We start from the raw sequence: 57,472 nt of genomic DNA on the forward strand, positions 1-57,472 counted from the left end.
CAAGGCCAAGTGGCCGGTCGGCAAGCTCCTGTGGGTGCTGGTCTCCGGCACGATCCCGACCGCCGCGTTCTTCGTCGAGCGCAAGGTCGTCCGGGAGATCGAGCCGATGATCGCCGACGAGGCGCCGGCCGTCGCCAAGGCCTGACCTTTCTCCGCCGGGCGCAGTACGCGCCCGGCGGTTGCCCATCGACATTTACTAGGACGTCCTAGTAAATTCGGAGGCATGGACGCTGAAGCCATCGAGGAGGGCCGTCGCCGCTGGCAGGCCCGCTATGACAAGGCCCGCAAGCGGGACGCGGACTTCACCACGCTGTCCGGGGACGAGGTCGAGCCGCTCTACGGCCCCCGCCCCGGCGACACCTACGAGGGCTTCGAGCGGATCGGCTGGCCCGGCGAGTACCCCTTCACCCGCGGTCTGCACGCCACCGGCTACCGCGGCCGGACCTGGACCATCCGCCAGTTCGCCGGGTTCGGCAACGCCGAGCAGACCAACGAGCGCTACAAGATGATCCTGGCCGCCGGCGGCGGCGGGCTCTCCGTCGCCTTCGACATGCCCACCCTCATGGGCCGCGACTCCGACGACCCCCGCTCCCTCGGCGAGGTCGGCCACTGCGGCGTCGCCATAGACTCCGCCGCCGACATGGAGATCCTCTTCAGGGACATCCCGCTGGGCGACGTCACCACCTCCATGACGATCAGCGGGCCCGCCGTCCCCGCCTTCTGCATGTACCTGGTCGCCGCCGAGCGGCAGGGCGTCGACACCGGCGTCCTCAACGGCACCCTGCAGACGGACATCTTCAAGGAGTACATCGCGCAGAAGGAGTGGCTCTTCCCGCCCGAGCCCCACCTGCGCCTGATCGGCGACCTGATGGAGCACTGCGCGAGCTCCATCCCCGCCTACAAGCCGCTGTCCGTCTCCGGCTACCACATCCGCGAGGCCGGGGCCACGGCCGCGCAGGAGCTCGCCTACACGCTCGCCGACGGCTTCGGCTACGTGGAGCTGGGGCTCAGCCGCGGCCTCGACGTAGACGTCTTCGCGCCGGGCCTGTCCTTCTTCTTCGACGCCCACCTCGACTTCTTCGAGGAGATCGCGAAGTTCCGAGCGGCCCGCCGCATCTGGGCCCGCTGGATGAAGGAGGTCTACGGCGCGAAGACCGACAAGGCCCAGTGGCTGCGCTTCCACACCCAGACCGCCGGCGTCTCGCTCACGGCCCAGCAGCCGTACAACAACGTCGTGCGTACGGCCGTGGAGGCGCTGGCCGCCGTGCTCGGCGGCACCAACTCGCTCCACACCAACGCCCTCGACGAGACGCTGGCCCTGCCCAGCGAGCAGGCCGCCGAGATCGCCCTGCGCACCCAGCAGGTGCTGATGGAGGAGACCGGCGTCGCCAACGTCGCCGACCCGCTGGGCGGCTCCTGGTACGTCGAGCAGCTCACCGACCGCATCGAGGCCGACGCCGAGAAGATCTTCGAGCAGATCAGGGAGCGCGGCCTGCGGGCGCACCCCGACGGCAGGCACCCCATCGGCCCCATCACCTCCGGCATCCTGCGCGGCATCGAGGACGGCTGGTTCACCGGCGAGATCGCCGAGAGCGCCTTCCAGTACCAGCGGTCCCTGGAGAAGGGCGCCAAGCGCGTCGTCGGCGTCAACTGCCACGAGGGCTCGGTGACCGGCGACCTGGAGATCCTGCGGGTCAGCCACGAGGTCGAGCGCGAGCAGGTGCGCGTCCTGGCCGACCGCAAGACGCACCGCGACGACGCGAAGGTGCGCCGGTCCCTGGAGGCCATGCTGGCCGCCGCGCGGGACGGCTCGAACATGATCGGTCCGATGCTCGAGGCGGTTCGGGCCGAGGCCACCATGGGTGAGATCTGCGACGTCCTGCGCGAGGAGTGGGGCGTGTACACGGAGCCGGCGGGGTTCTGAGGGACCGCGCTGCGCGCGGCGTCCTCAAACGCCGGACGGGCTGCTGTTCAGCCCGTCCGGCGTTCGAGCCCCGGTTGCGGACCCCAGCCCGCCCACCAGCACTCCCGCGAACGTCCGGGCCCACTCCTCGTCCACGGACTCGGCACTCACCAGCGTCCGGTGGACGACGGCCCCGGCGATCACGTCGAAGATCAGATCCGCCGTACGGGCCGCCACCTCCGGGTCGTCCTCCCGCGGCAGCTCCCCCCGCGCCTGCGCGCGCTCGCGCCCCAGCAGCACCAGCGACTTCTGCCGGTCGACGATCGCGGAACGGATCCGGTCGCGCAGGGCGTCGTCCCGCGTCGACTCCGCGACCACGGCCATGAGGGCCGTCTTGGTCTCCGGCCGCTCCAGCAGCGCGGCGAACCGCAGCACGACGCCCTCGATGTCGGCCTGCAGGCTGCCCCGGTCGGGGAGCTCGAGGTGTTCGTCGAAGAGGGCGGCGACCGCGTCCACCACCAGCTCGTTCTTGCTCGCCCAGCGGCGGTAGAGGGTGGTCTTGGCGACCCCGGCGCGCGCCGCCACGTCGCCCATCGTCAGCTTGCCCCAGCCCAGTTCGACCAGCGCGGTGCGCGTCGCGTGCAGGATCGCCCGGTCCGCCGCGGGATCGCGGGGCCGGCCCGTGCGGCCGCCGCCGGGGCGGTGGTGGGCGGGGGCGGGGCGGAACTCATGGGGCCGACCCTACCGCCGAGTAAGGGAGCGGGTGTGAGACGCAGATCACGGGGAAACCTTGCCGGAGAACCCACCCCTGCAGTTACGCTACGGCTCGTAGCGTAAGAGCGACAACCACGGACGCCAGGTGGGGACCCGGCGTCACAGCGGAACCGCTACCGCCGTACTTTTCCGGTTCACCGCGTGCAGGGGGGAGGATAGGCCCATGCAGCCACGGAACATGTCCATGAGTGGAGTGGTCGACCTCGCCGCGGTGAAGGCGGCCGGGGAAGCGAAGCAGAAGGCGGAGCAGGCGCGGGCCGAGGCCGCGCGCCAGGGCGTGGCGCCCGGCGCCGGCGTCCGGCTCGTCCTCGACGTCGATGAGGCGGGCTTCGAGCTGGAGGTCCTGCAGCGCTCCGCCGAGGTGCCCGTCGTCGTCGACTTCTGGGCCGACTGGTGCGAGCCGTGCAAGCAGCTCAGCCCGTTGCTGGAGCGGCTGGCGCAGGAGTACGCCGGGCGGTTCGTGCTCGCCAAGGTCGACGTCGAGGCCAACCAGCTGCTGTTCCAGCAGTTCGGTGTCCAGTCCATCCCGGCCGTCTTCGCCGTGGTGGCCGGGCAGGCCCTGCCGCTGTTCCAGGGGGCCGCCCCGGAGGAGCAGATCCGGCAGGTGCTGGACCAGCTGATCGCGGTGGCGGAGCAGCGCTTCGGCATCGTGGGCGTGGCCGTGGAGCCGGGCCAGGACGCCGAGGCCGTGCCGTCCGCGCCGGTGAGCCCGTACGACAGCGTCCTGGGTGCCGCGCACGAGGCGCTGGACGCCGGTGACCTGGGCGGCGCCGTGCGCGCCTACCAGAACGTCCTGTCCGACGACCCGGGCAACGCCGAGGCCAGGCTGGGCCTGGCGCAGGCCGAGCTGCTGCAGCGCGTCCAGGGCCTGGACCCCCAGCAGGTGCGCAAGGCGGCCGCGGACGCCCCGGGCGATGTGGCGGCGCAGATCACGGCGGCCGACCTCGACCTGGTCGGCGGCCACGTCGCGGACGCCTTCGGGCGGCTGATCGACACGGTCAGGCGTTCGGCGGGCGAGGACCGGGAGGCCGCGCGGGTGCGGCTGCTCGAGCTGTTCGAGGTGATCGGTCCGGAGGACCCGCGGGTGACGGCGGCGCGTACGGCGCTGTCGCGCGCGCTGTTCTGAGGGCCTCGCGTCCCCTGTGTCCCAAGCGGCACAGCCACCGCGCTTTACCAAAACTTGGTAAACGCGCACTCTGTTACTGCCAGTAAGAGGAGCCCGGGCATTCGCCCGGGTTCCTCTGTTTTTCTCCGCCTGTGCGCGGGCACGCTGCGGCATCTTCCCCCGATGGTCCGATGCGGACCGGTCGCCCGGTGGTTATCGCCCCGTTACTCGCGAGTAATCAACCTCTTGTGCCCCGGGCGCGAATGGACCACGATCGGCGCAGCCCGGTCCACACCCGCGATCCGTCCCACCGGTCGGCACGCGGTGTGTGGGTCCCCACCGGGTGGACCGGTGCCCCGGCGCCGGTTCTGGGACAGGGGGGTCCCCGCCGCCAACGGCAGGGCCTGTTCCCGCGGTTGCGCGAAGGCGTGGCCAGTGGTTGTCGCTCGGGGGTGAACGCCGATGTGCAGCGGGCGCGATGCGCGCCGTCACGTGCGACGGCGCTCTCCTTCCCGAGGACGTAGCGCTTCTCCCATCCCGGCGCGGGCCGAAGACGCCCGCGGCCGGAGATGTACGTCCGAGAAGGAGGAAAGTGGTGAAGTCCCAGACTCGTGGGGGCACCAGATGGCGTCGGTTCGCCGTCGTGATGGTGCCGAGCGTCGCGGCGACGGCCGCGATCGGCGTCGCGCTCGCCCAGGGCGCGCTGGCGGCGTCGTTCAGCGTCTCCGGCCAGCAGTTCCAGGTGACGGCCAAGAGCCTCAACGGCAAGGGGTTCGTCCAGTACGGCGCGCTCGACCAGACCAAGAAGGGCAACAAGCCCGTCGCGGTGGTCGGCATCAACTCGGCGGAGATCGTCAAGCTCTGCCAGGCGGTGACCATCCCGACGCCCATCGGCGACGTGTCGATGAAGCTGACGGCCGGCGACGGTGACAAGAAGGTCGAGGCGACCAAGCTCTTCATCGACGCCGACGACCTCTCCGCCAACGCCAAGTTCACCAACGTCGACATCGGCGTCTCGGTGAGCGACACCACCAAGGGCCCGGGGCCGGCGGCCCCGGACAAGGACGGGCGCGGCGCCTACGTGCCGGGCTCGTTCGCCCAGCAGGCCGACGAGGTGGAGTTCACCGACGTCAACCAGCGCGCCTGGGCGACCTCGGCGGGCTCGTTCACGCTCCCGGGCCTGCACATGAGTGTCAGCACGGGCGCCGGCAAGTGCCCCGGGTGACGCACTGAGCGGTCGGGTACGGGGCGGTGCTTCCGCGTCCCCGTGCCCGTACCGTCCCCGCGTCCCTTCGCGCCACGTACCACCGATTCGTCAGTCCCGAGGAGCTGTACACCATGAGCGCCGAAACGCGACCACGGCTGATCGACACTCTCGGCCGCACCCGCCGTTCATTCTGGGACTGGCGGGGCCGCCGCCCCTTCTGGGGCGGGCTGTTGTGCATACTGGCCGGCGTACCGATCATGTACATCCCGTACCAGACGATGACTCTGGGCGATCTGCACATCCGCATGGCCACGACGGCGGGCGCCGGCTCGCTGATCATCGGCGTGCTGCTGATCGTGCTCGGACTGACCATGTGGTACCAGCCGCAGTCGAGGGTCTTCGCGGGCGTCGCCGCGATCCTGCTCGCGCTGGTCTCCCTGGTCGTCTCCAACTTCGGCGCCTTCCTGGTCGGCTTCCTGCTCGCCCTCCTCGGGGGCGCGCTCGGCGTCTCCTGGGCGCCCGGCAGGCCGCCGGCGATGGCCAGCGTCGAGGACTCCGGCGGGGGCCACCGTGCCGACTGACCACGAACACGACGGCCGCCCCGACGGCCCCACCAGATCCGGCCCGCGGCACGCCGCGCCCCGCAAGCCACTGCTCTCCCGGCTGCACATGCCGGCCGGGAAGGCGGTCGCCCTCGCGGCGATGCCCAGCGCGGTGCTGATGGGCATGGGCCTCACGCCGACGCTGGCGCAGGCCCGGCCCGTACCGCCGGTGAACCCCTTCGGGGACGCGGGGTGCGTGACCGCGCCGGACGCCGCCCCGGAGGAATCGCCCGGGCCGACGGACGAGCCGACCCCGTCCGGATCCGCGTCGCCGTCCCCGTCCTCGTCGGCGTCCGCGTCGGCCAAGGCGGACGGCAAGGCGGACGGTAAGACGGACGGCAAGACGGACGGCAAGACGGACGGCAAGGACAGCGGCGCGACGAGCCGGGGTCGCGAGCCTTCCGGCGCGTCGTCCGCGAAGCCGCCGACGGCTTCGCCGTCCCCGTCGTCGTCCCCCTCGCCGTCCGCGTCGCCGTCCAAGAAGACGAATCCGCTGGATCCGCTGGGGCTCGGCGAGAAGCTCGGCGACATCCTCACGGGCCGCAAGGGCGACGCGAAGCCGGACGGTACGGGCGCGTCGCCCGCCCCCTCCGCCTCGCCCTCGGCGTCGCCGTCCCCCTCGGGCCGGCAGCCCGGGGCGCCCAAGGTGCCCGCGGCGCCCAAGGCGTCCACGTCCAAGGACGCGACCGAGGCCGGGGCAGCACCCGAGGCCAAGGGCACCCCCAAGACCCCGTCCGCGTCGGACTCGGCGTCGCCGTCCCCGTCCCCGTCCGCGTCGGGGGACACCGACAAGACCCCGAAGCCCTGCCCCCACCCCAACGTCATCGACGAGAACGAGAAGCGCGCCTTCCCCAACCAGCCCTGGTACCTGGAGGCGAGCAGGCTCACCCTGACCGGGCTGACCTACGAGGGCGTCAAGAAGATCACGACGGTGAACGGGCAGCAGAAGTCCGTCCTGAAGTTCACCGCGGACTCGCTGGCGATCAGGGACCTGCACCAGGTCGTCAACAGCCAGGGCAAGCAGTACCACGTCGCCGGCATGGGCACGGAGTCCACGGTCGGCGGCGGCCGCATCACCATGTACACCGAGGAGCTGAAGGGCAAGCTGCTGGGGCTGATCCCGGCGACGCAGTCGCCGACGAGCCCGCCCCCGCTGATCCCGGGCGTGAAGCTGCCGATCCCGATCTTCTTCACCGACGTGAAGATCCGCCAGTCGGGCCAGTACGGCGGGACGCTCCACATCCCGAACCTCCACCAGTACCTGACGGAGGGCACGTACCCCTGATCAGGGGGCGGCCGGCAGGAGTCCCGCCAGCTGCCGGCCGTCCGCCCGGCAGGGCGACGGGAAGGTCAGCCTGAGGCCTTCGGCCTGGCCGGCCAGGGCCAGTTCGATGATCAGCGTGAGGCCGAGCATGCCCTTCCGCGCCGGGCCCGCCGCCACGTACGGGCGCGACAGCTCCATCAGGAGCTTGCCCGGCTTCCCGGTCGTGGTCGAGGCGTCGAAGAACAGCAGGCGCCGGTCCGTGAGGACGAGGTACATCTGCCGCGGCCGGACCGTCGCCATGATGGTGCCGGCGCTGAGCACGCCGACGAGCGCGGCCGTCGCGACCTGCCGGCGCACCGAGACGGTGCCGACGTTGGCGCAGGTGATGAGGTCGACCCGTTCACCGGCGGCCAGCATCGGGGTCGCTGCTTCGAAGGTCTGTCTGCGGCGGCGGTCCATGAGGGACACGGGTGCTCCTTGCGGGTGGTGCCTGATTCAGGGAGCGAACGGTATGGCATGCCGTCCCCGGGCCCGCGCGCGGGGCGGCCGACGCGATCGCTCCGCCCCGGGGACGTCCCGGAAAGCCGGAGACGTCCCGGAAAAGGCGACGGCCGCCACCCCCGCGGGGGTGGCGGCCGTCGTGCTGCGCGAACGCGGACCTAGCGGTTCTCGCCCAGGTGGTGGACCCGCACCATGTTGGTGGTGCCGGGGATGCCGGGCGGGGAGCCGGCGGTGATGATCATGGTGTCGCCGTCGTTGTAGCGCTTGAGCTTCAGCAGCTCGGCGTCGACGAGGTCGACCATCGCGTCGGTGTTCTCCACGTGCGGGACGACGAAGGTCTCGACGCCCCAGCTCAGGGTGAGCTGGTTGCGGGTGGAGGCGTCCGTGGTGAAGGCCAGGATCGGCTGGGCCGCGCGGTAGCGGGCCAGGCGGCGGGCGGTGTCACCGGACTTGGTGAAGGCGACCAGCGACTTGGCGCCCAGGAAGTCCGCGATCTCGCACGCGGCGCGGGCGACGGAACCGCCCTGGGTGCGCGGCTTCTTGCCCGGCACCAGCGGCTGGAGGCCCTTGGAGAGCAGCTCCTCCTCGGCCGCCTCGACGATGCGGGACATCGTCTTGACGGTCTCGATCGGGTAGGCGCCCACCGACGACTCGGCGGAGAGCATGACCGCGTCCGCGCCGTCCAGGATCGCGTTGGCGACGTCGGACGCCTCGGCGCGCGTGGGGCGCGAGTTGGTGATCATCGACTCCATCATCTGGGTGGCGACGATCACCGGCTTGGCGTTGCGGCGGCACAGCTCGACGAGGCGCTTCTGCACCATCGGGACGCGCTCGAGGGGATACTCCACGGCCAGGTCGCCACGGGCCACCATGACACCGTCGAAGGCCATGACGACCTCTGCCATGTTGTCGACGGCCTGCGGCTTCTCGACCTTGGCGATGACCGGCACGCGGCGGCCGACCTCGTCCATGACGCGGTGCACGTCGCGGACGTCGGCGGCGTCGCGGACGAAGGACAGCGCGACCATGTCGCAGCCCATGGCGAGCGCGAACTTCAGGTCGTCGATGTCCTTCTCGGACAGCGCCGGGACGTTCACCGCCGCGCCGGGCAGGTTGATGCCCTTGTGGTCGGAGATGACGCCGCCCTCGATGACGATCGTCTTGACCCGGGGGCCGTCGACCTCGGTGACGCGCAGCTCGACGTTGCCGTCGTTGATCAGGACCTGGTCGCCCTTGACGACGTCGCCCGGCAGGCCCTTGTAGGTCGTGCCGCAGATCGTCCTGTCGCCCGGGACGTCCTCGATGGTGATCGTGAACTCGTCGCCGCGCACCAGCTCGACGGGACCGTCCGCGAAGGTCTCCAGTCGGATCTTCGGGCCCTGCAGGTCGGCGAGCACGCCGACCGCGCGCCCGGTCTCCTCCACGGCCTTACGGAGGCGGTTGTACCGCTCCTCGTGCTCCGCGTGGGTCCCGTGGCTCATGTTGAAACGGGCCACGTTCATACCGGCCTCGATCAGCGTCTTCAGCTGGTCGTAGGAGTCGACGGCGGGGCCCAGGGTGCAGACGATTTTGGAACGGCGCATGAGGCGGATCCTATCGGTTTGTTTCGGAGCGGAATATTCGAGCTGTGGGAATGACCAAGGAACGGTCGGCGATCACGAGCTGACCAGCGCATACGTCTGGGTGGCGATCTCCAGCTCCTCGTCGGTCGGCACCACGGCCACCGCGACCCGGGCGCCCTCGGGGGAGATCAGCCGCGCCGCGTCCGAGCGGATCGCGTTGAGGTCGGCGTCCACGGCCAGGCCCAGCTGCTCCAGGCCCGCCACGGCGGCCTCGCGCACGGGGGCGGCGTTCTCGCCCACGCCCGCGGTGAAGGCCACGGCGTCGACCCTGCCGAGAACCGCGTAGTAGGCACCGATGTACTTCTTCAGCCGGTGCACGTAGATGTCGAAGGCGAGCTCCGCCCGCTCGTCGCCCTCGTCGATGCGCCGGCGGATCTCGCGCATGTCGTTGTCGCCGCACAGTCCGATCAGACCGCTCTTCTTGTTCAGGAGCGAGTCGATCTCGTCGACGGACATCCCGGCGGTGCGCGCCAGGTGGAAGATCACGGCGGGGTCCATGTCACCGGAGCGGGTGCCCATGACCAGGCCCTCCAGCGGGGTCAGGCCCATCGAGGTGTCCACGCAGCGGCCGCCGCGCACCGCCGAGGCCGAGGCGCCGTTGCCCAGGTGCAGAACGATGACGTTGACCTCGGAGGGGTCCTTGCCCAGCAGCTCGGCCGTGGCGCGGGAGACGTAGGCGTGCGAGGTGCCGTGGAAGCCGTAGCGGCGGATGCGGTGGGCGTCGGCCGTCTCGACGTCGATGGCGTAGCGCGCGGCGGACTCCGGCATCGTCGTGTGGAAGGCGGTGTCGAAGACCGCGACCTGCGGCAGGTCGGGGCGCAGGGCCTGGGCGGTGCGGATGCCGGTGATGTTGGCCGGGTTGTGCAGCGGGGCGACAGGGATCAGCCGCTCGATCTCCGCGACGACCTCCTCGGTGATCACGGTCGGCTCGGTGAACTCCCGGCCGCCGTGCACCACGCGGTGGCCGATCGCGGCCAGCTCGGGCGAGTCCAGGCCCAGCCCGTCGGCGGCCAGCTCCTCGGCGACGGCGTTCAGCGCGGCGGCGTGGTCGGCGATCGGCTCCACGCGCTCGCGCTTGGCGCCGCCCGTGGCCAGCGGGGTGTGCGCCAGCCGCGAGGTCTCCTCGCCGATGCGCTCGACCAGCCCGACGGCCAGACGGGCGCCGTCGGCCATGTCGAGCAGCTGGTACTTGACCGAGGAGGAGCCGGAGTTGAGGACGAGAACTCGGGTGGCGTGGGAAGTCATCGGGGCTTTCCGGTTGAGGGGGCGGGTGGGGTGCTGCTACGGCTGTGGGGTGCCGGGGCCGTACGGGCCGGCGGGCGCGGGGCCCGCCGGGTGCCCGTACGGCCGTACGGACGCGGGGGTCCGGCTTCAGGGTTCCGTGCGCTCGCCGCGCTGCTCGCCCTGGGCCTGGATGGCGGTGATGGCCACCGTGTTCACGATGTCCTGGACCAGCGCGCCGCGCGAGAGGTCGTTGACCGGCTTGCGCAGGCCCTGCAGGACCGGGCCGACCGCGACCGCGCCGGCCGAGCGCTGCACGGCCTTGTAGGTGTTGTTGCCCGTGTTGAGGTCGGGGAAGACCAGCACCGTGGCCTTGCCCGCGACCTCGGAGCCGGGGAGCTTGGTCTTCGCCACGGCGGCGTCCACGGCGGCGTCGTACTGGATCGGGCCCTCGACCAGCAGGTCCGGCCGGCGCTCGCGCACCAGCTCGGTGGCCTTGCGGACCTTGTCGACGTCCGCGCCGGAGCCGGAGGTGCCGGTGGAGTACGACAGCATCGCGATCCGCGGCTCCACGCCGAACTGGGTGGCGGTCTCGGCGGACTGGATGGCGATGTCCGCGAGCTGCTCGGCGTTCGGGTCGGGGTTGACCGCGCAGTCGCCGTAGACCAGGACCCGGTCGGCCAGGCACATGAAGAAGACCGAGGAGACGATCTGGGCGCCCGGCGCGGTCTTGATGATCTCGAAGGCGGGGCGGATGGTGGCGGCGGTGGAGTGCACCGCGCCGGAGACCATGCCGTCGGCCAGGCCCTCCTGGACCATCAGCGTGCCGAAGTAGGACACGTCGGCGACGACGTCGTGCGCCAGCTCCACGGTCATGCCCTTGTGGGCGCGCGCCCTGGCGTAGATCTCGGCGAAGCGCTCGCGCAGCGGCGAGGACTGCGGGTCGATGAGCTGCGCCTCGGCCAGGTCGATGCTCAGGTCGGCGGCGCGCTTGCGGATCACGTCCTCCTCGCCCAGCAGGATGAGGTCGCAGACGTCGCGGCGCAGCAGCACGTCGGCGGCGCGCAGCACGCGCTCCTCGGTGCCCTCGGGCAGCACCACGCGGCGGCGGGCGGAGCGGGAGCGCTCGATGAGCTCGTGCTCGAACATCATCGGCGTCACCCGGCCGGAGCGGGCCACGGCGATGCGGCCGGTGAGCTCGGAGGTGTTGACGTGGCGCTCGAAGAGGCCCAGGGCGGTCTCGGCCTTGCGCGGCGAGGACGCCTCGAGCTTGCCCTCGACCGCGAACAGCTCGGCCGCGGTGGGGAAGGAGCCGCCGGGCACCGAGACGACGGGGGTGCCGGGGGCGAGCCGGCCGGCCAGCGCCAGGATGTCCGGGCCCGGGCGCTCGTCCAGGGTCAGCAGCACACCGGCGATGGGCGGGGCGCCCGCGCTGTGCGCGGCGAGCGCGCCGACGATCAGGTCCACGCGGTCGCCGGGGGTGACCACCAGGCAGCCCTCGGTGAGAGCGGGGAGGAAGACGGGCAGCATGGCGCCGCCGAAGACGAAGTCCTTGGCGTCGCGCGAGAGGCCGGCGTCGTCGCCGAGCAGCACCTCGGCGCCCAGCTTCTGCACGATCTGGCGCACGGTCGGCGCGGAGAGCGAGCCGTCCTCCGGCAGCGCGTAGCAGGGCACCGGCAGGGTCGCCGAGAGCCGCTCGGCGATCGCCTCGCGGTCGGCGGGCGAGACGCGGTTGACGACCAGGGAGACGACGTCGCAGCCGAGCGTCTCGTAGGCGCGGTAGGCGTTGCGGGCCTCGGCGTCCACGGACTCGGCCGACTGCTCCTGGCCGCCGACGACCGTGATCACGGAGGCGGCGAACTCGTTCGCCAGCCGGGCGTTGAGGGCCAGCTCGTCGGGCAGGGCGGTGCCCGCGAAGTCGGTGCCCAGGACGAGTACGTACTCGTGCTCGCGGGCCACGGCGTGGAAGCGCTCCACCAGGAGCGAGACCAGCTCGTCGGTGCCGCGCTCGGCCTGCAGGGCGGCGGCCTCGTTGTAGGTCAGGCCGACGACGCTCTCCGCGGACTGCGCCAGCCGGTAGCGGGAGCGCAGCAGGTCGACGAGACGGTCGGGCCCGTCGCCGTGGAAGAGGGGGCGGAAGACGCCCACCTTCTCCACGTGGCGGGTGAGGAGCTCCATGACTCCCAGCTCGATGACCTGGCGCCCGTCGCCCCGGTCGGTCCCGGTCACGTACACGCTGCGCGTCACGCGTGCTCTCCTTGATGCCCTAGTGCTTCGCCGAGTGTTCTTCGGACTGTCGTTCGGAAGAAATTAGACCCGTTAAGGTGGCCTTGACCTCTTGACAATACCTGCGACCGTGGATAAGGCGCGCGTCAAGGGGGTGATGGCGGAGTGCCGCACTACCGCCCGGCCCGTGACAGAATCGGTCCGGCTCACAGGTACCAGTAGCGAGCAGGAGACACAGCACGATGCGCATCGGAGTCCTCACCGCGGGCGGAGACTGCCCTGGCCTGAACGCTGTCATCCGTTCGGTGGTACACCGGGCGCTTGTCGGCCACGGCGACGAGGTCATCGGCTTCGAGGACGGCTTCAAGGGGCTGCTCGAAGGCCGCCACCGCAAGCTCGACCTGGACGCCGTCAGCGGCATCCTGGCCCGCGGCGGCACCATCCTCGGCTCGTCCCGCCTGGAGCGCGCCCGGCTGCGCGAGGCGTGCGAGAGCTCCAAGGAGCTCGCCCGCGACCTCGGCATCGACGTGCTCATCCCGATCGGCGGCGAGGGGACGCTCACCGCGTCCAAGATGCTCTCCGACGCGGGCCTGCCCGTCGTCGGCGTCCCCAAGACCATCGACAACGACATCTCCTCCACGGACCGCACCTTCGGTTTCGACACCGCCGTGGGCGTCGCCACGGAGGCCATCGACCGCCTCAAGACCACCGCGGAGTCCCACCAGCGGGTGATGGTCGTCGAGGTCATGGGCCGCCACGCCGGCTGGATCGCCCTGGAGTCCGGCATGGCCGGCGGCGCCCACGGCATCTGCCTGCCCGAGCGCGCCTTCGACCCGGCCGACCTGGTGAAGATGGTGGAGGAGCGCTTCGCCCGTGGCAAGAAGTTCGCCGTCATCTGCGTCGCCGAGGGCGCCCACCCCGCCGAGGGGTCCATGGACTACGCCAAGGGCGCCATAGACCAGTTCGGTCACGAGCGCTTCGCCGGCATCGGCACCAAGCTCGCCGGTGAGCTCGAGCGCCGCCTGGGCAAGGAGGCCCGCCCGGTCATCCTCGGCCATGTGCAGCGCGGCGGCACGCCCACCGCGTACGACCGCGTCCTCGCCACCCGCTTCGGCTGGCACGCGGTCGAGGCCGCCCACCGCGGCGACTTCGGCAAGATGACCGCGCTGAAGGGCACCGACATCACGATGGTGCCGCTGGCCGACGCGGTGACCGAGCTCAAGCGCGTCCCGGAGAACCGGATGAACGAGGCGGAGTCGGTCTTCTAGCCCCTACCTTTCAGCTACGACGAAAGGGCGGTGGGTCCACTGGACCCACCGCCCTTTCGCTCACGCGCCCCACGGCGCGGGGCTCACTGCGCCCCGATCGCCTCCAGCGTGTCCAGCTTCGCCGCCCGGCGGGCCGGCCAGACCGCGGCCAGCACGCCGACCGCGAGGGCCAGCAGCAGGAACACCCCGATCCGGCCCCACGGCACGACCATGGCGTACTGCGGGAAGGACGAGCGCAGCAGGTGGCCGCCTGACCAGGCGAGGAAGACGCCGACCCCGACGCCCAGCACCGCGCCGAACATCGCGATCATCACGGACTCCAGCCGGACCATCCGCTTGACCTCGCGCCGGTCCAGGCCGATCGCGCGCAGCATCCCGATCTCCCGGGTCCGCTCGAAGACCGACATGGCCAGGGTGTTGACGACGCCGATGACGGCGATGACGACGGCCATGCCCAGCAGCCCGTACATCAGGTAGAGGATGTCGTCGATGCTGCCGGCGTCGGCGCGACGCAGGTCGTCCTGGCTCTGGACCTTGATGAGCGGGTTGCCGCCGAGCGTCTCCTTGATCTTGGCGGGCAGGTCCTTCGCCCGGGCCGGGGCGGCCTTCAGCAGCACCTGGTCGTCGCGCACCTTGTCCATGTGCGGGTTCAGGAGGGCGGGGGCGGTGAGGACCGAGCCGAGCACGTCGTTGTCCCGGTAGACGGCGACGACGCGCGGGGCGGCCTTCTTTCCGTCGTAGAAGGACATCGGCAGGGCGGCACCGGCCTTCAGGCCCCGGTCCTTGGCGAACGTCTCGGAGACCGCGACGGCGGAGGTGCCGCGGACGTCGGACAGCGAGCCGCTGACCATACGGACGTCCGCCACCTTGGCGATGGCCGCGACATCCGTGGCCAGGGCGAGCGAGGGGTGGTCGTCCGTCCGGAAGCCGGTCGTGCGCAGCGCGACGGCCGCGTCGACGCCGGGCTGCCCGGCGAGCGTCCTGGCGATCTCGGGGGAGAGGCCCTGGTAGCTGGACGAGCTGACCTTGTAGTCGGCGGTCAGGTCCTGCGGGCCGAGCTTGGCCATGCCCCGGTCCGCCGAGACGGCGGCCACGGTCAGACCGGTGATCAGGGTGAGGCCGATCATCAGGGCGGACGCGGTGGCGGCGGTGCGGCGCGGGTTGCGCAGCGCGTTCTGACGGGCGAGCTTGCCGCTGACGGCGGAGAGCCGGATCGCGAGCCGTCCGAAGAGGTGGACGAACGGGCGGGAGAGCAGCGGGGCCAGGACGATCACGCCGGCGAGGGTGAGCGCCGAGCCGGCCATGGCGTACTGCATGCCGCTGCTGTTCTTGAACGTGGTGACGTACAGCATGGTCGCCACGCCGAGGCCGGTGAGCGCCGCGCCGAGGGAGTTGCGCAGGACGAGGCCGCGGGGGGCCGGCGCCTGGTCGACGGCGGCGAGCGCCTCGACCGGGGCGATCCGCGCGGCCTTGCGGGAGGGCAGCCAGGCGGCGAGCACGGTCACCACGACGCCGACGCCGAGGGCGGACAGTACGGCCGTCGGCGTGACGACCAGCGGGCCGTCCGGCAGGCTCGCGCCGGTCGCGTTCAGCACCGAGCGCAGACCGGTGGCCACGCCCAGGCCCAGGACGAAGCCGACGACGGAGGCGGTCAGGCCCAGCAGGCCCGCCTCGATCAGCACCGAGCGCACCACCTGGCGCCGCGTGGCGCCGACGGCCCGCAGCAGCGCGATCTCCCGGCTGCGCTGGGCGATGAGCATGGTGAAGGTGTTGGCGATGATGAAGACGCCGACGAAGAGGGAGATGCCGGCGAAGACCAGGAGCGTCTTGCGGATCGAGCTCGTCTGCTCGTCGATCATCTCGGACTCGGCGGCCGCGAGCTGCTTGCCGCTCTGGGCCTCGAAGGACCGCGGCAGCACCCGGCGGACGTCGGCGGTCAGCTTCTGCTGGTCGGTGCCGGGGGTCGCGGAGACGACGAGCTCGCTGAACTCGCCGGGCTTGCCGAAGAGCTTCTGCGCGGTCGCCGTGTCGAACAGGGCGAGGCTGCCGCCCGCGCTGACACGCGGGTCGTCGGTCTCGGCGATGCCGACGAGCTTCTTGGTCATCACCGGACCGTCGACGGCGAGCCGGACGGTGCCGCCGACCTTGGCGCCCGTCTTCCCGGCCGTCTTCGCGTCCAGGACGATCTCGCCCTCGGCGGCGGGGCCCCGGCCCTTGACGATCGGGTAGCGGCTGTCCTTGCCGTTCGCGCCGGGTACGTAGTTGGCGCCGGTGCTGCCCCACTCGCTGCCGGCGGGGTTGTTCCCCTTGTCCGCGATCACGGCCGCGCCGCCGACGGACGGGCGGACGGCGGCCACGCCGGGCAGGGCGCGTATGGAGTCGACGACGCGGTCGTCGAGGGGCCGCGCGGCCTCCGCCTCGGCGTCGGTGCCGGGGCGGGCACCGCCCGCGGTGACGGAGACGGCGACGTCGCCGAGGCTCTTGGACATCCGGTCGCGGAAGGCGCTGCCGACGGAGTCGCTGAAGACGAGGGTGCCGGAGACGAAGGCGGTGCCGAGGAGGACCGCGAGCGCGGTCATCATCAGCCGGGTCTTGTGCGCGAGGAGATTGCGCAAGGCGGTACGGAACATGGTGAGTGGGTCAGTCCTGACGTTCGAGGCCGGCGGGGATCAGGGCGTGGATCAGGGCGCTGATCAGCTCGTACGGCCCTTGGCGTCGAAGGCCTTCATGCGATCGAGGACCGCGTCGGCCGTCGGCTCGCGCATCTCGTCGACGATGCGGCCGTCGGCGAGGAAGAGGACGCGGTCGGCGTAGGAGGCGGCGACGGGGTCGTGGGTGACCATGACGATCGTCTGCTCCAGCGCCCGTACGGACTCGTGGAGGAAGCCCAGGAGTTCGGCGCCCGAGCGGGAGTCGAGGTTGCCGGTCGGCTCGTCCGCGAAGATGATCTCGGGCTTGGAGGTGAGCGCGCGGGCCACGGCCACCCGCTGCTGCTGGCCGCCCGACAGCTGGCTCGGCCGGTGCGCGAGGCGGCCGGACAGGCCGAGCGTCGTCACGATCTGCCCCAGCCACTCCTGGTCCGGCTTGCGGCCCGCGATGTCCATCGGCAGGGTGATGTTCTCCAGCGCGGTCAGGGTCGGCAGCAGGTTGAAGGCCTGGAAGACGAAGCCGACCTTGTCCCGGCGCAGCCGGGTCAGCTGCCGGTCGCCGAGCGAGCCGAGCTCGGTGTCGCCGATGAGGGTGGACCCGGAGGAGATCGAGTCCAGGCCCGCCATGCAGTGCATCAGCGTCGACTTGCCGGAGCCCGACGGCCCCATGATCGCGGTGAATTCGCCGCGCCGGAACTCCACCGACACCGCGTCCAGGGCCGCCACACGGGTCTCACCCTGCCCGTAGACCTTGCTCAGTCCCGTGGCACGGGCGGCGACGGCGCCGCGGCCGTGGCCGGGGTGCGGGTGGGGGAGGGCATGGGCTGCGGCCGAGTGGGACACGAGGTCTCCTCCGGGAGGGGGCACGAGGACGGAATCAACGCTTCCAATCCTCGGCGCGGCCGCCGGGCGATACGTCAGCCGTGCGGCCGGAATCCGGCGTCGGACTTTGGGTCGCCAGGGGTACGCCCGCGTAGTCCTGGAGACGGACGGCGTCCTCCTCGAGGTGCACGAAACCCGAAGGGGTGAAAGAGGCGGCGCAACGGGCTATCGGTGGTCTATGGTGCGGCTATGGACACCACGACGATCCAGGTTCCACGCAAGACCCGTGATCATCTGGCTGAGCTTGCGAAGGATCGCGGCATCACCCTCGGTCAGCTGGTCGAGGCGCTGGCCGCCGAGCAGCCGACCGCCGCGGAACGCGCCGAGCGGCTCGCCGCCGCCCGCGAGCATGTACGCACGGTGATCGGCCTCGACATCAGCGACGAGGAGTTCGATCAGGCGCCGGACATCCTCGGCAACATCTACAAGATCGCTGCAGACAAGGCCAGGGTCGCGCGGAGCGACGCCGCGTGATCATCCTCGATACCTCTGCCACGCTCGCCCTCGTGCAGGGGCACAAGACTCTCAATCTTCTCGCGGTCAACATGACGCGCACAGGCGACCAGCTGGTCATCCCCGCGCTGTGCCTCATGCAGGCCGAAGCCGAGGACGTCGGCGCCTCGCGTCGCGCGCTCGGCTTCCCCTGCGTCACTGTCGACAATCTCGGCATGACCGCCGCCGTCAGTGTCGGCACGATGATCCGCGACGGCTACGGGGGCCCGGACACCTGCCATGCCCTGTACTGCGCCCTCCCGCGAGCCGAATTCACCGGCATGTCGATCCTGTTGACCGGTCACGAGAGCGCCTACCCGCCCGGCGTGGTCGCCGTGGACATCGACTCGCCCGGCATGCTGGGCTTCTACTGACCACAGATCCCTCCGCTCACCCCTTGACCGCGCCGCCGAGCGCGAAGCCGCCCCCCAGGCGCCGTGCGATGAGCGCGTAGAGAAGGATCACGGGCGTGGAGTAGAGGATCGAGAAGGCCGCCAGCTGCCCGTAGGCGACCTGTCCGTAGTTTCCGAAGAAGGTGAAGATGCTGACGGACGCGGGCAGTTGGTCGGGGGTGAGCAGCAGCATGAAGGGCACGAAGAAGTTGCCCCACATCATGATGAAGCAGTAGACCGTCACCACCGCCACGCCCGGCCCCATCAGCGGCAGCACGACCCTGACCAGCGTCTGCAGCCGGCCCGCGCCGTCCGTCCAGGCCGCCTCCTCCAGCAGGACGGGCACGCCGTCCATGAAGTTCTTCATCAGCCAGATGGCGAAGGGCAGTTGGGCGGTCGCGAGGAACAGCGCGGTGCCGTAGACGGTGTCGATGAGGTTGATCCGCACGAACAGCCCGTACACCGGCACCATGATCGCCGTGATCGGCAGGCACGTGGCGAACAGCAGCCCCAGGAGATACGGCCGGCTGAAGCGCGAGCGGTAGCGCGACAGCGGATACGCGGCGAGGGCCGCGCAGGCGATCGTCAGCAGGGTGGCCCCGCCGCAGAGCAGGAGGCTGTTGAGCATGGGGGTGAAGGTGATCTCGTCGGTCAGGACGGACGAGAAGTTCTCCGGCGTGAGGCGCGCGGGGGTCCGCACGCGAAGGCCGGCCTCCGCGTCCACGGACGACAGGACGAGCCACAGCAGCGGTACGGCGAAGGCCGCCGCGACGCCCAGCAGGGCGGCGTCGGCGGCCAGACGGTGACGGGTGCGGCGGGCGAGGAGCGGGCGCATGGCACCTCCGGGGCGCGGCACGGCGTGGCGTACCGCCGGCGCGGCGTCGCGCGAGCGGGCCAAGGGGAGCGTAGCGCGCGCCGGAGGTGTGCGTTACCCGGCGTCGGGGGCCGGGTGAGGCCCTCAGTGGGCGGGTGAGTAGATCTGCCCGGCGAAGGCAGCGACCTGGGCGTCCGGCAGGTGCCGGGCGACGTCGGCCTCGCTGATCATGCCGACCAGGCGCTTGTTCTCGATCACCGGCAGCCGGCGGATCCTGTGAATCTCCATTTCGTGCAGGACGTCGTCGACGTCGGCGTTCGCGTCGATCCAGCGGGGCGTGCCCTCGCACAGGTCGGCCGCGGTCACCTTGTCCGGGTCGTGCCCCTTGGCCAGGCACTTCACGACGATGTCCCGGTCGGTGATGATGCCGCACAGCCGGCCGTTGTCGTCGCTGACCGGCAGGGCGCCCACGTCGAGCAGCTGCATCACCTGGGCGGCACGGGTCAGTGTCTCCTCACGCGTGATCCACTGCGCGCCCTCGTGCATGATGTCCTTGGCCTTGGTCATGATCGGCCTCCTCGGCCCTTCGTTCCGGGAAGACGGCCCGCCGGGCCGGCCGGGTGGGCGGTGGTCAGCGCCGGGCGTAGACCATCTCGGCGAACTCGGCTATCTGGTCGTCCGTGAGGTGCTGGGCGAGATCCGCCTCGCTGATGATGCCGACCACGCGCTTGTTCTCGACCACGGGCACCCTCTTGATGCGGTGACCCTCCATCTCGTGGAGCACCTCTTCGATGTCGGCGTTGGCGTCCACCCAGCGTGGCGTGCCCTCGCAGAGCTCGGCGGCCGTGCACTCGGCCGGCGCGCGGCCCTCGGCCACGCACTTCACCACGATGTCGCGGTCGGTGATGATGCCGCACAGCCGATCGTTGTTGTTCTCGTCGGCCACCGGCAGGGCGCCTATGTTCAGGTCGCGCATCATCTGTGCCGCGCGTTCCAGGTTGTCCGACTTGGTGAGCCAGTGGGCTCCGGGGTGCATGATCTCCTTGGCCGTGGTCATGTGTGCCTCCTGAGTGCGTGCGATCGTGACGTGCTCTCCTGATGGCACCTCCATCGTCCCTCTCCCCGCCCCCCGGGGCGATCGGAGGACTGCTCCGTTCGGGTGACGGCCCCCATGCCCGTACGCCCAGCCCGCACCCCCGCGCGCCGGGCGCGCCCCGGCCGCCGGTGCCAGACTGAACCCGGCCGGATAAAACCGGCGGAATCCGTCGAAGGAGCACACCACCATGCTCACCACCGACTTTGTCACCGGCGCTCCCAACTGGCTCGACCTCGGCACGCCCGACACGGAGGCGGCCACCGCCTTCTACGGCTCCGTCTTCGGCTGGGACCTCGAATCCGCCGGTCCCGACGCCGGGGGCTACGGCTTCTTCAAGAAGGACGGAAAGAACGTCGCCGCCCTCGGCCCCCTCAGCGAGGACGGCGCAAGCTCCGCCTGGACCGTCTACTTTCAGACCCCCGACGCCGACGCCACCGCCAAAGCCGTCGAGAAGGGCGGCGGTGTCACCCGCGTCGCCCCCTTCGACGTCATGGAAGCCGGCCGCATGGGCTGTTTCACCGACCCCGGCGGCGCCGACTTCGCCGTCTGGCAGCCGGCAGCCGTCAAGGGCCTCGAGAAGACCTCCGACGAGGGATGCCTGTGCTGGACCGAGCTCCACGCTGGCGATCTCGCCGCCGCGAAGGCCTTCTACCGGGGCGTCTTCGGCTGGCGCTCCGCCGACCTCAAGGTTCCCGGCATGACGTACACGGTCCTGTCGACCGCGGAGGGCGACGACCAGCAGGAAGCGTCCTTCGGTGGCGTCGTCCCCCTCCTCGAGGAGACCGAGACCCCGCGCTGGATCCCCTACTTCGCCGTCGCCGACGTCGACACGGTCGTCCGTGCGACGCAGGGGGGCGGGGGGTCCGTGCGGGTGCCGGCCTCCGACGTCCCGGACGTCGGGCGCATGGCCTGGCTGGCCGACCCCTTCGGGGCGACGTTCGCGGTGATCAAGCCGCAGCCGCCGGTGACGCCGCCGACGGTTGTCATGGGGTGAGTCCACGAGCCGGCCGCACCGGGCATCGTCACAAACCCCGCACGCCGCAAGCGAGTTCGGCACCGCTGCCAACGAAGGGTGCAGCGCCGGTTCCGCGCTCCGGCGTGGGGGCGTGCCGCGAGGCGGGACGGACACGACTCCTGCCCGAACCGGGCCCGACCGTAGCGTTGAACGCGCAAGCAACCTCAGGTGCGGAGGGAGCGACAGATGGCAGTGATGGTGCACAGCCGTGGCGCGGGGTGGAACCCGGAGCTCTACCAGGCGACGATCGACAAGGCGATTCCGGACAGGACGAACCCGCCGGCCGGGCTGCTGGCCCATGTCGCCACGCCGGCGGGCGAGGGCGAGTGGCAGGTGGTCGACGTCTGGGAGTCGGAGGAGGCGTTCCGCGCCTTCCTGGAGAAGATCGTCATTCCGGCGGCGATGGAGCTGGGAGCGCCGCCGTTCGACTCGACGGTGTTCGAGGTCTACAACTACCTGATTCCGTAGGTCACCGCCTGGAGGTCCCGCCAGCGCTCCCGCCACTCCTGCTCGTTGCCGTCGAGGGCCCAGACGATGCAGCGCACGACGGCCCAGGTGGGGATGCGCCGGCCGCGGAACACGTCGCCCAGCGACGAGTGGCTGACCGTGGTGGGCAGCGCGTCGTTGCCGCGGATCCGGTCCGCGATCTGCCGCAACGACGGGTTGCCCGCCTCTATCCGTAGCCGCCGCAGGTCGGCGGCGAAGCCGGCGGCGCCTCGCGAGGGTCCGATGCCGGACTGCTGCGGCAGCGGCGCTCGTTCCACCACCGGCGCGCTCGGGAGCGGCTCGCGGGGAGCGGGTACGACCGGGCGCCGGTGGCGGTTCGCCTCCAGCTCCGCCTCCGTCGCCGTGCGCTTCATCAGCCACTCCACCGGATCCCCGCCCCAGGCCGTGACCAGGGCGCCCAGGACCGGGCGCGTCGGTACGCGCCGGCCGCGCAGGGCCGCGTAGAGGGTGGAGCGGGGTATGTGCGCCCGCGCGGCGATCTGATCGACCGTCGGGGCGTCGAAGCCGGCGGCGTCGCGCAGGGCGCGGAGTTCGAGGGCGAACCGGGCCAAGGGTCCGTCGGCCGAATCCAGGTGCGTGAGCCGTCTGGGCATGTCGTCCCCCATTGTCGCCGATTGGGCGCGTATTGTAGTCGTATTGTCTCGTTCGATTGAACAGGGGCAGACGGTCAATACATGCTGGTGGCGCGGAAGTTGACAAGCCGCCAGTGTCCCCGGCCTCGCGAGCACAAGAGGACACAGGCGGCCCAGCCAGCCGATGTCATCGGCGGGAAGGACGGACCGGATGGGTCAGTCGCTCTCTTATCGTCCCCTACGGCCCCCGTGGAAGCGCAAGCCGTTCCCGGATATCGCCGTCGTGGTGGTGGTCGTCATCGTCGTGCTGGGCGCGGGTCTCGCGCTGCCCGGTGACCGGGTCGCCGCCTTTACGGGGCTCTTCGGCGCCGTCGCCAACCTGGTGGTGCTGACGCGTCACGGGAAGGGCGGGGCGGGCGTCCGCTCCCATTCCTGACGCCGGTCGAGAAGGGGCGGAACCTGAGGTTCCGTCCCTTCTCCCGCCCTGCCCAACCGTTATGTTCCGAGGCTTGTCTTTACTTTTTCTTTGCTGTTGACTCGAGCGGCTGTACCCACCCCCCAATGCTCGAAGGAACCTTTTTCGTGAAGCGCACCGCCCGTGTCACCCGCTCCCTTTCCGCCCTCGCCGTGGCCGGCCTGGCGCTGACCGCCGTGACCGGCTGCAGCACCGAGGACGTCAGGAAGGCGGCCGGGAAGGAGGAGGGCACCGAGGGCAGGAAGTCGGTCGAGGAGAAGGCCTCCGACGCCAAGAAGAAGGTCGAGGACAAGGCCGTGGACACGGTCGACAAGGCCGTGGGCGGGAGCTTCGAGGTCACCTACGAGGTCACCGGCTCCGTCGACTCGGTCGACTTCAACGAGGGCAAGGGCTCGGCGGCCAAGCCGGACTTCACCACCGAGGAGAAGCCGAAGACGCCGTGGAAGAAGACGGTCACCCTCAAGGGCATCGAGTCCCCGACCGTGAGCGCGATGGTCACCGAGGGCGAGGGCGGCTGCAAGATCACGTACAAGGGCAAGGTCCTGGACGAGAAGACCGCCAAGGCCTCGGACACGGGCCTGGCGCTGTGCAACGCCGTCTCGCCGCTCGGCCAGTAGTCCCCGCTCGGCCGGCAGTCCCGCTCGGCCGGCAGTCCCCGCTGGGTCAGCAGTCCCCGGTCGCCGCGGGAGGGGGCCCGTTCACACCTCCTCTCGCAGCAACCGCACGTACACCGCTGAGAACAGCCCTCCCACCAGCAACAGCAGCAGCGCCACCGCCGTGCCGTAGCCGATCAGGGACTTCAGGAACGCCTGGTCGTACATGAACACCGGCAGCGTCTGGCTGCGGTTGCCCGGCCCGCCCCGCGTCATCGCCCAGATGAGGCCGAAGACCGACAGTGTCTGCAGGGTGTTGAGCATCAGGTTCGTGCCGATCGAGCGGCGGATCATCGGCAGGGTGATGTGCCAGAAGCGGCGCACGCCGCTCGCCCCGTCGACCTCCGCCGCCTCCGTCACGTCCCGGGGGATCTCCGCGAGCGCGGCCGAGTAGACCAGCATCGAGAAGGCCGTGCCCCGCCAGACGTTGGCGAACGAGACGGCCAGGATCGGCAGGGTGAACAGCCAGTTCTGGCCGGGCAGGCCCAGCCCCTCCAGGACGGCGTTCAGCGTGCCCTCCCGGGTGAAGAACGTGTAGAGCAGGAAACCGGCGACGATCTCCGGGAGCACCCACGCGGCGATCACCACCGTGCCCGTCAGCGTCCGCACCGCCTTCGAGGCGCGTCGCATCAGGGCGGCGAGGGCGAAGCCCAGGGTGTTCTGGCCGACGATCGACGACAGGACCGTGAAGACCAGGGTCAGCAGCACCGCGTGGGCGAAGTCGTCGTCGGCGAAGGCGCGCCGGAAGTTGGCGAGGCCGACGAACGAGGCCGAGGCCTGGCCCGAGAGCTGGGTGTCGGTGAAGGCCAGGACGACGCAGTAGCCGATCGGCCCGGCGAGGAAGAGCAGCAACAGCAGGGTGGCCGGGGCGAGAGGGAGCCAGCGCGGCAGACCGCCCGCGGCGTGGCGCGCGCTCACCGGGCCGTCACGCCCGCCGGGCCCGCGATCGAGCGCAGCCGCTCGTCGTAGCGCCGGGCGGCCTGCGCCGCGTCGGCGTCGCCGGTCGTGACGGACTCCATGGCCTCCTGGATGGCGTTGGAGACCTGCGGGTAGACCGGCAGCGCCGGGCGGTGGTGGGTGACCTGGACGAGGTCGGTGAAGAAGGAGATGCCCGGCATCGACGTGCGGTAGGCGGAAGCCGCGGCCACGTCGTCGCGCACGGCGATCTGCGCGTCCCGCACGGTCCAGTCGGTGGCGTTGGCGGGGCTCTGCAGGGTTTCGACGAGCTGCCAGGCGAGGTCGGCCCGGGGTGACTTGGCGCTCACCGACCAGGCCCAGCCGCCGGAGAGGCTGACGCGCCCGGGTGCCGTGCCGTCCCGCGTGGGGAAGGCCGTCCGCCCCATCACCTTCGACCACTGGGGCCAGGGCCGGGCCCCGGAGGGGAGCCAGAACTTGCCGAGCCAGGAGCCGTCCAGGGCGATGGCGAGCTTGCCGCCCGGCAGCCAGTCGGTGGTCACCCGGGTGCCGATGGTGGGGGAGAGGGCGTCCGACGGCTCGGGGCCCAGTTTCTCGGCGTAGACGGTCCGCACGAACTCCAGCGCGTCGCGGAAGCCCGCCCCGCCCGTCACCCACTTCTTCGACGACGGCTCGTAGAGCGGGTCGGCCCCGGTGCCGTACGCCAGCATCTCGAAGCCCTGCATCGAGGCGGCCTCGCCGGCGCCCTTGCCGGTGTAGACGTTGAGGGGGATCACCCCGGGCAGCTTGCGCTTGAGCGTACGGGCGGCGTCCAGGACGTCGTTCCAGGTCTTCGGGTGCCAGTCGGCCGGCAGACCGGCGCGGGCGAAGAGCTCCTTGTTGAACCACAGGGCGCGGGTGTCGGTGCCGTCCGGCACCCCGTACGTCTTCCCGTCCTCCGCCCGCACCGACGCCTTCGCGGCCGGCGCGAAGCGGCCCCACTGCTTCCAGCCGGCCAACCTGTCGTCCAGGGCTCTCAAGTAGCCGCTCTTGACGTCGGAGTTGAGGACGAAGGTGTCCTCGTGCACGACGTCCGGTGCGGTCTTGGGCGACCGCATCATCTGCTGGACCTTGGCGTAGTAGTCGTCCTGGGTGGCCTGGACGGGGATGAGCCGGAGCTTCTTGCCTTCGTGCTCCCGCTCGAACTGCTTCTTGATCACGGCCAGATAGTCGTCCATGAGCCGGACCTTGTTGTCCGTGCTGCGCGGATAGACGACCTTCACGGTATCCGGGTCACCACCGGAGTCGCCGCAGGCGGTGAGCGTCGCGAGGGCGGCGAGGGCGGTGAGGGCTGCGACGAGGGGTACGGGGCTGGTGGGGCGCACGGCACGACCTCCTGCACCTTGGGATGTCGAGTCGTACGTACCCCGGCGGCCCCGCCGCACGCGCCCGGGCTGCCCTCAGCGCCTGCCGGCCCAGCGGTAGAGCAACTCGGGCCGGCCTATCTGCCCGTACTGCGGGGCCCGTCCGGCCCGTCCGGTGTCCACGAGGTACTCCAGGTAGCGCCGCGCTGTGATCCGCGAGACGCCCACGGAGGTCGCGGCCGCCCCCGACGAGAGGCCGCCGTCGCCGGCCGACCGCAGGGTCTCGGTGACGGCCTGCAGGGTGTCCACGGCCAGCCCCTTGGGCAGCGCCACCGGCTGCGGCGCACGCAGCGCGCCGAGCGCCCGGTCCACCTCCTCCTGCCCGCTCGCCTCCCCGGCGGCGGCCCGGAACTCCGCGTACCGCACGAGGCGGTCGCGGAGGGTGGAGAACGTGAACGGCTTGAGCACGTACTGGACGACGCCCAGCGACACCCCCTCGCGCACCACGGCCAGGTCGCGGGCGGAGGTGACGGCGATGACGTCCGCGGCGTGCCCGGCCGCGCGCAGCGAGCGCACCAGCTGCAGGCCGTGGCCGTCGGGCAGGTAGAGGTCCAGCAGGAGCAGGTCGATGGCCGTGCGCTTGAGGAACTGCGAGGCGTCGCACCGCGAGTGCGCCACGCCCGCGACCGTGAACCCGGGCACCCGGCCCACGTACAGCGCGTGGGCGTCGGCGGCCACGGGATCGTCCTCGACGACGAGCACCCGGATCGGGGGCGCGGCCGCTCCCGGCAGCGGTCTCGGGCTCGTGCTCATGCGGGGACTCCTTCGGACGTACGGACACTCAGGGGCAGCCGGACCGTGAACTCGGCCCCGCCGCAGGGGGAGACGCCGAGGGCGACCGTGCCGCCGTTGCGGCGGACGGCCTGCTTCACGAGCGCCAGCCCGAGCCCGCGGCCGTGCGGCGCGGGCCCCGGCGACTTGGTGGACCAGCCGCGCCGGAACACCTCGTCCACGGCGTCGGCCGCGACGCCGGGGCCGCTGTCGCCGACCCTCAGCAGCAGTTCGCCGCCCTCGGCGCACACGGTGACGACGACCCGGCCGGGGCGGTGGGCGTCGCGGGCCGCCTCGACGGCGTTGTCGACGAGGTTGCCGAGGACGGTGACCAGGTCGCGGGCGGGCAGGCCGGGCGGCAGGAGCCCGTCGTCGACGCGGGTGTCGTCGGCCAGGACGAGCTCCACGCCCTGCTCGTTGGCCTGGGCGGCCTTGCCCAGCAGCAGCGCGGCCAGGACCGGTTCGGCGACGGCGGCGACGACCCGGTCGGTCAGGGCCTGGGCCAGCTCGAGCTCGGCGGTGGCGAAGTCCACGGCCTCGTCGGCGCGGCCGAGCTCGATGAGGGAGACCACCGCGTGCAGCCGGTTGGCGGCCTCGTGCGCCTGCGAGCGCAGCGCCTCGGCGAAGCCGCGGACGGAGTCCAGCTCGCCGGACAGCGCCTGCAGTTCGGTGTGGTCGCGCAGGGTCACCACCGTGCCGTGCCGCTCCCCGCCGGAGACGGGCGAGGTGTTGACCACCACGATCCGCTCGGCGGTCAGGTGCACCTCGTCGACGCGCGGCCCGGGGGCCAGCAGGGCCTCGGTGACGGACGGCGTGAGCCCGAGGGCGTCCACGCGGCGGCCGACGACGTCGCCGTGCAGGCCCAGCAGCTCCCGCCCGGCGTCGTTGATCAGCGCGATGCGCCGGCTCCCGTCCAGCATCAGCAGCCCCTCGCGCACCGCGTGCAGCGCGGCCTCGTGGTAGTCGCGCATGCGGCCGAGCTCGGCGGCGTTCATGCCGTGGGTCTGGCGGCGCAGCCGGGAGTTGAGGAGGTACGTCCCGGCCCCGCCGAGGGCGAGCACGGACAGCGCCACCACGAACAGCACGGTCAGCTGGCGGCGCACCTCTGCGCTGATCGCGTCCACGGTGATGCCGGCGCTGACCAGCGCGGTGACGCCGGCGGAACCGCCCCGCACGGGCACGACGGCCCGCACGGACGGGCCCAGCGTGCCGGTGTACGTCTCCGAGAACGCCTGCCCGCGCAGGGCGGGGCCCGTGTGGCCGAGGAAGCGCTCGCCGATCCGGAGCGGGTCGGGGTGGGTCCAGCGGACCCCGCCCGGGCTCATGATCGTCACGAAGTCGACGCCGGTGTCGTGGCGCACCCGCTCGGCGTACGGCTGCAGCGCCGCGCTGGGATCGGGCGTACGCACCGCCGCGCGCACGGCGGGGGACGCGGCGACGGCGGCCGCGGCGGCCGTGACCTGCCGGCGGGCAGCCTCCTGGGCCTGACCGCGTCCGGAGACGTAGGCGAAGACCGCGCAGGCGGCCACCACGGCGGTGACCAGCACGATCTGCATCGCGAAGAGCCGGCCGGCCAGGCTGCGGGGGCGGCGTATGCGAGGTTTGCGCATGGCGGACAGTGTGCCTGCCCTTGCGTTCGTGAACGTAATGCACGCAAGGGTGACCGCCGTCACATCCGCGTGCATAGTCTCCGCGACGACGTACGGACGCGTCCAGGCACACGAGGAGACAACCGTGGCAGTGCAGTCCCCATCGGCCGGCCGCAGGCCCGACCGGACCCATTACCTCTATCTCGCCGTGATCGGCGCGGTGCTCGCGGGCATCGTGGTCGGCTTCGCGGCACCCGGCGTCGCGGTCGACCTCAAGCCGCTGGGCACCGGCTTCGTCAACCTGATCAAGATGATGATCTCGCCCGTCATCTTCTGCACGATCGTGCTCGGCATCGGATCGGTGCGCAAGGCCGCGAAGGTCGGCGCGGTGGGCGGGCTCGCGCTCGGCTACTTCCTGCTGATGTCCACCGTCGCCCTCGCCATCGGTCTGGTCGTCGGCAACCTCCTGGAGCCCGGCAGCGGCCTCCACCTGACGGACTCCCTCCGGCACGCGGGCGAGGCCCAGGCCAAGGGCGCCGCCCACGAGTCGACCTCCGCCTTCCTGCTCGGCATCATCCCGACCACCATGGTCTCCGCCTTCACCGGCGGCCAGGTGCTGCAGACCCTGCTCGTCGCGCTGCTCTGCGGCTTCGCCCTGCAGGCCATGGGCCCGGCCGGCGAACCGGTGCTGCGCGGCATCGGCCACATCCAGAAGCTGGTCTTCCGCGTCCTCGGCATGATCATGTGGGCGGCGCCGGTGGGCGCGTTCGGCGCGATCGCGGCGGTGGTCGGGGCGACGGGCGTCGACGCCCTGAAGTCCCTGGCCGTCATCATGATCGGCTTCTACACCACCTGTCTGATCTTCGTGATCGTGGTGCTGGGCACGCTGCTGCGCCTGGTGGCGGGGGTCAACATCTTCACCCTGCTCAAGTACCTGGGGCGCGAGTTCCTGCTGATCCTGTCGACGTCGTCGTCCGAGTCGGCGCTGCCGCGACTGATCGCGAAGATGGAGCACCTGGGCGTCAGCCGCCCGGTCGTCGGCATCACCGTCCCCACGGGGTACTCCTTCAACCTCGACGGCACGGCCATCTACCTGACGATGTCGTCGCTGTTCGTCGCCGAGGCCATGGGGCAGCCGCTCTCGGTGAGCCAGCAGATCTCCCTGCTGCTGTTCATGATCGTTGCGTCGAAGGGCGCGGCCGGAGTGACGGGAGCCGGGCTCGCCACCCTCGCGGGCGGCCTGCAGTCGCACCGCCCCGAGCTGGTCGACGGCGTCGGTCTGATCGTCGGCATCGACCGCTTCATGAGCGAGGCCCGCGCCATGACCAACTTCGCGGGCAACGCGGTGGCCACCGTCCTGATCGGCACCTGGACCAAGGAGATCGACAAGGAGCGGATGGCCGAGGTCCTCGCCGGCCGGGCCCCCTTCGACGAGGCGACCCTGCTCGACGACGCCCACGGCCACGGCGAGGCCCCGGACCCCTCGGGAGAAAGGGAGCCGGTACCGGCGTAAGGGCTCAGTCGCGCCGGCCCCGGGGGCCCTGGCGGGTCCTGGCCAGCCACTCCGGCGCCGGCTCGGCGGCGTCGCCGTATGCGTCGTGCCAGTTCCACCATTCGTACGGCGGGGTCCGGGGATAGTCCTCGGGGGAGTCCTCCCATGTCTCCTGCCGCCCGAGCGCCGTCATGTCGAGGTAGCTCCAGGTGCTCCCCAGTGCCTCGTCGCCGCGGGCGTTGATGAAATAGGTGCGATAGACCCTGTCGCCGTCGCGGATGAACGCGTTCGTGCCGTGCCACTCGTTCACACCGAAGTCGGCGTCGAAGGTGTCGGTGATCGTGTACCAGGGCATCGTCCAGCCCATCCGCCCCTTAACCCGCTCGATGTCCGGCTGCGGCGCGCGCGAGGCGAAGACGAGCGTGGTGTCGCGGGCGTTCAGATGGGCGAGGTGGCCGACGTGGTCGGCGACCATCGAGCACCCGCGACAGGCGTGCTCGGGCCAGCCGAACACCCCGGGCTCGTGGAAGGCGCGGTAGACGATCAGCTGACGACGCCCCGCGAACAGGTCGAGCAGACCCACCCTGCCCTCGGGGCCGTCGAACGCGTACTCCTTCTCCACCGCCGTCCACGGCATCCGCCGCCGCTTGGCGGCCAGCGCGTCACGCGCACGGGTCAGCCGCTTCTCCTCCACCAGCAGCTCCTGGCGCGCGGCCTCCCACTCCTGCGGCGGAACGATCGGGGGAGTCTTCATGATGGCGTTCACCCTCCGGTTGGAGCCGGCCCCCTGCGTCCAGGGTCGGCCGCCATCGCCCCGGGCGCACACCGAGCGCATGGCTTCGGCGTACGCCCTGGGCGCGGCGCCGACCCCATACAGCGGCGGGCCCCGGCAGTCCTCCGGGAGAGGGCGGCCGGGGCCCGGCTGAGGCTCGGGAGCCGGTCAGACTGCCTGGTCGCGCCAGATGTCGAGAACGGCCTGGACGGCGTTGGAGACCTGGTTCTGCTGGGTGCGGTCGGCCCAAAGGTGCTCGTCGTGCTCGGTGAGCGCGACCGTCTCCCTCGCGACGGTGGCGGTGAAGTTGAACTGGCGGGTGGCGCGGCCACTGCCGGAGCGGTAGTCGAAGTGGCCGAGGTAGCCGCCGATGGCCGTGACCGTCAGCCCCGTCTCCTCCGCGACCTCGCGCCGCAGTGCCTCGATGAGGGACTCGCCAGTGTCGACGCCGCCGGAGGGCAGCTCCCACAGCCCGCCGAGGTAGTCGTCGGCCGGCCGGTGCAGCAGCAGGACCTTGCCTTCGGCGTCGGCGATGACGGCACCCACGACGGTCTTGGCGATGCCGTCGCGTTCGGCGGTGCGGGCGAGGTCTTCGAGCAGAGCGGTGTCGAGGGAACTCACAGCAGGTCCTTGGCGTGGGAGGCGACTTTGGCGACGGCCGCGGTGTCGGCATCGGCGAGGCGGGCGTCCTCCTCACGGTGCCAGACCGGCACGTGCGGCATGTGGATGCCCGGCACGCGCCGTCCAGAGCGGCGCACAGGCGGGCCGCGATCTGCTGGCGCCCGGCCAGATGACCGTCCAGGCGGGTGAGCTGGGTTCGGACCAGCACGATTATTCGCGTTGCGGCCTGTTGGTTCACCCCGCCAGGAGAAGGCTGCGGGAGCGGTTGAGGCCCCAGTGGCTGAGGTGGTAGGCCGTGCGGGAGATCAGCGTGGCCGCCGTCCGGTCGGCCTTGGCGCGCCTACGGGCCGGTGGGCGCACCGCTTGCGGTAGGCCGGGGGGTCGTAGGGCGCCGTAGTCCGTGAAGCGGCGGGTTCCGCACTGCTTGCAGCGGGTCTCACCGGATCCAGCGGATTCCCATTCGGGGTGGTGGCACGTCACCGGCTCGCCTCCGAGCTGGAGTGCGCCGTGATCCAGTGGCGGTGCGCGTCGGCCGCCGCCTTGCCGCGCTGCTCGGGCGGCACGGTGCGGCGGCGCGCCGCCAGCGTTACGCAGTCGGGGCACGTACCGAGGTAGGGCCGCAGCCCCGCCGCCTCGCGCTCCTCGCCGGTCGCCAACCGCAGGGCCGCGAAGGGTACCTCCCATTGCAGTGAGCCGTCGGGGCTCTGCAGCTGTACGCGGCTGCTCGAGCCGCCGATCACTTGGGCGATCCTGTCTTCCCGTACGTCCACCACGTAGGCGCCTTTGCGGTACATGGGTCCTCCGAACTCCGGTCGCGCTCCTGCATGTTGGTAGAACCATAGGGCAGGCGCTAAAAGCGTTTAGCGGTTCCGTGAAACTCATCGGAGTGAACCGTTGAACGGTTGACCGCATGGCAGCATGGACCTGCAAGGGGAGGAGCGAAGTGCCATTGAGAACAGCACCAACCGCCCGGCAGCGGCGGCTTGGCGTCGAGCTGCGCAGGATGCGCGAGCAGGCGGGGATGACCGCTCCGCAGGTGGCGGAGCAACTGGGCGGTAACCGGACCGGCATCACCAATATGGAAGCGGGTCGCTTCGGTGTCAGTGTGGAGCGCATCAGGGCGCTCGCTCGGATCTATGCGTGCGGCGACCAGCCGTACATCGATGCCCTGGCGAGTTTGGCCGAGGAGCGGGGCAGGGGCTGGTGGGACGACTATCGCGACATCGTCATCAAGGCCGCCGTCGACGTGGCCGAGATGGAGCACCATGCCCTGGGCCTACGCTCAATGACGATCATGCATATGCCTGGGCTTCTGCAGACGGAGGACTACGCCAAAGCGGTCTTCGCCGCGGGCATTCCGAAGTCGACTCCCACGGAACTACGCCGCAATGTCTCCTTCCGTATGCGGCGCCGGGCGGTTCTGGACAGGGATAATCCGCCTACTTGCACGTTCCTGGTACATGAGGCTGCCCTGCGGATGCAGTTCGGCGGGCCGGAGGTGGCAGCCAGGCAGCTACGGCACGTGCTCGAGGAATCGGAGCGTGAGAACATCACCGTGCGTGCAATTCCGTTTGCGGCCGGTGGATTCTCCATGGCTGGCCTGTCCGTCCTCTACGCTACGGGCCCTGTGCCCCAACTGGACACAGTTCAACTCGATGTAGCGCACGGTGGTGCGCTGCTGGATGCGCAGGCTCACCTGGCCAACTATCGGGCTAGATTGGACTATGCGGAAGAGATTTCTCTGGGCCCCGACGATACCCGCAAACTTATGCGTGATATCGCTCAACAGTGGTGAAGGTGTGGCATGTCGGAGATTCGCTGGCAAAAATCGTCATTTTCCACGGACACAGCGGCATGTGTAGAACTTGCCCTGTGGCAAGAATCGACTTTCTCATCTGACATGCAGGGTGACTGCTTAGAACTCGCCGAACCGCCCGGCCGAATGCTCCTCCGCGAGAGCGACGCCCCCCACACCGTGATCGCCACCTCCCCGGCCGCCCTGCGAGCCCTGCTCGCAACGGCGACCGGGCGGTGGCGCTAGGCGCTGTCCGGGTCAGCCGCAGCGGGACCAGGCTCCCCATTGGCCGTTGCCCGGGTCGACGCTGCACCAGTAGCCGCTGCCGTACACCTCCACGGAAACGGCACGTCGGGCACCCTGCGCCGCGGCCGCCCCCGTGTCGTCGGCCCGACCGTTGTGCGGCATTTCCTGCCAGCGGCCCGAGCCGGGCCACGCGTGCCAGATCGTGCGGTCCGGAGCGATCCCGAAGCTTTCGAGACGTGACGAGGTCCAGGCGACGTCCAGGATGCTCGAGCCGTCGCGGAAGGTGCCGGTGTAGCCGTACCGGCTTGCGTTCCAGTTGGCTGCGCCGGTCCCGCCCGGCGTCACGGTGAAGTCGGCGTCCGGGGACGAGCCGGCTGCCACGAGGGCGCGCTTTACGGCGAGTTCGCCCGGGTCGGAGGTGGTGGCCGGAGTGGCCTGGGCCGCGGTGCCTGCGGAGAGCGCCGCTGTCAAGGCTGCCGCTGTCAGTGCCGTCATCGCTCGTGCGCGGTTGAGCATGGTGGTGCCCCCTGTTCGCGGTCGTACGGACGGTGATCCAGTGGCCAACGCCGCTTGTCTACCAGCGGCCTGCCACCACGACCAGAGGGGCGGCACCGGGTTGGCCCCGTTCAGGACATGCCGGACGCCCGCGCCCCGGCCGCCCTGCGAGCCCTGCTCGCGACGGCTACGGGGCGGTCCTGAGGGCGGTCATTCGCCGAAGCGGCGAACGCGCGATCGGGATCCACACACAGGCCAGGCACGCGGCCGAGGCCGCCAGGGCCCACCGGATGCCAACGGCCGTAGCCAGAGCGCCGGCTGTCGCGGCGCCGAGCGCGACCGCTCCGGTGAAGAGCACGCGCATGGTGCCGTTGACCCGGGCCATGAGGCCGGTGGGGGTGACCTGCTGCCGGAAGGTCGTCATCAGGACGGAGTCGAAGCCGACTTTGAGCATGACCAGCGCCCACCCGGTGGCCGCGAGGGGGCCGGGTACGGGCCGGCCGAGCAGGGGAATGGCGATGGCCAGGGGTGCGACCGCGATCCCGACGAGCAGGACGGCTCGACCCGCACCGAGCTTGTCGGCCAGCCTGACGGCTGTCACGGCGCCGATCAGGCCACCGAGCCCGCCGGTGCCGAGGAACATCCCGAGCGTTCCCTCGCTCCACCCGAGCTCGGTCAGTGCGAGCACGGGGAGCAGGGTCATCACGCCGGCGATGCCGATGTTGACCATGGAACCGGCGATCACCACGGTGCGTAGGACCGGCTGGCGGGCGACGAACGCGACACCTTCACCGATCTCGTGCAGGAGGCGCCGTCGGGGGGCGTCACCGGTCGGATGCTCGTGCGTGGTGAGCGTGGACAGCCACCCCGCGGACCACAGGTATCCCGCGGCCATGACGAGCAGAACCGTGGGGGCGCTCAGCAGTCCGGCCGCCCACCCGGCCAAGGGCGGACCCGCGATGACCGCTGCCTGGGTGATCGTGGCCAGGCGCGCGTTGGTGCGTGCGAGCAGGGCACCGGGGGCCAGGTCCTTGACGAGGCTCTGGGTGGCCAGGTCGAAGAACACCGTCGCCACCCCCTGAACCACCACGACTGCCATGAGGTGGGTCATCGTCAGACACCCGAACCACGCGGCAACGGGGACGGAGGTCAGTGCGGCCGCCCGCACCAGGTCCGCGCCGATCATGACCGGGCGGCGCCGCACCCGGTCCAGCCACGCGCCGACCGGCAGGCCGAGGATCACGAAGGGCAGTGTGAGCGCGGTCTTCAACAGCGATGTTCCTCCCGCCCCCGCGTGCAGAACGGTGACGGCTGTCAACGGAACGGCCACCTGACCGATCTGGGAACCCCACAACGCGACCCCGGACGCCGTGAGATACCGGGTGCGGTCCTGTGGAACGGCCGCCCGGGCCGCCGCCGGTCCCGTCGCGGTTGCTGCCTCAGCTGTCTCTGTCATGGCAGGCAGCCTCCGGGAACTCATCACAGCCCTCAACGGATTCACGTTAGAGTGAATCCTCGTGATGCCCACGCTCACTCTGTCCTTGAGTACGGCCGATCTGAGCCGGCTGCGCTGGGCCGTCTCGCCGGCCTGGGAGCTGCTGGCGTCCATCAGGACCCTGGCCCGGCCGGCACGCCACGCGATCCACATGCCGTGGCTGTCCGACCACCGCGACGACCCGCTCCTCACCGGACCCGGGACGTCCGCGGCGCGCGACCTGACCGCCGGCCCTCCGAGCCACCTTCCCGGGTTTCTCGCGCCCACCCCGCTGTCACCCCTGACCGCGCTGGACGACGAACTCGACGAGGTGTGCCGCACCCCTGCCGACGTCGTCCGCCGCGACCTGGCCGCAGCGTTCGGCGACGATCTGCCGGCCGGCTTGGCGCCGATGCTCCGCGCCCCCCGACGCGCATTGGAAGCGATCGTCACCGACCTGCGTCAGTACTGGCAGCGCACCCTGGCCCCGAACTGGCCGAGGATCCGAGCCCTGCTCGAGTCCGACATCCACTACCGGGCGCGCTCGCTGACCGAGCGCGGACCCGCGGCGATGTTCGCCGACATCCACCCCGACCTGACCTTCGACCAGGTCACCGGAACCCTGCGGATCGCCGGCCGGAAGGCAGGAATTCCCGATCCGCATCGCTCGCTCGAGGGGCGCGGCCTGGTCCTGGTGCCATCGGCGTTCGCGTGGCCGAAGCTCTACTTCAAGACAGCAGAGCCTTGGGTCCCCGTGATCCGCTATCCCGTCCGTGGCGTCGGAACCCTCTGGGAATCACCCGCGGGCAACGCCGACCTGGCCCCGGCGCTCGGCGCCACCCGCGCCATGCTCCTCGACGTCCTCGAAACCCCTGCCGGCACCCTGGAGCTCGCCAACCGAACCGGACTGGCCCCGGGCGGCGTATCCGCACACCTGCACAAGCTCACCCGAGCCGGCCTCATCGCACCCCACCGGACGGGACGAATCGTGCTCTACGCCAGAACCGCCAGAGGCGAAGCCCTGTACCACTGAGACCGGCCTCCGCCCCGGGACCCCACCCCACGGGGTCCGGGGCACGGCCCCCCCGTCACACCGGCCGCAGCCACACCGTGGCCAGCGGCGGCAACGTCAGGGTGACGCTCGCCGGGCGGCCGTGGCTGCGGACGGCCTCGCCCTTGACCGGGTCCGTGTTGGTGACGCCGCTGCCGCCGTAGCGCGCGGCGTCCGTGTTGAGGACTTCCTCCCACACCGTGTCCTGGGCCGGCACGCCCAGCCGGTAGGCGCCGCGGACGACCGGGGAGAAGTTGCTGACGCACAGCAGCGGCGAGCCGTCGGCGGCGTAACGCAGGAAGGCGAAGACGTTGTCCTCGGCGGCGTTGCCGTCGACCCAGGAGAAGCCCTCGGGGACGGTGTCCCGCTCCCACAGCGCCGGCGTCGCGCGGTAGCGCGCGTTGAGGTCGCGCACCAGGTCGCGTACGCCGCGGTGGTCGGCCTCGGCGGCGTACGAGGGGTCCAGCAGCCACCAGTCGGGGCCATGGCTCTCCGACCACTCCGCGCCCTGCGCGAACTCCTGCCCCATGAACAGCAGCTGCTTTCCGGGGTGGGCCCACATGAAGCCCAGGAACGCCCGGTGGTCGGCCCGCTGCCGCCACCAGTCGCCCGGCATCTTCGACACCAGCGAGCGCTTGCCGTGCACGACCTCGTCGTGCGAGATCGGCAGCACGTAGTTCTCGCTGTACGCGTAGACCATGGCGAAGGTCATGTCGCCGTGGTGGTACTTGCGGTGGACCGGCTCCTTGGAGACGTACTCCAGCGAGTCGTGCATCCAGCCCATGTTCCACTTCAGGCCGAACCCCAGCCCCCCGAAGCCCCCGGCGCCCAGCAGGTGGGTGGCGCGGGTGACCCCGTCCCAGGCGGTGGACTCCTCGGCGACGGTCACGACGCCGGGGCAGCGGCGGTAGACGGTGGCGTTCATCTCCTGCAGGAAGGCCACCGCGTCGAGGTTCTCCCGGCCCCCGTGCTCGTTCGGCGACCACTGGCCCGGGCCCCGGGAGTAGTCGAGGTAGAGCATCGAGGCGACGGCGTCCACGCGCAGGCCGTCGATGTGGAACTCCTCGCACCAGTAGACCGCGTTGGCCACCAGGAAGTTGCGGACCTCCCGGCGCCCGTAGTCGAACTCCAGCGTGCCCCAGTCGGGATGCGCCGCCCGCACCGGGTCCTGCGGCTCGTACAGCGGCCGGCCGTCGAACTCGGCCAGCGCCCAGTCGTCGCGCGGGAAGTGCGCCGGCACCCAGTCCATCAGCACCCCGATCCCGGCCCGGTGCAGGGCGTCGACGAGGTACTTGAAGTCGTCGGGCGTGCCCAGTCGCGCGGTCGGGGCGTAGAAGCCGGTGACCTGGTACCCCCACGAGCCGCCGAAGGGGTGCTCGGCCACCGGCATCAGCTCGACATGGGTGAAGCCGAGGTCCTTCACATACGCGGGGAGCTGGTCGGCGAGCTGCCGGTAGGTGAGCCCGGGGCGCCAGGAGGCCAGGTGCACCTCGTAGACGGAGAAGGGCGCCTGGTGCACGGGCCGCGCGCCCCGCCGGTCCATCCACGCGCCGTCCCGCCACAGGTGGTGCGAGGCGTGCACGATCGAGGCGTTGGCCGGCGGCGCCTCGGTGCGCCGGGCCATCGGGTCGGCCCGCATGCTGTGCGAGCCGTCGGGCCGGGTGATCTGGAACTTGTACAGTGCCCCCTCGCCGACGCCCGGCAGGAACAGCTCCCACACCCCGGTGCCGCCCAGCGAGCGCATCGGATGGGCGGTGCCGTCCCAGTAGTTGAAGTCGCCGGCCACGCGCACCCCCCGCGCGTTCGGCGCCCACACCGTGAACCGGGTGCCGACCACGCCCTCGTGCGTCATCGGCCGGGCGCCCAGCGCGTGCCACAGCTGCTCGTGCCGGCCCTCGCCGATCAGGTGCAGGTCCAGCTCGCCCAGGGCGGGCAGGAAGCGGTACGGGTCGTCGAGCTCGGGCTCGGCGTCCTCGTAGGCGACGCGCAGCCGGTAGCCGGGCGGGATCTCGCTCAGCGGCAGCACCGCCGCGAACAGGCCGTCGCCCTCGTCGAACAGCGGGACGCACAGCCCCTCGGCGACCACCGAGACCGAGCGGGCGAAGGGGCGCAGGGTCCGGAACTCCACACCGCCCGGTACGTGGTGCGCCCCCAGCACGCCGTGCGGGTCGTGATGCGCGCCGGCCAGCAGACGGCCGCGCGCGTCGTCGTCGAGGGGCACCGCCGGCCGTACGCCCCCGGGCTCGCCCGCCGGCCCGGCGGGCGGCGCTCCGGAGGGCCGGCGGGGCGGCACCCGGCCGGGCCGCGCGGGCAGGAACGTGGCCGGCACGGCCCCCCGCTCGGGGGGCGTCGGCGTGCCGGACGGCGGTCGTGCAGTCACTGGAGGTCCTCCGGGGTCTGGATTCCGGGCGGCGGCATCGGGGATCACACGGGCGTTCCGCCCGCGGCACGGCTGCCCTCCGCGAGCCGGCGGATCGCGGACATCGGGACGGGGAGCCAGTCGGGCCGGTGACGGGCTTCGTAGAGGACCTCGTAGACGGCCTTGTCCGTCTCGTGGGCGCGCAGCAGCCGGGGGTCCTCGCGCGGGTCGTCGGGGTGGGCGGCGGCGTAGCCCTCGCAGAAGGCGGCGCGCGCGGCGTCGGCCCAGCCGGTGCCCGGCGCGCGGCCCACCGCCGCCGCGTAGTCGAAGGAGCGCAGCATCCCCGCGATGTCCCGGACCACCGGCTGCGGGCGGCGGCGCTCGGCCAGCGGGACCGCGGGCTCGCCCTCGAAGTCGATCAGGGACCAGCGGCCGTCGGCGGGGGTGCGCAGCGCCTGGCCCAGGTGCAGGTCGCCGTGGATGCGCTGGGCGCGCCAGGTGCGCCCCGCCCCGCCGGGGGCGGCGATGTCGTCGAACGCGGCGCACAGGGCGGCCCGGTAGGGGCGCAGCGCGGGGACGGCCTCGGCGGCGGCGTCCAGGCGGTGGGTCATGGCGGCGGCGAGGGCCTCGAGCCGGTGCCGGTCCAGGGCGGTGGTGGGCAGGGCCTCGGCGAGCGCCAGGTGCACCTCGGCGGTGGCCTGGCCCAGCGCGCGGGCGGGGGCGGTGAAGTCGGCCCCGACGGCCAGCGCGCCCAGCGCCAGCTGCCAGCCGTCGGCGGACCCGGGGAGATAGGGCTGGAGCACCCCGAGCGTCATGGGCTCCGACCCGGCGCGCGGCGGCTCGGCCTCGAACCAGGCGGCGGGGGCGGGCACACGCGCGCAGCCGGCGTTCGCGAGTGCGCGGGGCAGTTCGAGATCGGGATTGACGCCGGGGCCGACCCGGCGGAAGAGCTTGAGGATATACGTTTCGCCGTAGACGGCCGAGGAGTTGGACTGCTCGGCGTCCAGCAGCCGGGGGGCCAGGTCCGGCGAAATGACCACCTCCGGTTCGCGGGTGAAACGCAACGGGCCGAGCCGGCCGGGCATCCTCAGCCGCTCCAGCAGCAGGGCGGCCAGCCGGGGGTCGGTGAGCCCCTCGTACACCGCGCGGCCGCGCAGCGGCCCGTCGGCGGGACGGCCGACGAGCGCGGGCGCCAGATGCGGCGGCAGCACGTCCCTGACGCCCAGCAGCAGTTGGTAGCAGTCCTCGCCCGCCCCGTCCTGGCGGGCGCGCACGAGCAGGTGGAGCAGGCCGGGGCCGGCGCCGGAGGGGGGCAGCAGCTCGGTGGCCGAGACGAGGGCGAAGCCGCTGATGGGGCGGCCCTTGCCGGCGAACCAGCGCTGCCGCGGCAGCCACTCCAGCAGCAGCGGCCCCAGCGAGTCGAGCAGTCCCCGCACCTCCTGCGGCCCGCCCCCGTCGCCGGGGGCCCGCGCCCCCTCGGCGGAGGGCGTCGAGGGGCCCGGGTGCGGCCCCGTACGGGTGGTGGTGGCCTCCCGGTGCGGCGGTGCAGCGTCCGACATGGCGTCGCGTCCTTTCCCCGGGGCACACGACGGATGGGGCAAAGTGTCCCGGATTGCGGCTTTGGCCGGTGCATGGTGCGGGACGTGTCGGGCGAGGAATCGTCCGTACGGTCAGCGCCTGCGCCCGGTATGCGGTTCGTGCGACACCCGTGGCCCAGGGCCACGGACCGTGCGGTACGTGCGATACGTGCGGAAGGTGCGGTCCGTGCGAGCGGTACGACCGGTGCGCGAGGTGCGGGCGAGAATCGCCCCCGGCCCGAGCGCAGTAGTACGAGTGCCCAGGCCCCGGCGGGGAAAACCGCCGGAGCCTCCGTGCGCGGCCGCCCGGTGAGGGCCGCGCACGGGCGCCGAGGTCAGCGCGCGGGCGACGAGGCGTTGCCCCGGAGCCGGAACCAGTAGAAGCCGTGTCCGGCGAGGGTCAGCAGGTACGGCAGCTCCCCGATGGCCGGGAAGCGCACCCCGCCGATCAGCTCGACCGGGTGCCGGTGGTTGAACGCCCGCAGGTCCAGCTCGGTCGGCTGGGCGAAGCGGGAGAAGTTGTTCACGCACAGCACGAGGTCGTCGCCGTGCTCCCGCAGGAACGCCAGCACCGCCGGGTTGCTCGAGGTCAGCTCGGTGTACGAGCCCAGCCCGAACGCGGGGTTCTGCTTCCGGATCTCGATCATCCGGCGGGTCCAGTGCAGCAGCGAGGAGGGGCTGCTCATGGCCGCCTCCACGTTGGTGACCTGGTAGCCGTAGACCGGGTCCATGATGGTCGGCAGATAGAGCCGGCCCGGGTCGCAGGAGGAGAAGCCGGCGTTGCGGTCCGGCGTCCACTGCATCGGGGTGCGCACCGCGTCGCGGTCGCCGAGCCAGATGTTGTCGCCCATGCCGATCTCGTCGCCGTAGTAGAGGATCGGCGAGCCGGGCAGGGACAGCAGCAGCGCGGTGAACAGCTCGATCTGGTTGCGGTCGTTGTCGAGCAGCGGGGCCAGTCGGCGGCGGATGCCGATGTTGGCGCGCATCCGCGGGTCCTTGGCGTACTCCTCCCACATGTAGTCGCGCTCTTCGTCCGTGACCATCTCGAGGGTGAGCTCGTCGTGGTTGCGCAGGAAGATGCCCCACTGGCAGCGGGAGGGGATGGCCGGGGTCTTGGCCAGGATTTCCGAGACCGGGTAGCGCGACTCCCGTCGTACGGCCATGAAGATGCGCGGCATGACGGGGAAGTGGAACGCCATATGGCATTCGTCGCCGCCCTTGGCGTAGTCGCCGAAGTAGTCGACCACGTCCTCGGGCCACTGGTTGGCCTCCGCCAGCAGCACGGTGTCCGGGTAGTGGGCGTCGATCTCGGCCCGGACGCGCTTGAGGAACTCATGGCTGCGCGGGAGGTTCTCGCAGTTGGTGCCCTCCTCGGCGAAGAGGTACGGCACCGCGTCCAGCCGGAAGCCGTCGATGCCCAGGTCCAGCCAGAACCGCAGCGCCGCCAGGATCTCCTCCTGCACGGCCGGGTTCTCGTAGTTGAGGTCCGGCTGGTGGGAGAAGAAGCGGTGCCAGTAGTACTGCTTGCGGACCGGGTCGAAGGTCCAGTTCGAGGTCTCCGTGTCCACGAAGATGATCCGCGCGTCCTGGTACTGCTTGTCGTCGTCGGCCCATACGTAGTAGTCGCCGTACGGACCGTCGGGGTCGGTGCGGGACTGCTGGAACCAGTCGTGCTGGTCGCTCGTATGGTTCATGACAAAGTCGATGATGACGCGCATGCCCCGGGTGTGCGCGGCGTCCACGAACTCCACGAAATCCGCGAGGTCACCGAACTCCGGCAGCACCGAGGTGTAGTCGGAGACGTCATAGCCGCCGTCCCGCAGCGGGGACTGGAAGAACGGCGGCAGCCAGAGACAGTCGACGCCCAGCCACTGCAGATAGTCCAGTTTGGCCGTCAGTCCCTTGAGGTCCCCGATGCCGTCCCCGTCGCTGTCCTGGAAGGACCGGACGAGGACCTCGTAGAAGACGGCCCGCTTGAACCAGTCGGGATCCAGGTCCTTCGCGGGAGTGTCCTCGAAGGTGTCCTGGACGGGCTCATTGACGATCATGGTGTGGGTGACCCTCCGATCTGTGAGGACGGTCGCAGCGAGAACACGTGCGCGGGCGCGAGCGAACGGCCCGGCTCGAGGCGCACATAGTTGTCCCTGCCCCAGTGATAGGTCTCTCCGGTGAGCTCGTCGCGCACCGGGACGGTCTCGTGCCAGTCGAGGCCGAGTGCCGGCATGTCCAACGAGACCGTCGCCTCCTGGGTGTGGTGGGGGTCGAGGTTGACGACCGTGAGGACGCAGGAGGAGCCGGACCGCTTGGAGTAGGCGATGACGGCGTCGTTGTCGGCGTCATGGAAGCGCAGGTTGCGCAGCCGCCGCAGGGCGGGCTGACGACGCCTCAGCCGGTTGAGGACCGTGATCAGTGGGGCCAGGCTGCGGCCTTCGCGCTCCGCGGACTCCCAGTCGCGCGGGCGTAGTTGGTATTTCTCCGAGTCCAGGTACTCCTCGCTCCCCGCGTGCGCCGGGACGTTCTCGCACAGCTCGTAGCCGGCGTAGACGCCCCAGGTGGGGGAGAGGGTCGCGGCGAGCACGGCCCGGGCCTCGAAGGCGGGCCGGCCGCCGTCCTGGAGATGGGCGTGCAGGATGTCGGGGGTGTTGACGAAGAGGTTGGGGCGCATGCACGCCGCCGAGTCCCGCGAGAGCTCCGTCAGGTACTCGGTCAGCTCGTGCTTGGTGTTGCGCCAGGTGAAGTAGGTGTACGACTGCTGGAAGCCGACCGCCCCCAGGGTGCGCATCATCGCGGGCCGGGTGAAGGCCTCGGCCAGGAAGATCACGTCCGGGTCGGTGCGGCCGATCTCGGCGATGACCCGCTCCCAGAAGAGCACCGGCTTGGTGTGCGGGTTGTCCACCCGGAAGATCCGCACCCCGCGCGCCATCCAGAACCGCAGCACGCGCAGCGTCTCGGCGAGCAGCCCGTCGAAGTCCTCGTCGAAGGCGAGGGGGTAGATGTCCTGGTACTTCTTCGGCGGGTTCTCGGCGTAGGCGATGGAGCCGTCGGCGCGGTGGTGGAACCACTCGGGGTGCTTGCCCACCCACGGGTGGTCGGGCGAGCACTGCAGCGCGAAGTCCAGCGCCACCTCCATCCGCAGCTCGCGCGCCCGCGTGACGAAGTGCTCGAAGTCCTCGAACGTGCCGAGGTCGGGGTGGAGCGCGTCGTGCCCGCCCTCCGGCGAGCCGATGGCCCAGGGGCTGCCCACGTCGTAAGGGCCCGCGGTGAGGCTGTTGTTGGGGCCCTTGCGGAAGGCCGAGCCGATGGGGTGCACGGGCGGGAGGTAGACCACGTCGAAGCCCATGGCGGCCACGGCCGGCAGCCGGTTCGCGGCCGTACGGAACGTCCCGCTGACCGGCCGCCGCCCCTCGCGCACCACCGCGCCCTCCGAGCGCGGGAAGAGCTCGTACCAGGAGCCGAACAGCGCCCGCTCGCGCTCCACCAGGACCGGCACCGGGCGGGTGGTGGTGACCAGCTCGCGCAGCGGATAGCCGGTCAGCGCCGCGACGACCTCCGGGTCGAGGGCCGCGTCCAGCCGGGTCGCGGGCGGGCGTTCCGCGTCGCGCAGGGCGTCGACGGCGGCCAGCACCGCCTCCCGGCCCCCGGTCTTGGGCACCCCGGCCGCCGCCCGTTCGTGCAGCCGGGCGCCCTCCTCCAGCACCAGGGCGACGTCGATGCCCGCCGGGATCTTGATCAGCGCGTGCCCCCGCCAGGTGGCGACCGGGTCGCCCCAGGCCTCCACCGCGTACGTCCAGCGGCCCTCGGAGTCCGGGGTGACCTCCGCGCCCCAGCGGTCGGTGCCCGGCGCCAGCTCGCGCATCGGGGACCACGGGCCGCAGCGGCCCGCCGGGCCCCGCAGCACCACGTTCGCGCCGACCGCCTCATGGCCTTCGCGGAACACCGTGGCGGTGACCTCGAAGGTCTCGCCCACCACGGCCTTGACGGGCCTTCGACCGCAGTCGACGAGCGGTCCGAGGTCCAGGACGGGGATGCGACCGATCATGGGATCACCTGGAAATGTGACGGGAATTCGGGCTGGTCTGGCAGGTTCTGTACTTTCTATCCGCTCCGTCGGGGCTCCGGAGGGTGCGGGCATGGCTGCTCCTGTCCGCTTCACTCGGGTGGGCGGTGGGGCCGAAATCAAACATGCTGACGTGCCGGAGGGGAGAGGGAAGGCCGCGCCCTGAGCACCGCGGCGGATGGGCGTCTGTGCATACCGGGTGAGCTTTCCCACCGGGCCCGCCCGGGCATGCCCGGACCGTATGAACTACTCGTGCGTAGTTCCCGTGGCACCACGTGCGGAGGGCGGCCGTTCCTCCGTCACCCGTAGGGAGTCTCCCCGCTGGGCCGATCGCGTGCAATGTGACGAAAGGCGGTAAACGAAACCCCGTCAGGGAACCCGGCGCCGGACATCACCTTCGAAGGCCGCGGCGGCATTTGGCCTTGGACAGTGCTGCTGTAGGCGGGACGTAATTTCGCCTAGTACTTTTCAGGGAGCCTCGGTGGTGCCGATGGCGGCGGTTGCGCCGCCCGCGCGCACGGCCGGCCGCGCACCCGCCGCCGTGAGCAGCCGCAGCGCCGCCTCGGAGCCCGAGCCCGGCTCCGCGCTGAACGCCAGCAGGCCCTGGCCGTCGGTGCCGGGCAGCCGCAGCATCTCGAACGACAGGTCCAGGGACCCCACCACGGGATGCCGGAAGGACTTCACCCCCGAGGTGCACGCCCGCACCGGATGCCGCGCCCACAGCGCCGCGAACCGCGGGCTCCTCATCGTCAGCTCGCCGATCAGCTCCGCCAGCCGGCGGTCCTCCGGGTGCTCGCCGGCCGCCAGCCGCAGCGCGGAGACCGCCCGCCGCGCCTCCTTCTCCCACTCGGGGTACAGCTCGTGGGCGTGCGGGTCGAGGAAGAACAGCCGCTGGGTGTTGGGGCGCTCCTCCGGCCGGCCGGGCGCGCCGAAGTCCAGGTGGCCCGCCAGCAGCGCGTGCGCCAGCGGATTCCAGGCCAGCACGTCGAAGCGGTGGTCGAGGACGAGCGCCGGCACCGCGTCCATCGCCGCGATCAGCTGCCGCACCCCGGGCCCCGCCGTCGCCGGCCGGTCGGCCGCGCGCCGCGCCGCCCGCCCGGGCCGGGCCAGGTTGCGCAGGTGGGTGTGCTCGTCGGGGCTCAGCCGCAGGGCCCGCGCGATGGCGTCCAGCACCTCGTCGGAGGCGTTCGCGGACTGGCCCTGCTCCAGCCGGGTGTAATACGCCACGCTCACGCCCGCCAGCATCGCCAGCTCCTCCCGGCGCAGGCCCGGCACGCGGCGCGTACGTCCGTACGACACCACGCCCACGTCCTCGGGCCGCAGCGCGGCACGGCGGGTGCGCAGGAAGTCCCCCAACCCGGCTGGTGTGTCCATGCGACCAGTCAACAGCAGTCGCGACCCATCAGCCTGACCCTGCCGGGGTCAGGCTCGCGAGGTCCGCCGGGGCCCGCCCGGCTCGCCGGACCCGCCGGTCCCGTCAGGCGGAAGGGGGCACTTGTCCCGCTTGAGCGGCACGGCGCGGCCCCGCGCCGCTACCGTCGTGACCGTGAAGGCCATTCGTCGATTCAGCGTGCGTCCCGTCCTTCCGGAGCCCCTACGACCGCTCAGCGAGCTGGCGCGCAATCTGCGCTGGTCCTGGCATCCCGAGACCCGCGAGCTGTTCCAGTCCCTCGACCCCGAGGGGTGGCGGGCCGCCGCCGGCGACCCGCTGCGCCTGCTGGGGTCGGTCTCCGCCGACCGGCTGGCCGTCCTGGCCGAGGACCGCCGCTTCCGGCGGCGGCTCGCGGCGGCCTCCGATGATCTCCACGACTACATGACCGGCCGCCGGTGGTACCAGGAACAGCCCGAGGGACTGCCCGCCGCCGTCGCCTACTTCTCCCCCGAGTTCGGCATCACCGCGGCCCTCCCGCAGTACAGCGGAGGCCTCGGCATCCTCGCCGGCGACCACCTGAAGTCCGCCAGCGACCTCGGCGTCCCCCTCATCGGCGTCGGACTGCTCTACCGCCACGGCTACTTCCGGCAGTCCCTCTCCCGCGAGGGCTGGCAGCAGGAGCACTACCCCCTCCTCGACCCCAACGAGCTCCCGCTGTCCCTGCTCCGCGAGCCCGACGGCACCCCCAGCCGGGTCACCCTCGCCCTCCCCGGCGGCCGCCGGCTGCTCGCCTCCATCTGGAAGGCCCAGGTGGGCCGGGTGCCGCTGCTGCTCCTCGATTCCGACGTGGAGGACAACGGCCCCGGCGAGCGCGACGTCACCGACCGGCTCTACGGCGGCGGCAGCGAGCACCGGCTGCTGCAGGAGATGCTGCTGGGCATCGGCGGGGTCCGCGCGGTGCGGGCGTACTGCCGCATCAGCGGCCACCCCGAGCCCGAGGTCTTCCACACCAACGAGGGCCACGCCGGCTTCCTGGGACTCGAACGCATCCGCGAACTCGCCGAACAGGGAGCCGATTTCGACGCCGCGCTGGAATGCGTACGCGCCGGCGCCGTCTTCACCACCCACACCCCCGTCCCCGCCGGCATCGACCGCTTCGAGGCCGCCCTGGTCGCCCGGCACTTCGGCGAGGGCGGCGAACTGACCGGCATCGACGTCGACCGCGTCCTGGAGCTGGGCCGCGAGGACTACCCCGGCGGCCAGGGCGGACTGTTCAACATGGCCGTCATGGGGCTGCGCCTGGCCCAGCGGGCCAACGGCGTCTCCACCCTGCACGGCCAGGTCAGCCGGGAGATGTTCGCCGGGCTGTGGCCCGGCTTCGACCCCGAGGAGGTGCCGATCACCTCCATCACCAACGGCGTCCACGCCCCCACCTGGGTCGCCCCCGAGGTCTTCCGGCTCGGCGCCCGGCGGATCGGCGTGGCCCGGGCCGAGGACGCCCTGGCCGTCGGCGGCTCCGAACGCTGGGACTCGGTGGCCGACATCTCCGACGCCGACATCTGGGAGCTGCGCCGCACCCTGCGCGAGCAGCTGGTGGAAGAGGTCCGCCGCAGGCTGCGCGCCTCCTGGCGGGAGCGCGGCGCCGGCAGCGCCGAGCTGGGCTGGATCGACGGCGTCCTCGACCCCGACGTCCTCACCATCGGCTTCGCCCGGCGCGTCCCCTCGTACAAGCGCCTGACGCTGATGCTGCGCGACCGCGAGCGGCTCACCGAGCTCCTGCTGCACCCCGAGCGCCCCGTCCAGATCGTCGTCGCGGGCAAGGCCCACCCGGCGGACGACAGCGGCAAGCGGCTCGTCCAGGAACTCGTCCGCTTCGCCGACGACGCCCGCGTCCGCCACCGCCTGGTCTTCCTCCCCGACTACGGCATGGCCATGGCCCAGCGGCTCTACCCCGGCTGCGACGTCTGGCTCAACAACCCGCTGCGCCCCCTCGAGGCGTGCGGCACCTCGGGCATGAAGGCCGCGCTCAACGGCTGTCTCAACCTCTCCGTCCTGGACGGCTGGTGGGACGAGTGGTACGAACCGGACTTCGGCTGGGCCATCCCCACCGCCGACGGCGCGGCCATGGACGACGACCGCCGCGACGACCTGGAGGCGGCGGCGCTCTACGACCTGCTGGCCCAGCGGGTGGCGCCGCGCTTCTACGACCGGGGCGCGGGCGGGCTGCCCGGGCGCTGGATCGAGATGGTCCGGGGGACGCTGGCCACCCTCGGACCGAAGGTCCTCGCCGGGCGCATGGTGCGCGAGTACGTCGAGCGGCTGTACGCGCCCGCCGCCGAGGCCCACCGGGCGCTGGAGCCCCACGCGGCGAGCGAGCTGGCCGCCTGGAAGGCCCGGGTGCGGGCGGCGTGGCCGGCCGTGGCGGTCGACCACGTCGAGGCCGTCTCCGACGGCCCGCTCAACGGCCACGCGGAGCTGGGCTCCACGGTCTCGCTGCGGGTGAGCGTGACCCTCGGCGAGCTGGACCCCTCGGACGTGGAGGTGCAGGCCGTGGCGGGCCGGGTGGACCAGGCCGACCGGCTGACCCGGACGGTCGCCTTCCCGCTCAAGGCCACCGGGGCCCCGGGCCTGGACGGCCGGCGGCTCTACGAAGGGCCGCTGACCCTGGACCGCACCGGGCCCTTCGGCTACACCGTGCGCATCCTGCCCGCCCACCGCCTGCTGGCCGGCGGCGCGGAGCTGGGGCTGGTGGCGGTGCCGTCCGAGGCCGTGGGCGAGGCCGCCGGGGTGCTGATGCGGTGACGGCGGAACCGCGCTGACGACGGGAACGATGAAGGGCGCCGTCCGGGGGAGGAGGACTCACCCCGGGCGGCGCCCGGTTCAGGGGTTACGGCGGGTTACGCCGGGTTGTGGCGGGAAGGCGCTCAGAAGGAGAGCTTCCAGCTGTTGACCGTGCCGTCGTCGCCGGAGTAGACGTCCTGCACCTGGAGCTTCCAGGTACCGGTCGCCGAGGCGCCGGAGGCGTCCACGGTGTAGGTCTCCTTGACGTCCGCGGCGGAGTCCCAGGCGTCGGCGTCCTTGAGGTTCCACGTCTTGCCGTCGGGGGCGACCAGGTCGATCTTGAGGTCACCGCGGTAGGTGTGGGTGATGTTCACGTCCACCTTCAGCGCCGAGGAGCCGTTGCCGCTGCGGGTCACGACGATCGGCGAGGTGACGGCCTCGCCGGCGTCCGGGATCGCGACCGGGGTGGTGTTCTCGAAGACGCTGCCGCCGCCCGTGGTGTTCACGGTCCACTTGAAGGAGACGGTGCCGGTCTTGCCGCCCGCGTCCTTCACCGTCACGGTCACGTTGCTGGTGCCGGTGGCGGTCGGGGTGCCGGTGATCAGGCCGGTCGAGGCGTTGATGGACAGCCCGGCGGGCAGGCCGGCGGCCGAGTAGGTCAGGGAGCCCGTGGTGGAGCTGGACGCCTTGATCTGCAGGGAGACGGCGGTGTTGACGATCGAGGTCTGGTCGCCGGGGCTGGTGACCGAGACGCCGGAGGAGAGCCGGCCGCCGACGTTGATGCCCGCCCACGCGTTGGCGACGTTGTTGTACGTCTCGCTGCCGACGCCGAAGAGCTCACCGGCGGCCCACAGCGTCGCGTCCCGCGCGCCCGCGTAGTTGGTGTTGGACTGCATGCGCTGGGTCAGCGCCTTGAACCAGATCTTCGCGGCGTTGTCCCGGCCGATGCCGGTGACCGGCTGCCCGTCCGCGGTCGGGGAGTCGTACTTGACGTTGTTGACCGTCTTGGGGCCGCTGCCCTCGGAGGCCAGGTAGAACCAGTGGTTGGCCGGGCCCGACGAGTAGTGCACGTCGATGCCGCCGAGGCCGGAGTACCAGCTGTCCTTCGACTGGCCGTCCTTGCTGGGCTTGTCCATGTAGCGCAGCGGGGAGCCGTTGCCCCGGATGTCGATCTTCTCGCCGACCAGGTAGTCGCCCGGGTCGCTGGGGTTGTTGGCCCAGAACTCCACGGCCGCGGCGAAGATGTCGGAGGTCGCCTCGTTCAGACCGCCGGACTCGCCGCTGTAGGTGAGGTTGGCGGTGGCCGAGGTGACGCCGTGCGTCATCTCGTGCGCGGCCACGTCGATCGAGGTCAGCGGCTTGGCGTTGTTCTGGCCGTCGCCGTAGGTCATGCAGAAGCAGCTGTCGGACCAGAAGGCGTTGACGTAGCTGTTGCCGTAGTGGACCCGGCTGTACGCGCCCTTGCCGTCGCCCTTGATGCCGGTGCGGCCGTGCACGTTCTTGTAGTAGTCCCAGGTCAGCTGGGCGCCGTAGTGCGCGTCGACGCCGGCCGTGGCCGGGTCGCCGGTGGTGCCGTTGCCCCAGACGTCGTCCGAGTCGGTGAAGAGGGTGCCGGTGCCGGAGGTGCCGCGGTTGAGGTTGTAGGTCTTGTGACCGCCGCGCGTCCCGTCGGTCATCGTGTACGACGGGGTCGTGCCGATGGTGACCTGGCCGCTGTACTGGCTGTTGCCGGTGCCCTGCTTGACGCCCTGGAACTCGAAGAGCTTCTTGCCGGTCTTCGCGTCGGTGATGACGTGCAGCTCGTTGGGCGTGCCGTCGTGCTGCAGGCCGCCGACGACGGTCTCGTACGCCAGCACGGGCGTGCCGTTCGCGGCCCAGACGACCTTGCGCGGCGCCCGGTCGGCCTTGTCGGCCTTCGAGCCCTGGGCCCGGGCGGCCTTGACGGCGTCCTTCTCGGCCGTGGCGGCGGCGAAGGACGGCGACGTCGTCGACAGGGCCATCCGCGCCTTGGAGGCCTTGGCGATGGTCTTGACCTGGCCGCCCTTGGTGGCGTCGACCACGAGGTCGCCGCCGAGCACGGGCAGGCCGTCGTAGGTGCGCTCGTAGCGGGTGTGGACGGTCCCGTTGACGTCACGGGAGATGTCCCGCACGACGAGCTGCTCCTTGGCGCCGAGGCCGAGGGTCTTGGCGGTGTCCGCCTTGGTGGCGTTGGCCTCGCGTATGAGCTCCGCGCGCTGCGAGGGGGTGAGCTTGGCGGGCAGGGCGCCGGGGTCGGCCTTGGCGACGATCTGGCGGCCGGAGGCCCTGGCGTCGTCCTGGCGGGCGGTCGCGGTGCCGGCCTGGGTGCCCACGGCGAGCATGGCGGTGACGGCGACGAGTGCGCCGGTGGCGACGGCACGCTTTGGGGGGGTGGGTCTCACACTGACTCCTTCTGCGGTGGCCACGACGTGGGTGGGGTGGCCGGTGGGCGACCGGGCGGCGAGATGCCGACCGGGCAGAGCACGGCAGAACACATGGAGAAAGGGGGGAAAGAAGAAGCGGGCTGCCGCGGGAAGGTGGGGATGTGGGGGTGCGCCGCGCCAGTTGAGGTGAAGAGTGCCACCGCGGCCCAGGGGGTGTCAGGAGCGCGTCAACAAGTTGGCCGGAATCTGTCCGTTGGCCAAAGATCGATGTCCGTATAACGGGCGCTCAGACGAGGCTGTCCCGCCAGGCCCGGTGCAGGTCAGCGAACTGACCGTCCGCCGCGACGAGTTCGGCCGGACGACCATCCTCCACTATGCGGCCGTCGGCCATCACCAGCACCCGGTCCGCGATCTCCACGGTTGACAGCCGGTGCGCGATGACAACGGCCGTCCGTCCGCGCAGCACCGTGCGCATGGCGTGCTGCACCGCCCGCTCGCCCGGGATGTCCAGCGAGGACGTCGCCTCGTCCAGGATCAGCACGGCCGGGTCGGCCAGCAGGGCGCGGGCGAAGGAGATCAGCTGACGCTGGCCCGCCGAGACCCGGCCGCCGCGCTTGCGGACGTCGGTGTCGTAGCCCTCCGGCAGGGCCGCGATGAAGTCGTGCGCCCCGATGGCCCGGGCCGCGGCCTCGATCTGCGCGCGGCTCGCGTCCGGGCGGCCGACCGCGATGTTCTCGGCGACCGTGCCGGAGAACAGGAACGCCTCCTGCGTCACCATCACCACCTCCCGTCGCAGCCGCGCCCCGGCGAGGTCGCGCAGCGGCACGCCGTCCAGCAGCACCCGGCCCTCGACCGGGTCGTAGAACCGGGCCAGGAGCTTGGCGAGGGTCGACTTGCCCGCGCCCGTAGCGCCCACGACCGCCACCGTCCGCCCGGCCCGCAGCGTCAGGTCGAAGCGCGGCAGCACCTCGTCGCCCGCGCGGTAGGCGAAGCGCACGCCCTCGAAGATCACCTCGCGTCCGGCGCCGCCGTCCCCCCGCTCGGGCAGCGCCACGGGCACGGCGGGCTCCGGGACCGAGGGGCGCTGCGCCAGGAGCCCGGCGATCTTCTCCAGGGACGCGGCCGCCGACTGGTAGGAGTTCAGGAACATCCCCAGCCGGTCGATCGGGTCGTACAGCCGCCGCAGATAGAGCACCGAGGCGGCCAGCACGCCGAGCTCCAGGCCGCCCTCGGCCACCCGGTACGCGTCCCACACCACGATCGAGGCCACCGCGATGTTGGCCGTCAGCCGGGAGGAGAGCACATAGCGGGCCATCGTCACGGAGGTCGCCGCGTTGGTCCGCCGGTGCTCGAGGTTGAGCCGCTCGAAGTGCGCGTCGTTGACGGCCTCGCGGCGGAACGCCTGGACGGGCCGGATGCCGTTCATGGTCTCCGTGAACTTCACGATGACCGCGGCGATGGCCGTCGAGCGCGCGCGGTGCACCACGATCGAGCGCCGGCGGTAGCCGCGCACCAGCAGGGCCAGCGGGACGAAGGAGACCATGGCCGCGGCGCCGGTGCCCGGGTCCAGATACAGCAGGGTGGCGGTGACGTAGAGCACCGACAGGACGACGCCGATCAGCTCCTGCAGGCCGTCGTTCAGCAGCTCGCGGATCGACTCGACGTCGGTGGTCGCGCGCGAGACCAGCCGGCCGGAGGTGTAGCACTCGTGGAAGCCGACGCTCAGCGCCTGGCCGTGCCGGAAGATCCGGCCCCGCAGGTCCAGCAGCGCGTCCTGGCCGACGCGCGCGGTCAGCCGGACCACGGCGTACCGCATCAGCCCGGCGGCCAGGGCGCACAGCAGATAGCAGGCGCCGGCGGCGGCCGCCGGGCCGTAGTCGTGCTGCCGGGCGGCCGGCACGCCCCGGTCGATGGCGTACGCGACGAGCAGCGGCCCGGCCTGCACGGCGGCCTGCTGGAGCAGTAGCAGGACCACCGTGAGGCGGACCCGGCCGCGGGCCGGGGCGAGCAGCGAGCGCAGCAGGGCGGCCGAGGCGCCCTGGGGGGCGGGCAGGACGTCGTGGTCGTCGGGGGCGGTCATGGGCGGTGCTCCGGGCCTGACATGAGCGAGGCGTACTCCCTGTTGCCGCGGAGGAGTTCGTGGTGGGTGCCCACCGCGGCGATCCGGCCGCCGGAGAGCAGCGCGACGCGGTCGGCGAGCAGGACGGTGGAGGGCCGGTGGGCCACGACCAGGGCGGTGGTGGTCGCCAGCACCTCCCGCAGGGCCGACTCGACCAGGGCCTCGGTGTGCACGTCGAGGGCCGAGAGCGGGTCGTCGAGGATCAGGTAGCGCGGGCTGCCGACGACCGCGCGGGCCAGCGCGAGGCGCTGGCGCTGACCGCCGGACAGGCTCAGGCCCAGCTCGCCGACCTGGGTGCGGTGGCCGTCGGGGAGGGCGTGCACGAAGCCGGCCTGGGCGACGGCCAGGGCCCGCCGCAGCTCCGCCTCGCCGGCGCCGGCCGCGCCCATCAGGACGTTCTCCCCGGCGCTGGCGGAGAAGAGCGTGGGCTCCTCGAAGGCGACGGACACCAGCTCGCGCAGCCGCGCCCGGGGCAGGGCGGTGATCTCCCGGCCGTCCAGGGTTATCCGCCCGGCGGTGGCGTCGTGGAGGCGGGGGATGAGGGCGGTCAGCGTGGTCTTGCCGCTGCCCGTGGTGCCGACGAGGGCCATGGTCTCGCCGGGCCGGATGTGCAGGTCGACACCGCGCAGGACGGGCGGCGCGGCCGCCGGCGCGTCGGGGTAGCGGAACTCCACGCCCGCAAGGCGCAGTCCGCGGTCCCGGACGGTCGCCGACCCGGTGCGCCCGGCGGCGGGCCCGGCCTCCGGCGCGGCGTCGGGCGGGGCCTGGGGGGCGTCCATCACCTCGAAGAAGCGGTCCGTGGCGGCCGCTGCGTCGTTGCATATCGCGAGCAGGAAGCCGATCGACTCGACGGGCCAGCGCAGCGCCAGGGCCGTCGACAGGAACGCCACCAGCGTCCCCGCGGTCAGGTCGCCGTCGGCGACCTGGACCACCCCGAGCACCAGCGCCGCCCCGATCGCGAGCTCCGGCAGGGCCGTGACCAGCCCCCAGAGCCGTCCCAGCAGGCTCGCCTTGCGCAGCTCGGACTCCCGCAGCAGGGCGGACTGCCGGGCGAAGGCGCTCTCCTGGGCGCGGTGCCGGCCGAAGCCCTTGATGACGCGGATGCCCAGGACGCTCTCCTCGGCGATCGTCGTCAGGTCCCCGACCCGGTCCTGCGAGGTCCGGGCGGCGCGGGAGTAGCGCTCCTCGAAGAGCGAGCACAGCACGATCAGCGGCACGACGGGCGCCAGCAGCACCAGCCCCAGCGTCCACTTCTGCAGTAGCAGGACGGCGAACCCCACCAGGATCGTCACCCCGTTGGCCAGCAGGAAGGTCAGCGGGAACGACAGGAAGATCCGTACGAGCATCAGGTCGGTCGTGGCCCGCGAGAGCAGCTGTCCCGACGGCCAGCGGTCGTGGAAGGAGACGGGCAGCCGCTGCAGACGGTGGTAGAAGGCGGAGCGCATCCGGGCCTCCACGCCCGCCAGCGGCCCGGCCACCAGGATGCGGCGCGCCCCGGCCAGCCCGGCCTCCGCGACGCCGAGCAGCGCCACCACCAGCCCGCCCAGCCACACCCCCGGCGGATCGCGGTCGGCCACCGGCCCGTCCACGATCCACTTCAGGGCCAGCGGGGTCACCAGGCCGAAACACGACGCCAGCACGGCGCAGAGCGCGGCCACGAGCAGGGTGCCGCGCACCGGGCGCGCATACGGCCACAGGCGTGCCAGCGAACGCACGGTGGAACGACGTCCGCCGGGCGGAGGCGCTTCGCGGTTTGCCGTCATCAGGGCCGAGACTACGGTCGGCCGGCGCCGGCGCTCACTCGGTTTTCGGACCTCGCTCCGCCGGCTCCGGCTCCGGTGCCTCCCCGTCCCGCACCACCCGCCACAGCAGCACCGAACGCGCCCGCACGGAGATCCGGCTCCCCGCCTCCCTGCGCAGGCCGGGGGCCGTGTGCTGGTCCTCCAGGGCGGTGTTCACCAGGAGCTCGTACGCCGTCGCCCACGGCGGCCCCGGCAGGGTGAAGCGCAAGGGGCGCGGCCCGGCGTGCAGCACGGCGAGGAAGCTGTCGTCGGTCACCGGTGCGCCCCGCCGGTCGCGCTGCGGGATGTCCCGGCCCGACAGGTACATCCCCAGCGTCGCGGCGGGCGCGTACCAGTCGGCCTCGGTCATCTCCGTGCCGCCCGGCGTGAACCAGGCCAGGTCGCGCAGCCCGTCCGCCCCCCGCGGCCGCCCGGAGAAGAACGACCGGCTGCGCAGCACGGGGTGGGCGCGGCGCAGGGCGAGCAGGCGGGCGCACAGGTCCCGCAGCGCCCGCCAGCCGGGGTCGGCGGTCAGCGACCAGTCGACCCAGCCGGTCTCGTTGTCCTGGCAGTAGGCGTTGTTGTTGCCGCCCTGGGTGCGGCCCATCTCGTCCCCGGCCACCAGCATCGGCACGCCCGTGGACAGCAGGAGCGTCGTCAGCAGGTTGCGGATCTGCCGGCGGCGCAGGGCGAGCACCCGGGGGTCGGCGCTCTCCCCCTCGGCGCCGCAGTTCCACGAGCGGTTGTCGCCCGTCCCGTCGCGGTTGCCCTCGCCGTTGGCCTCGTTGTGCTTGCGTTCGTAGCTCACCAGGTCGCGCAGGGTGAAGCCGTCGTGCGCGGTGACGAAGTTGACGGAGGCGTACGGGCGCCGGCCGCCCCAGGCGTAGAGGTCGCTCGAGCCGGACAGCCGGTAGCCCAGGTCCCGTACGTCCGGCAGGGCGCCCCGCCAGAAGTCCCGCACGGCGTCGCGGTAGCGGTCGTTCCACTCCGTCCACAGGGGCGGGAAGGCGCCCACCTGATAGCCGCCGGAGCCCACGTCCCAGGGCTCGGCTATCAGCTTGACGCGCCGCAGCACGGGGTCCTGGGCGATGACGGCGAGGAAGGGCGAGAGCATGTCCACGTCGTGCATGGAGCGGGCCAGCGCCGCCGCGAGGTCGAAGCGGAAGCCGTCGACGCCCATCTCCGTCACCCAGTAGCGCAGCGAGTCGGTGATCAGCCGCAGCACGTTGGGCCGCACCACGTGGAGGGTGTTGCCGCAGCCGGTGTAGTCGGCGTACCGGCGCGGGTCGCCCTGCAGGCGGTAGTAGCGGCGGTTGTCGATGCCGCGTAGCGACAGCGTCGGGCCCAGCTCGCCGCTCTCGGCGGTGTGGTTGTAGACCACGTCGAGGATGACCTCGATGCCGGCCGCGTGCAGGGCGCGCACCATCCGCTTGAACTCGCCCACCTGCTCGCCGCGCGTCCCCGAGGAGGCGTAGGCGGCGTGCGGGGCGAAGTAGCCGATGGAGTTGTACCCCCAGTAGTTGCGCAGGCCGCGCCGCAGCAGGTGGTCCTCGTGGGCGAACTGATGCACCGGCAGCAGTTCCACGGCGGTCACCCCCAGCCCGGTCAGGTGCTCGATCGCGGCGGGGTGCGCGAGCCCGGCGTAGGTGCCGCGCAGGCGCTCGGGGACGCCCGGGTGACGCATCGTGAAGCCGCGTACGTGCAGCTCGTAGATGACCGAGTCGGGCCAGGGCGTCTTGGGCCGGTGGTCGTCCGACCAGTCGTCGTCATCGGCGACGACCACGCCCTTGGGGACGAAAGGGGCCGAGTCCCGCTCGTCGCGGACGGTGTCGGCGATCTGCTGCTGCGGCCAGTCGCGCACGTGTCCGTACAGCTCGGCGGCGAGCGCGCCCCCGCCCCCGCCCCCTCCCGCGGTGAATTCGCCGTCGACCGCGCGGGCGTAGGGGTCCAGCAGGAGCTTGGCCGGGTTCCAGCGGGCGCCCGTCCAGGGATCCCAGCGGCCGTGGACGCGGTAGCCGTAGCGCCGGCCGGGCAGCACGCCGGGGACGAAGCCGTGCCACATCTCGTGCGTCAACTCCGTCAGCGTGTGACGCGTTTCGCCGCCGCCGTCCGTGTCGTCGAACAGGCACAGCTCCACGGCCTCCGCGCCGCCGGCCCACAGCGCGAAGTTCGTGCCCGCCACGCCGCCCGTGGCGTCGCCGGCCTCCTTGAAGCGGGCCCCGAGCGGTTCCGGGCTGCCCGGCCACACGTCGGCGAACCCGGCGTACCGGCGGGGCTCTTGCTCGGGTGCGCTCGACACGTGTTCGCCTCCGGCGGCTCTCGGGTAGCGCGCCGGGCACCCGGTTTCCCGGGACCGGGTGTCTGGCGATTTCGTCCTTCTCCCCGTTCTTCCCAGATCCACGCATGCGCTCACACGTGTGATCGGGCGCAGCAAGCGAGTGCAGCCTCGTTTCCCGCGGCCACGCGCGTCGTTGGGCCGGGTGTGACAGTTGCCCTCTCGCGCGCGGCACGGGGAATCGCCCTGCTGGCGATGATCCTGGCCGCGCTCGCCGGGTGCACCGTCGTCGCGCCGAAGACCCGGCTGATGGTGGACGACGCCCGGCCGACGAGCGAACTGATCCGCATCACCCCGCGCGACCGCGCGGGCAACGTCCCGGCCGCCGGGCGCTTCGAGGTGCGCTCGCCCGAGGGGACGCTCGAGCGGGTCACGGTCGCCGAGTTCCAGGACGGCGCCCGGCGGACGGTGCCCGGGCGGATCTCCGGCGACGGGCACAGCTGGCGGCCCGCGCCCGGCGGCCTCGGGCTCGCCGCCCGCTACACGGTGGACGTCGTCGCCCGGGACGCCTCCGGCCACCGTGCGGTCCGGCACAGCATGTTCACCACGTATGTCCCGGAGCATCGTTTCCTCGGCTACTTCACCCCCGAGCCCTACACCACGGTCGGCACCGGAATGATCGTTTCTTTCGCCTTCAGCCGGCCCATCACCGACCGGGCCGCCGTCGAGCGCGCCATCCGTGTCACCTCCCGCCCGCCGGTCGAGATCGCCGCCCACTGGTTCGGCTCCTCGCGCCTGGACTTCCGGCCCCGCGCGTACTGGAAGCCGGGTACGGAGGTCACACTCGACCTGCGACTGCGCGATGTGCGCGGTGCGCAGGGCGTGT

At 71.9% G+C, this 57,472-nt stretch carries 49 protein-coding genes (2 of these 49 cut by a window edge); 19 read left to right on the forward strand and 30 right to left on the reverse strand.

Annotation, left to right across the window (positions count from 1 at the left end):
- A protein-coding gene (locus tag J1792_RS20710) for a DUF3817 domain-containing protein (protein WP_086567707.1) crosses the window boundary here: on the forward strand, positions 1-145 show its final stretch. 188 nt of this gene lie to the left of the window's left edge; only the last 145 of its 333 coding nucleotides appear in the window; its start codon lies beyond the left edge, outside the window; its stop codon occupies positions 143-145.
- A gap of 78 nt (positions 146-223) precedes the next feature.
- Positions 224-1,924, forward strand: a complete 1,701-nt coding sequence (gene icmA / locus J1792_RS20715) for a coenzyme B12-dependent isobutyryl-CoA mutase large subunit (RefSeq protein WP_086567701.1) — start codon at positions 224-226, stop codon at positions 1,922-1,924.
- Positions 1,925-1,948: 24 nt separating this feature from the next.
- Here the strand turns inward: icmA and J1792_RS20720 are convergent, their stop codons facing one another.
- On the reverse strand, positions 1,949-2,551 hold the full coding sequence (locus J1792_RS20720; protein WP_207248159.1) for a TetR/AcrR family transcriptional regulator: 603 nt from the start codon (positions 2,549-2,551) through the stop codon (positions 1,949-1,951).
- A gap of 289 nt (positions 2,552-2,840) precedes the next feature.
- Between J1792_RS20720 and J1792_RS20725 the strand changes: the two genes are divergently transcribed.
- The 4 genes from J1792_RS20725 to J1792_RS20740 all read left to right on the forward strand — a co-directional run bounded on the left by J1792_RS20725 (position 2,841) and on the right by J1792_RS20740 (position 6,876).
- Positions 2,841-3,803, forward strand: coding sequence for a tetratricopeptide repeat protein (locus tag J1792_RS20725; protein WP_207247968.1), 963 nt, complete (start codon positions 2,841-2,843; stop codon positions 3,801-3,803).
- Between the two features lie 574 nt (positions 3,804-4,377).
- Complete coding sequence (locus J1792_RS20730; RefSeq protein ID WP_086573484.1) at positions 4,378-5,007, forward strand: DUF6230 family protein; 630 nt, start codon at positions 4,378-4,380, stop codon at positions 5,005-5,007.
- Between the two features lie 113 nt (positions 5,008-5,120).
- On the forward strand, positions 5,121-5,570 hold the full coding sequence (locus J1792_RS20735) for a DUF6114 domain-containing protein (RefSeq protein ID WP_086573482.1): 450 nt from the start codon (positions 5,121-5,123) through the stop codon (positions 5,568-5,570).
- Positions 5,560-6,876: a hypothetical protein gene (locus J1792_RS20740; protein WP_207247969.1), complete on the forward strand. Its 1,317-nt coding sequence runs from the start codon at positions 5,560-5,562 to the stop codon at positions 6,874-6,876. The genes J1792_RS20735 and J1792_RS20740 overlap by 11 nt, the downstream gene beginning before the upstream one ends.
- Here the strand turns inward: J1792_RS20740 and J1792_RS20745 are convergent, their stop codons facing one another.
- The 4 genes from J1792_RS20745 to pta all read right to left on the reverse strand — a co-directional run bounded on the left by J1792_RS20745 (position 6,877) and on the right by pta (position 12,446).
- The gene (locus J1792_RS20745; RefSeq protein ID WP_242646430.1) at positions 6,877-7,314 is read right to left on the reverse strand and encodes a hypothetical protein; all 438 of its coding nucleotides are present in this window, start codon (positions 7,312-7,314) and stop codon (positions 6,877-6,879) included.
- A gap of 200 nt (positions 7,315-7,514) precedes the next feature.
- On the reverse strand, positions 7,515-8,939 hold the full coding sequence (gene pyk, locus J1792_RS20750) for a pyruvate kinase (protein ID WP_086573478.1): 1,425 nt from the start codon (positions 8,937-8,939) through the stop codon (positions 7,515-7,517).
- A gap of 72 nt (positions 8,940-9,011) precedes the next feature.
- Complete coding sequence (locus J1792_RS20755) at positions 9,012-10,223, reverse strand: acetate kinase (protein ID WP_207247970.1); 1,212 nt, start codon at positions 10,221-10,223, stop codon at positions 9,012-9,014.
- 126 nt (positions 10,224-10,349) lie between these two features.
- Positions 10,350-12,446, reverse strand: a complete 2,097-nt coding sequence (gene pta, locus J1792_RS20760) for a phosphate acetyltransferase (RefSeq protein WP_086568142.1) — start codon at positions 12,444-12,446, stop codon at positions 10,350-10,352.
- A 221-nt stretch (positions 12,447-12,667) separates the two neighbouring features.
- Between pta and J1792_RS20765 the strand changes: the two genes are divergently transcribed.
- A complete protein-coding gene (locus J1792_RS20765) occupies positions 12,668-13,693 on the forward strand; it encodes an ATP-dependent 6-phosphofructokinase (RefSeq protein ID WP_086568144.1) in 1,026 nt (341 codons plus the stop codon).
- A gap of 83 nt (positions 13,694-13,776) precedes the next feature.
- Here the strand turns inward: J1792_RS20765 and J1792_RS20770 are convergent, their stop codons facing one another.
- Both J1792_RS20770 and J1792_RS20775 read right to left on the reverse strand, forming a co-directional pair.
- On the reverse strand, positions 13,777-16,323 hold the full coding sequence (locus J1792_RS20770) for an ABC transporter permease (RefSeq protein ID WP_207247971.1): 2,547 nt from the start codon (positions 16,321-16,323) through the stop codon (positions 13,777-13,779).
- 63 nt (positions 16,324-16,386) lie between these two features.
- Positions 16,387-17,184: an ABC transporter ATP-binding protein gene (locus tag J1792_RS20775; RefSeq protein ID WP_086568147.1), complete on the reverse strand. Its 798-nt coding sequence runs from the start codon at positions 17,182-17,184 to the stop codon at positions 16,387-16,389.
- Positions 17,185-17,412: 228 nt separating this feature from the next.
- Between J1792_RS20775 and J1792_RS20780 the strand changes: the two genes are divergently transcribed.
- Positions 17,413-17,697, forward strand: coding sequence for a hypothetical protein (locus tag J1792_RS20780; protein WP_086568148.1), 285 nt, complete (start codon positions 17,413-17,415; stop codon positions 17,695-17,697).
- Positions 17,694-18,089, forward strand: coding sequence for a PIN domain-containing protein (locus J1792_RS20785; protein ID WP_086568149.1), 396 nt, complete (start codon positions 17,694-17,696; stop codon positions 18,087-18,089). Before J1792_RS20780 ends, J1792_RS20785 begins: the two co-directional genes overlap by 4 nt.
- Positions 18,090-18,105: 16 nt before the next feature.
- On the opposite strand, the gene J1792_RS20790 is transcribed toward J1792_RS20785, so the two are convergent.
- From J1792_RS20790 to J1792_RS20800, 3 genes are all read right to left on the reverse strand, one after another.
- Positions 18,106-18,942: a carbohydrate ABC transporter permease gene (locus tag J1792_RS20790; protein WP_207248160.1), complete on the reverse strand. Its 837-nt coding sequence runs from the start codon at positions 18,940-18,942 to the stop codon at positions 18,106-18,108.
- 123 nt (positions 18,943-19,065) lie between these two features.
- Complete coding sequence (locus J1792_RS20795; protein WP_086568153.1) at positions 19,066-19,488, reverse strand: CBS domain-containing protein; 423 nt, start codon at positions 19,486-19,488, stop codon at positions 19,066-19,068.
- Between the two features lie 64 nt (positions 19,489-19,552).
- Entirely contained in the window at positions 19,553-19,978 is a 426-nt protein-coding gene (locus J1792_RS20800) for a CBS domain-containing protein (RefSeq protein ID WP_086568154.1), read from the reverse strand.
- A gap of 226 nt (positions 19,979-20,204) precedes the next feature.
- On the opposite strand from J1792_RS20800, the gene J1792_RS20805 reads away from it, so the two are divergent.
- Together J1792_RS20805 and J1792_RS20810 are read left to right on the forward strand one after the other, a co-directional pair.
- Positions 20,205-21,011, forward strand: a complete 807-nt coding sequence (locus J1792_RS20805; protein ID WP_086568156.1) for a VOC family protein — start codon at positions 20,205-20,207, stop codon at positions 21,009-21,011.
- Between the two features lie 207 nt (positions 21,012-21,218).
- Positions 21,219-21,500, forward strand: coding sequence for a hypothetical protein (locus J1792_RS20810; RefSeq protein WP_086568158.1), 282 nt, complete (start codon positions 21,219-21,221; stop codon positions 21,498-21,500).
- Here the strand turns inward: J1792_RS20810 and J1792_RS20815 are convergent.
- A complete protein-coding gene (locus J1792_RS20815; protein ID WP_179198830.1) occupies positions 21,485-22,132 on the reverse strand; it encodes a helix-turn-helix domain-containing protein in 648 nt (215 codons plus the stop codon). The two genes, J1792_RS20810 and J1792_RS20815, sit on opposite strands and share 16 nt — an antisense overlap.
- Positions 22,133-22,322: 190 nt before the next feature.
- Between J1792_RS20815 and J1792_RS20820 the strand changes: the two genes are divergently transcribed.
- Positions 22,323-22,547, forward strand: a complete 225-nt coding sequence (locus J1792_RS20820; RefSeq protein ID WP_143587608.1) for a hypothetical protein — start codon at positions 22,323-22,325, stop codon at positions 22,545-22,547.
- Between the two features lie 146 nt (positions 22,548-22,693).
- Positions 22,694-23,203 (forward strand): hypothetical protein, encoded by a 510-nt coding sequence (locus J1792_RS20825; RefSeq protein ID WP_086568161.1) that lies wholly within the window; start codon positions 22,694-22,696, stop codon positions 23,201-23,203.
- An 81-nt stretch (positions 23,204-23,284) separates the two neighbouring features.
- Here the strand turns inward: J1792_RS20825 and J1792_RS20830 are convergent, their stop codons facing one another.
- From J1792_RS20830 to J1792_RS20845, 4 genes are all read right to left on the reverse strand, one after another.
- The gene (locus J1792_RS20830) at positions 23,285-24,157 is read right to left on the reverse strand and encodes a carbohydrate ABC transporter permease (RefSeq protein ID WP_207247972.1); all 873 of its coding nucleotides are present in this window, start codon (positions 24,155-24,157) and stop codon (positions 23,285-23,287) included.
- Positions 24,154-25,518, reverse strand: a complete 1,365-nt coding sequence (locus J1792_RS20835) for an extracellular solute-binding protein (protein ID WP_207247973.1) — start codon at positions 25,516-25,518, stop codon at positions 24,154-24,156. The genes J1792_RS20830 and J1792_RS20835 overlap by 4 nt, the downstream gene beginning before the upstream one ends.
- A 75-nt stretch (positions 25,519-25,593) precedes the next feature.
- Entirely contained in the window at positions 25,594-26,310 is a 717-nt protein-coding gene (locus J1792_RS20840; protein ID WP_086568165.1) for a response regulator, read from the reverse strand.
- Complete coding sequence (locus J1792_RS20845) at positions 26,307-27,938, reverse strand: sensor histidine kinase (protein ID WP_207247974.1); 1,632 nt, start codon at positions 27,936-27,938, stop codon at positions 26,307-26,309. The genes J1792_RS20840 and J1792_RS20845 overlap by 4 nt, the downstream gene beginning before the upstream one ends.
- Positions 27,939-28,062: 124 nt before the next feature.
- On the opposite strand from J1792_RS20845, the gene J1792_RS20850 reads away from it, so the two are divergent.
- The gene (locus J1792_RS20850) at positions 28,063-29,430 is read left to right on the forward strand and encodes a cation:dicarboxylate symporter family transporter (RefSeq protein ID WP_372446142.1); all 1,368 of its coding nucleotides are present in this window, start codon (positions 28,063-28,065) and stop codon (positions 29,428-29,430) included.
- Between the two features lie 4 nt (positions 29,431-29,434).
- Here J1792_RS20850 and J1792_RS20855 read toward each other — a convergent pair whose 3' ends face one another.
- The 4 genes from J1792_RS20855 to J1792_RS20865 all read right to left on the reverse strand — a co-directional run bounded on the left by J1792_RS20855 (position 29,435) and on the right by J1792_RS20865 (position 31,596).
- The gene (locus J1792_RS20855; protein WP_207247975.1) at positions 29,435-30,163 is read right to left on the reverse strand and encodes a DUF899 domain-containing protein; all 729 of its coding nucleotides are present in this window, start codon (positions 30,161-30,163) and stop codon (positions 29,435-29,437) included.
- Positions 30,164-30,349: 186 nt separating this feature from the next.
- The gene (locus tag J1792_RS20860; RefSeq protein ID WP_207247976.1) at positions 30,350-30,802 is read right to left on the reverse strand and encodes an NUDIX hydrolase; all 453 of its coding nucleotides are present in this window, start codon (positions 30,800-30,802) and stop codon (positions 30,350-30,352) included.
- 234 nt (positions 30,803-31,036) lie between these two features.
- Positions 31,037-31,282, reverse strand: a complete 246-nt coding sequence (locus J1792_RS35850) for a DUF6255 family natural product biosynthesis protein (protein WP_372446143.1) — start codon at positions 31,280-31,282, stop codon at positions 31,037-31,039.
- Complete coding sequence (locus J1792_RS20865) at positions 31,279-31,596, reverse strand: hypothetical protein (RefSeq protein ID WP_086568173.1); 318 nt, start codon at positions 31,594-31,596, stop codon at positions 31,279-31,281. The genes J1792_RS35850 and J1792_RS20865 overlap by 4 nt, the downstream gene beginning before the upstream one ends.
- A gap of 149 nt (positions 31,597-31,745) precedes the next feature.
- On the opposite strand from J1792_RS20865, the gene J1792_RS20870 reads away from it, so the two are divergent.
- On the forward strand, positions 31,746-32,597 hold the full coding sequence (locus J1792_RS20870) for a helix-turn-helix domain-containing protein (protein WP_207248161.1): 852 nt from the start codon (positions 31,746-31,748) through the stop codon (positions 32,595-32,597).
- A 9-nt stretch (positions 32,598-32,606) separates the two neighbouring features.
- Positions 32,607-32,843, forward strand: coding sequence for a DUF397 domain-containing protein (locus tag J1792_RS20875; protein WP_207247977.1), 237 nt, complete (start codon positions 32,607-32,609; stop codon positions 32,841-32,843).
- Between the two features lie 12 nt (positions 32,844-32,855).
- Here J1792_RS20875 and J1792_RS20880 read toward each other — a convergent pair whose 3' ends face one another.
- Both J1792_RS20880 and J1792_RS20885 read right to left on the reverse strand, forming a co-directional pair.
- On the reverse strand, positions 32,856-33,359 hold the full coding sequence (locus tag J1792_RS20880; protein ID WP_143587609.1) for a hypothetical protein: 504 nt from the start codon (positions 33,357-33,359) through the stop codon (positions 32,856-32,858).
- A 166-nt stretch (positions 33,360-33,525) separates the two neighbouring features.
- Positions 33,526-34,986, reverse strand: a complete 1,461-nt coding sequence (locus J1792_RS20885) for an MFS transporter (protein ID WP_086568181.1) — start codon at positions 34,984-34,986, stop codon at positions 33,526-33,528.
- Between J1792_RS20885 and J1792_RS20890 the strand changes: the two genes are divergently transcribed.
- A complete protein-coding gene (locus J1792_RS20890) occupies positions 34,880-35,845 on the forward strand; it encodes a DUF5937 family protein (protein ID WP_179198832.1) in 966 nt (321 codons plus the stop codon). The two genes, J1792_RS20885 and J1792_RS20890, sit on opposite strands and share 107 nt — an antisense overlap.
- Positions 35,846-35,900: 55 nt before the next feature.
- Here J1792_RS20890 and glgB read toward each other — a convergent pair whose 3' ends face one another.
- The 5 genes from glgB to J1792_RS20915 all read right to left on the reverse strand — a co-directional run bounded on the left by glgB (position 35,901) and on the right by J1792_RS20915 (position 45,230).
- On the reverse strand, positions 35,901-38,243 hold the full coding sequence (gene glgB, locus J1792_RS20895; RefSeq protein ID WP_372446144.1) for a 1,4-alpha-glucan branching enzyme: 2,343 nt from the start codon (positions 38,241-38,243) through the stop codon (positions 35,901-35,903).
- Between the two features lie 44 nt (positions 38,244-38,287).
- On the reverse strand, positions 38,288-39,781 hold the full coding sequence (locus tag J1792_RS20900; protein ID WP_207247978.1) for a maltokinase N-terminal cap-like domain-containing protein: 1,494 nt from the start codon (positions 39,779-39,781) through the stop codon (positions 38,288-38,290).
- Between the two features lie 353 nt (positions 39,782-40,134).
- Positions 40,135-41,847: a maltose alpha-D-glucosyltransferase gene (treS, locus tag J1792_RS20905; protein WP_086568186.1), complete on the reverse strand. Its 1,713-nt coding sequence runs from the start codon at positions 41,845-41,847 to the stop codon at positions 40,135-40,137.
- A complete protein-coding gene (locus J1792_RS20910; protein ID WP_179198833.1) occupies positions 41,844-43,838 on the reverse strand; it encodes an alpha-1,4-glucan--maltose-1-phosphate maltosyltransferase in 1,995 nt (664 codons plus the stop codon). Before J1792_RS20910 ends, treS begins: the two co-directional genes overlap by 4 nt.
- A 486-nt stretch (positions 43,839-44,324) precedes the next feature.
- Entirely contained in the window at positions 44,325-45,230 is a 906-nt protein-coding gene (locus J1792_RS20915; protein WP_207247979.1) for a helix-turn-helix domain-containing protein, read from the reverse strand.
- Between the two features lie 172 nt (positions 45,231-45,402).
- Between J1792_RS20915 and glgP the strand changes: the two genes are divergently transcribed.
- Entirely contained in the window at positions 45,403-48,030 is a 2,628-nt protein-coding gene (gene glgP, locus J1792_RS20920; protein WP_086568264.1) for an alpha-glucan family phosphorylase, read from the forward strand.
- A 122-nt stretch (positions 48,031-48,152) separates the two neighbouring features.
- Here glgP and J1792_RS20925 read toward each other — a convergent pair whose 3' ends face one another.
- The 4 genes from J1792_RS20925 to glgX all read right to left on the reverse strand — a co-directional run bounded on the left by J1792_RS20925 (position 48,153) and on the right by glgX (position 56,610).
- Positions 48,153-50,429, reverse strand: a complete 2,277-nt coding sequence (locus J1792_RS20925; protein ID WP_086568192.1) for a M4 family metallopeptidase — start codon at positions 50,427-50,429, stop codon at positions 48,153-48,155.
- Between the two features lie 268 nt (positions 50,430-50,697).
- Entirely contained in the window at positions 50,698-52,491 is a 1,794-nt protein-coding gene (locus J1792_RS20930; RefSeq protein ID WP_086568194.1) for an ABC transporter ATP-binding protein, read from the reverse strand.
- Complete coding sequence (locus J1792_RS20935) at positions 52,488-54,293, reverse strand: ABC transporter ATP-binding protein (protein ID WP_207247980.1); 1,806 nt, start codon at positions 54,291-54,293, stop codon at positions 52,488-52,490. The genes J1792_RS20930 and J1792_RS20935 overlap by 4 nt, the downstream gene beginning before the upstream one ends.
- Before the next feature lie 34 nt (positions 54,294-54,327).
- A complete protein-coding gene (glgX, locus tag J1792_RS20940) occupies positions 54,328-56,610 on the reverse strand; it encodes a glycogen debranching protein GlgX (protein WP_086568197.1) in 2,283 nt (760 codons plus the stop codon).
- Positions 56,611-56,841: 231 nt separating this feature from the next.
- On the opposite strand from glgX, the gene J1792_RS20945 reads away from it, so the two are divergent.
- Positions 56,842-57,472, forward strand: partial view of a L,D-transpeptidase gene (locus J1792_RS20945; protein ID WP_207248162.1) — the 5' portion only. It continues 530 nt past the right edge of the window; only the first 631 of its 1,161 coding nucleotides appear in the window; the start codon lies at positions 56,842-56,844; its stop codon lies beyond the right edge, outside the window.

This window comes from Streptomyces triculaminicus (assembly GCF_017349075.1).
Taxonomy (GTDB): Bacteria; Actinomycetota; Actinomycetes; order Streptomycetales; family Streptomycetaceae; genus Streptomyces; species Streptomyces triculaminicus.

Bases quoted from the DNA above. Each gene is read 5' to 3' on its own strand.
- J1792_RS20770 (WP_207247971.1), bottom strand. From the start codon at position 16,323: ATGTTCCGTACCGCCTTGCGCAATCTCCTCGCGCACAAGACCCGGCTG.
- J1792_RS20885 (WP_086568181.1), bottom strand. From the start codon at position 34,986: ATGTGGATCGCGTGGCGTGCCGGCCGGGCCAGGGTCCTGATGGACGCC.
- J1792_RS20765 (WP_086568144.1), top strand. From the start codon at position 12,668: ATGCGCATCGGAGTCCTCACCGCGGGCGGAGACTGCCCTGGCCTGAAC.
- J1792_RS20810 (WP_086568158.1), top strand. From the start codon at position 21,219: ATGGCAGTGATGGTGCACAGCCGTGGCGCGGGGTGGAACCCGGAGCTC.
- J1792_RS20815 (WP_179198830.1), bottom strand. From the start codon at position 22,132: ATGCCCAGACGGCTCACGCACCTGGATTCGGCCGACGGACCCTTGGCC.
- J1792_RS20735 (WP_086573482.1), top strand. From the start codon at position 5,121: ATGAGCGCCGAAACGCGACCACGGCTGATCGACACTCTCGGCCGCACC.
- J1792_RS20855 (WP_207247975.1), bottom strand. From the start codon at position 30,163: ATGAAGACTCCCCCGATCGTTCCGCCGCAGGAGTGGGAGGCCGCGCGC.
- J1792_RS20935 (WP_207247980.1), bottom strand. From the start codon at position 54,293: ATGACGGCAAACCGCGAAGCGCCTCCGCCCGGCGGACGTCGTTCCACC.
- J1792_RS20840 (WP_086568165.1), bottom strand. From the start codon at position 26,310: ATGAGCACGAGCCCGAGACCGCTGCCGGGAGCGGCCGCGCCCCCGATC.
- J1792_RS20845 (WP_207247974.1), bottom strand. From the start codon at position 27,938: ATGCGCAAACCTCGCATACGCCGCCCCCGCAGCCTGGCCGGCCGGCTC.
- icmA (WP_086567701.1), top strand. From the start codon at position 224: ATGGACGCTGAAGCCATCGAGGAGGGCCGTCGCCGCTGGCAGGCCCGC.
- J1792_RS20875 (WP_207247977.1), top strand. From the start codon at position 32,607: ATGTCGGAGATTCGCTGGCAAAAATCGTCATTTTCCACGGACACAGCG.
- J1792_RS20780 (WP_086568148.1), top strand. From the start codon at position 17,413: ATGGACACCACGACGATCCAGGTTCCACGCAAGACCCGTGATCATCTG.
- J1792_RS20820 (WP_143587608.1), top strand. From the start codon at position 22,323: ATGGGTCAGTCGCTCTCTTATCGTCCCCTACGGCCCCCGTGGAAGCGC.
- J1792_RS20790 (WP_207248160.1), bottom strand. From the start codon at position 18,942: ATGCGCCCGCTCCTCGCCCGCCGCACCCGTCACCGTCTGGCCGCCGAC.
- J1792_RS20805 (WP_086568156.1), top strand. From the start codon at position 20,205: ATGCTCACCACCGACTTTGTCACCGGCGCTCCCAACTGGCTCGACCTC.
- J1792_RS20915 (WP_207247979.1), bottom strand. From the start codon at position 45,230: ATGGACACACCAGCCGGGTTGGGGGACTTCCTGCGCACCCGCCGTGCC.
- J1792_RS20880 (WP_143587609.1), bottom strand. From the start codon at position 33,359: ATGCTCAACCGCGCACGAGCGATGACGGCACTGACAGCGGCAGCCTTG.
- J1792_RS20900 (WP_207247978.1), bottom strand. From the start codon at position 39,781: ATGTCGGACGCTGCACCGCCGCACCGGGAGGCCACCACCACCCGTACG.
- J1792_RS20930 (WP_086568194.1), bottom strand. From the start codon at position 52,491: ATGACCGCCCCCGACGACCACGACGTCCTGCCCGCCCCCCAGGGCGCC.
- J1792_RS20755 (WP_207247970.1), bottom strand. From the start codon at position 10,223: ATGACTTCCCACGCCACCCGAGTTCTCGTCCTCAACTCCGGCTCCTCC.
- J1792_RS20800 (WP_086568154.1), bottom strand. From the start codon at position 19,978: ATGACCACGGCCAAGGAGATCATGCACCCCGGAGCCCACTGGCTCACC.
- J1792_RS20745 (WP_242646430.1), bottom strand. From the start codon at position 7,314: ATGGACCGCCGCCGCAGACAGACCTTCGAAGCAGCGACCCCGATGCTG.
- J1792_RS20865 (WP_086568173.1), bottom strand. From the start codon at position 31,596: ATGTACCGCAAAGGCGCCTACGTGGTGGACGTACGGGAAGACAGGATC.
- pyk (WP_086573478.1), bottom strand. From the start codon at position 8,939: ATGCGCCGTTCCAAAATCGTCTGCACCCTGGGCCCCGCCGTCGACTCC.
- J1792_RS20725 (WP_207247968.1), top strand. From the start codon at position 2,841: ATGCAGCCACGGAACATGTCCATGAGTGGAGTGGTCGACCTCGCCGCG.
- J1792_RS20795 (WP_086568153.1), bottom strand. From the start codon at position 19,488: ATGACCAAGGCCAAGGACATCATGCACGAGGGCGCGCAGTGGATCACG.
- J1792_RS20910 (WP_179198833.1), bottom strand. From the start codon at position 43,838: ATGATCGGTCGCATCCCCGTCCTGGACCTCGGACCGCTCGTCGACTGC.
- treS (WP_086568186.1), bottom strand. From the start codon at position 41,847: ATGATCGTCAATGAGCCCGTCCAGGACACCTTCGAGGACACTCCCGCG.